Here is a 41883-nt window from a genome sequence, read left to right as displayed (position 1 = left end):
TCCTGGCTCCACCGGGCGAAACGTCGGTAGACCGTCGGCCAGGCCGGGCCGGACACCGGGGGCAACTGACCCGCCGGAACAACGTCCATAACTCATCCGGCACCAACCGTTCCATCAGATCCGTCATGCACGGCTCAACGAACGATCACCCCAAAGGAACGACGTCTGAACCGCTCCGGAATCGGTGGAGGTTCCGGCCACAACACGCGCACCGGGACCCCGTTCCGCTGGACGTAGGACACCACGTCGGCGGTATCGCCGTACCCCACGCCGGTTTTCCGTCCCACACAGCGAACAGTTCGTCGGCCAGGCCGACGAGGATCTCACTGCCCGCCGTTCTGCGCCTGAAATCCCACCTCGCCATGAAGAAGATCAAGGCGGACGGCTGAACTTGCGGGAATCCGCTCACAGGCTGACGATTCGGCAGCCTGCTCGCGGGGCGGGCGGGTACCCGCCCATCATGGGCGACATCCTCGTGGGCACGTGCTCGTGGACCGACCGGATGCTGGTCGGCAGCGGCTGGTACCCGGCGGGACGACGGGACGCCGAGGGGCGGTTGCGGCACTACGCCGAGCGGTTTCCGGTCGTGGAGGTCGACGCCGCTTACTACGCCCTGCCCGGTGAGCGGAACAGTCGGCTGTGGGTGGAGCGGACACCTGACGGGTTCGTGTTCGACGTGAAGGCGTTCTCCCTGCTCACGGGGCACCCCACGCGGAGTGCGGTGATGCCGTACGGGTTGTCGGCAGATGCCCGGGATCCAGGAGTGCTCGACGAGGTCTGGGCGCGGTTCGCCGCGGGGATCACGCCGTTGCGGCGGGCCGGGCGGCTGGGGAGTGTGCTGTTCCAGTTCCCGCCGTGGTTCCGGCCCGGGGTGCGGGCCGAGGCATTTCTGGCGGAGTCCGCCCGGAGGACAAAGGGGTGGCCTGTCGCCGTGGAGTTCCGGCATCCCGGGTGGTGGCGGGAGGGGCAGGCCGAGGCCACGTGCGCGCTGCTCGCGCGGTACGGCATGGCCGCCGTCGCCGTCGACATGACCCAGACGCTTCCGTCCTCCGTACCGCCCGTCACACCCGTCACCTCTCCCCGGCTGTCCGTCGTACGGTTCCACGGGCGCAACGCCGCCTGGGGGACCGGGAGCAAGGAGGAGCGGTTCCGGTACGCGTACGGCGACGACGAACTCGCCGAGTGGCTGCCGCGGTTGCGCGCCCTTGCCGAGCGGGTCGAGCAGCTCCATGTGCTGTTCAACAACTGCTGCGGTGACGCCGCCGTACGGGCCGCCGAGTCCATGACGCGGCTGCTCGGACACCCGGTCAAGGGACGACCCCTACCAGCCTCGACGCCCTCACCCGGCCCAGCCCCGCAACATTGACCGTCGCTTGGCCCACCGCCCTGGTGCTGCACCGCGTAACGTCGGCATGGCCCGAGTGGAGTAGGGCGTTGCCCAAGCAGTCGCCTTCGGCATGGGGTTCACACAGGCTCGAGCACATGAGATGGCAGAGGAGACAACGGCTCAGGAACCAGGGTGAGCGGGAGCAGCAAGAGGGAACCCGCACCTGGTTGCAGCGCGCCGCCGACGACGGCGACCCCGAGGCCATGTCCGACCTTGCCCTCCTGCTGAAGCAGCAGGGGGAGGTGGAGAAGGCCCGCACATGGTTGCGGCGGGCCGCCGACACCGGCCTTCCCGGTGCCATGTCCAACCTCGGCACCCTGCTGGCCGAGCAGGGGGAGGTGGAGCAGGCCCGCACCTGGTTGCAGCGTGCCGCTGACACCGGCGAGCCTCAGGCCATGTCCAACCTCGGAGCCCTGCTGGCCGAGCAGGGGGAGACGGAGCAGGCTCGCACCTGGTTGCAGCGCGCCGTCGACACCGACCACCCCGACGCCATGTTCAGCCTCGGCCTCCTGCTGACCGAGCAGGGGGACACCGAGGGCGCCCGCACCTGGTACCAGCGCGCTGCCGACACCGGCCACCCCGGCGCCATGTACAACATCGGCACCCTGCTGCACGGAGAGGGGCAGACGGAGCAGGCCCGTCTCTGGTTGCGGCGTGCTGCCGACGACGGCCACCCCGACGCCATGTCCAACCTCGGAGCCCTGCTGTACGAGCAGGGAGAGGTCGAGGACGCCCGCGCCTGGTGGCAGCGCGCCGCCGACACCGGCCACACCGGGGCCAGGCACAACCTCGGCGTCCTGCTGAAGCAGCAGGGGGAGGCCGAGGGCGCCCGCACATGGTGGCAGCGCCGCCGACATCGGCGGCCCCGGGGCCATGCATAACCTCGCCGAGCTGCTCGACAGGCAGGGGGATCAAGTCGCCACCGAGCCTCCAGAGTCTGAGATCAACGAGTCGGATAACGAGTCGGATGATGAGATACACCGGCTGGAGGCCATGTATTGAGGCCATCCTGAGGCCGGAGGTATCGGGGGAGGCCCGGGAGGCGTTCTCCGACGGGTCGTCTGCGTGTGGCTACGCCGCCGCGCGGGACTGGGCCGGTCCATCACCACGGGGATCGAGAGCCTGTCGCCCCCTGCCTCGTCTGTCCGGCGACGAGACAGGAGGCGAGGCGAAGGGGACGCTCACCGAGCACTCCCGGGAGCGGTCTCGTTGAGGAGTCGGCAGAACTCCTCCTCCAGGCTCGCGACCGGTTCGGCCAGTTCGTACACCTCGACACCGATGGCCGCGGCTGTGGCCAGGATCGTCTCGGCGCCCGCCCCCTGGACGAGCACGCCATGTGCCGCCTCCGAGCGGATGTCGCCCGCAGAGGAGGCGAGTCCGGCAGCCATGCGGGCGTCGTCGGAAGTGCGCACTCGCAGCGCACCCCCGACGGGGCAGGAACGGCGGCGCAGAGCCTCGACGGAGCCGGTGAAGAGGACCCGCTTGTGCAGCACGATCACGCGGTCCGCGATCTGCTCCACCTCGGCCAGGGCACGGCTTGACAGCAGCACAGCGCGTCCCTGATCGGCCAGGCGGCTCAGGAGAGTCCGCAATTGACGGACGCCAATCGGGTCCAGGCCGCCTGCGGGCTCATCGAGGATGAAGACGCGCGGGTCACCGAGCAGTGCGGTGGCGAGTCCCAGGCGGTGGCGTGTGCCCTGGGAGTAGGTTTCGATCTTCCTTTCCGAGACATCCTCGATGTCGGTCATTGCCAGGACTTCGTCCACCCGGCGAGCCGGGACACCCGCTTCGGTGGCGGCCACCAGCAGATGCTGGCGGCCCGTGTGTCCGGGGTGTGCGCCGGCGTCGTCGAAAGCCACCCCCACCTGCCGGGCCGGGCCGGGAAGTCCCGCGAAGCGTTTCCCCAGGACGGTAGCGGTTCCGCAGTCAGGTGCCACCAGACCGGCCAGTATCCGCAGGCAGGTCGTCTTCCCAGCGCCATTCGGCCCGAAGAATCCGGTGACCTCACCGAATTGGACAGAGAAGGTCACATCCTCAATCGCGGTACAGGCGCCGTAGCGTTTGGTCAGCCCGGAAAAGGAAATGGCGATCGTCAACTCTGTCACCTCTTTCTGGTTACCTTGTGTACAGCCATGCATATACATTGGCCGGCCTGTCTCCGTCGCTTGTAGGTTCGACATATCGAGTCGGAACATCTGATCTCATCTTTGCAATCGGCAGGCGGCAGGTGCAGTACCGAGGCTTCGGGGCTTGACGTCGGGCGGGAAACGTGCGCCCCGGCCTGCGTGCCGCGATGTACGCTCCGCGACCTCGTGCCGTCGCGAATGCGCCTCCGTCCGGGGCCGGAGGCGCATCCACTGAGGTCGTCGAGGGTGGTCACTCCTTGGGTAGTGGGTCTATGAGCTCAGGGGGTAGTACCCCATGGCCTTCTCGAGCTTCTTCAGTGTCATGTGATCCGCGCAATGCGTGCTCTTGTACCAGCGCAGGTCCACCCCCTTTCGCCATGCGTTGACGAGGTAGTCTTTTTTCTTGGTGTTGAACAGCATCGCGTTCCGGACCGGCGATAGACCGGCAGTCGCTCCGGCCTTGCCGCCGCGTACCTTCCACTGGCAGTCCGATTGCTTCAGTACCTTCGACCAGCCCAGGCTGTTCCCCCACGGCCACCCTCGGTAGATCATGTACCGATTGGTCGATTTGTTGTAGAGAGCGAGCGACTGGTCGTAGCGGACCGGACTGAAGTTCCCTCCATAGCACCTCACGAACTTCCACTCGTTCTTGGCGAAAGGCCTGAACTTGAGGTCGGTCCCATACGGGCGAGCCTTGTGGTGGAGGTAATCCCCCTCGCGCTCGTTGTAGAGCGCGAACGGTACATTTGCCCTGGTGAGACCGGAGAATTGCATTCTCCATTGCCCGGGCGACGAGGGCTGTGACTTCGCCTGTGCCGCGGGAGCCTGGATCTGCGATACCGCCGTTGCAACCATGAGCGTCCCGAGGGCACTCGCGATGGCGCGACGTGACATAACTCTGGACATGTTGAACTCCTCACGAAATCGAGAGGGTTTCCGAATCGGCGAGGTTGCCGAATTCATTGACACGACTTTTCACGGGGAGAGCCGGCGAGGGGTAGCCCCGTAATGTCGGGGCTTGACACCCTCCCCCTTGTTCCTCTCGGAAATCCTCGGAATCCGCCGCCCGCCATGCCCGTTCAGGCAGGCGCGCCGGAGCCTGTGCCCTGCCGAACTCCCTGGTCGACGTGCTGCGCTGGTGCTTGGTGGGCCGCAGGTTGATGCTTGTCAGGAGGGCGGTGGTTGTGCAGGTTCCCGTGGGGAGCGGGACAGGGAATCAGCAGGTGTGAGGTGAGCGGTGATGGAGCGACTTCCCACCCCTCCTGGTGAGGGGCAAGGTGAGGCGCGGGACGCCGGGGAGCCGCCATACACGGCCACGGCCACCATCGACGATCAGGGCTTTGTGACCGGGTGGAGTGAGGAGGCCCGGCGGCTGCTGGGGTACGCGCCCGCGCAGGTGGTGGGGTTCCCGGCTGCCCAGCTGCTCGCCGATGACGTCGGCGAGCAGGTGCGGCGGGCGGCGGCCGGGCAGGAACGCCTCAACGGCACAGTGACGCTGAGGCGCGGCGACGGCCACCGGCTGCGGCTGGGGCTGTTGGCGCACCACCGACGCGGGAGCGGCGGGGCAGGCGAGTGGCTCGTGGTGTGCGCGGTGGCGGACCCGGCGTACACGTTCCGGGGCGAGGCGCCGGCGGAGCGGACGTTCCTTCAAGCCCCTTGCGCCATGGCGGTCTTCGACACCGACTTGCGGCTGATGCGCGCCAACGCGGGCATGGAGGACGCGCTGTCCTTGGAGGAAAGGCAGATGCTCGGGCTGCGTCTGCCGGAGATCGCGCCGTGTCCGGCGAACGATGAGGCCGAAGGCAAGATGCGACTGGTGGTGAAAACTGGTCAGTCGCAGCAGGTGAAGCCCTGTCTTCATCCCGCGGGTATCAGCGCGGGGCACAGCTGTTCGGCCACGCTTGCCCCGTTGAGGGACCCGGACGGCCAGGTACGTGCCGTGTGCCTGGCGGCGCACCACGAGTCGCAGGGGTACCTCGCCCAGGAGCGGACGCCTCTGCTGAACGATGCCGACGTCGGCACCGCCGTGGACATCGCCACCCGCGCGCGCACCACCACCATGACGCTGCAGAACAGCCTGCTGCCGCAGACGCTGCCCGATCAGGCGGCCCTGGAGGTCGCCTCCCGCTACCTGCCCGCCGCGACCCGCGCCGGTCTGGGGGGCGACTGGTTCGATGTGATCCCGCTGTCCGGCGCCCGGGTGGCCCTCGTCGTCGGCGACGTCGTCGGCCACGGCATCCGTGCCTCGGCCACCATGGGCCGACTGCGCACCGCGGTGCGTACCCTGGCCGAAGTCGACCTGCCGCCCGACGAGTTGCTCACACACCTCGACGACCTCGTCCTGCACCTGTCCGCCGAGGAGGGCGGCACGGGAAGCACCCCCGAGACTGCTGGGGGCATCGGCACCACATGCCTGTACGCGGTCTACGACCCGGTCTCACGCCGCTGCACCCTCGCCCGGGCCGGCCACCCCCCGCCCGCCGTGGCCGCCCCCAACGGCACGGTGTACCTTCTCGACGTCCCGGCCGGTCCACCGCTGGGCCTGGGCGGTCTGCCCTTTGAGACCCTGGAGACCGAACTGCCGGAAGGCAGCCTCCTCGTCCTGTACACCGACGGTCTGCTCCAACCCCGCGAGCACGACATCGACGAAGCTCTGGACAACATGTTCACTGCCCTGGCCCGCCCCGCCACGCAAGTGGAGACGGTCTGCGACAGCGTCCTCGCGGCTGTGCTGACGCACCGCCCCGATGACGACGTCGCCCTGCTCATCGCCCGTACCCGGGCTCTGCACGCCGACAAGGTCGCCGTCTGGAACCTCGCCAGCGACCCCGCGATCGTCGCTCAGGCCCGGCGCCACACCACTGACCAGCTGGCTGCCTGGAGACTGGACGACGCCACCCTGATCGCCGAACTGATCGTCAGTGAACTGGTCACCAACGCCATTCGCTACGGCCGACCGCCCATCCAGCTGCGGCTGATCCACGAGGACAACACCTTGATCAGCGAGGTCTTCGACTCCAGCAGCACCGCCCCGCACCTGCGGCGCGCCCGGCTGTTCGACGAAGGGGGGCGGGGCCTGCTGATGGTCGCTCAGCTCGCCCACCGCTGGGGCACCCGTCATGGCCCCCTCGGCAAGACCATCTGGGCCGAACAGTTCCTGGCCGCCGGCACCTGAGTCTGCCGCGCAGACAAACCGCAGACAAACCGCCGACAACCGCAGACAAACACGGCCTCGGGCTCCGGGCGATGCTCCGGCTGTCCGTTGCCATGGGCGGGCACGGGTACCGAGTGGGTCGGCCCGGGAGATCACAGCCCCAGCGTCAATGCCAGTCGGATCAGTTCTGCCTGGGTGTGCACGCCGGTCTTGGCCCGGATCCGGCGGAGATAGCCGTCGACGGTGTGCACGGAGATACCGAGCCGTCGTGCCGTTCCGGCATAGGTGCATCCCTCTGCCATGTGCCGCAGGATCTGCTGCTCGCGGGGAGACAGGGCGGGACGTGACGGCTGGAGAGCAACGCGAGACGACTCGTGCAACTTGACTCCTTCAGCAGGCGGGGCCCGGTGCCCCGCGCTTGCATACAAGAGCCACGACGGCAGGACAAACCAACAACTTTCCGAAACTTCATTTCTTTTCTCCCGTCACGGGCACTCGACTCGCCCGGCGAGACCGGGCCGGCGCGGCCGCGGTTCCGGCGGTGTGGGGCTGGCGGTGTGGGGCTGGAGCAGCCACCCGACGGGGGTTCAAGACATGTCCGTTTTGCTATAAAATTGCCCGTGTGAATGATCATGAAATGGTGGCCGCCATTCGGGCTGCGAACCCCCAGGGGCTGGCAGCGGCGTACGACGCCTACGCAGGTCAGATCTATGGCTACTGCCGTTCAGTCCTTCACAACAGCGACGCTGCCGCCGATGCCTTGCAGGACACCTTCGTCCTCGCCAATGAGTGCATCGACCAGCTGCGAGACCCTCAGCGGCTGCGTCCGTGGCTCTATGCGATCGCCCGCAATGAATGCCGACGCCAGTTGCGTACCAAAGGCCGCACCACTGGGCTCGAAGAAGCCGGCGAGGTGGTCGACGAGGCGGTCGACCTCGGTGCGCGGCTGCGCGACGAGGAGATACGGACTCTGGTGTGGGAGGCCTTCGAAGGGCTCAACTCGCGTGATCGCGAGGTGCTGGAGCTGTCGGTACGCCAGGATCTGGACGGCGCCGACATGGCCGCAGCACTGGGGGTGCAGCGTAACCACGCACATGCGCTGCTGTCCCGGGCACGGCAACAGCTGGAGAATGCCGTGGCGGCGGTGGTCCTGGCCCACCATGGACGGAAGGACTGCGCCGAACTGAGCCAGATGCTCGACGGCTGGGACGGCACAATCACTGTGCTGATGCGCAAGCGCATAACCCGCCACATCGGGCAGTGCGAGATCTGCGACAACCCCAAGCAACGCGATGTCCGCCCCTCGGACGTGACCCACGCTGTTCCCGGTGCCTCTTCTCCCCTCGCCCCAAGGCCGCGGGCCTGGTGATGTCGTCGACCCCGAGGGTGACGACTCTCCTGGTCTCCTGGCGACACTGGTGGGGCGGTCACCGATGAGCCGGACACCGGCAGACGTAACGGGGGCAGCTTGTTCAGGTACGTCGGCAGGGCCTGGACGTGTGTCCTGTCACTGGCTGGTCTGTGGGCTGTAGGGCGTGAGGAGCTGGTCGACGGGTGCGTAGTCGTCGGTGAGCAGTTGGGCGTCGCCGATCCAGGAGGTGAGGTCGTCGCCGGTGGCGATCTTCCAGCCGGTTTGCCGGGAGTCCAGCGCTTCCTGGGTCGCGCGCAGGTCGACCGGCCGGTCGGAGGCGAGCACCACCAGGTTGCCGCCCAGGGGGGTGGCGGTCGGGTCGAGGCCGATGTCGGCGGGTTCGCCGACGAGGGCGACATGCTCGAAGATCTCGCTGAGGGTGGCCACTTCGGCACGTGCGAAGGCCATGCTCCCGTGGTCGATGAGGTTGGCGACGTACAGGCCGTCCTCGCCCAGCACCCGCCGTACGTCCCTCATCGCTTCCTCCGTGGTGAGGTGCCACGGCACGCTGACGCCCCCGAAGGCGTCGCCGACGACGAGGTCACGACTGCCGGCGTCCAGTCGCCGCAGGCCGAGCCTGCCGTCCTCGACACGTACGTCGATACCGCGACCTGATCTCAGACCGAGTTGCTGGCGGTTGATGCGTACGACCCCGCCGTCGATCTCGGACACAAGGCTGCGCGTCCCGGGCCGCGTGGCCGCGAGGTAACGGGGAAAGGTGAGCCCGCCGCCGCCCACGTGGTGGGCGGCAAGTGGCTCACGTTCGGGAAAGGCGGAATCGACCACCGACGCGATGGCGCGCACGTACTCGAACTCCAGGAAGGTCGGGTCGTCGACGTCGACGTAGGAGTGCCGCAAGCCGTCCAGGACGAGGGTGCGGCCGCCGTCCCGGTCGGGGTCTGCGACGACCCGTGCGCAGTGGTACTTGGTCTCCGTGTCGCAGGCGCCGGGAGCGACCGTCGTGGCAAGGCCGCCCGCGATGACCACGAGTGTGAGGGCAGGGGTGCCGGTCCACCCGCGTGTACGCCACTCGGCCAGCGCCCCGCCGAGCACCAGCAGCGTTCCGAGGCCGATCAGTATGCCGCTGACCGGCAGCCGCGACACGAGGACGAAGCCGGTGAGGACAGTGCCGACGATGGCGCCGACGGTGCCGACGCCGGACAGCCGGCCGACCACCGTTCCGGTCTCGGCGAGGCTGGTCAGACGCAGCTTGGTCACGATCGGCGTCACCGCGGAGAGCAGCGCGCCCGGCACGAGGATGGTCCCCGCCGCGATCAACAAGAGCAGCGGCGCCGCCCACTCCGCGGTGGTGCGCAGCACGGCGGGGGTGAGCGCCACGACCGCTCCCGACACCCCGAGCGAGGGGCCTATGAGCCGACGTGGATCGACCTGGTCGGCCATACGCCCACCCAGCCAGGAGCCGAGAGCGATCGCGGTGAGGGCGATGCCGATCACCATGGTGCTGGTCTCGAGGGTGAGGCCGAGATAGGGAGCCAGTAGCCGCAGAGCGACGATCTCGACCACCAGGACCGCGGCCGAGGACCCGAACACGAGCACGGCAGCGGCACGGGGACTCAGGCCGTGGTTGCCAGGCGTGCCCTCACCCTCGGCGACAGGTGTGGAAGACGGTGATCCGGTCACGGGCGCCATCCTCGCATGCGGCCTCATCGACCGAACAGCATGGCGAAAATCCTCATTCCTCCAGCTACCTGGGTGAGTTACCGCGTAGCACGTCCGCCCATGAGGGTGGGTACGGCCCGGCATCGAGCGGCGCGTCGTCCTGCTGTGGCGGCAGGTGTCACTGTCGGCGGACGGGAATGTTGACGTCGTCGATGTTGATGTGGCCCCAGCCGCCCGTCGCCCGGTCGACAACCTCGACGTAGATCCGCTCGCCGATGTGGGCGGACAGATCGAAGACCACCCGGCGGTACTGCTCGACAGCGCGGCCGGTGGCCTTGGCCAGCACCTTGCCGTCGCGGGCGCGGACGACGGCCGCGTAGAGCCGGTCGGGGTCGTTGCCGCCGGACACGAGCAGATCGACCACGCCGTCTCCGCCGAGGGTGACGGTGGCTGAGCGGAGCACCCCGGTGGCGTCGTCGCCGCCCGCGTCCGGGTTGAAGCCCCACAGGTGGTGGCCGGTCGCGTCGTCCTCCGTCTCGGCCTGGTAGAAGGGGCCGCCCCAGCCCCAGTCGGGGCGGGTGGTCACGTTGGCGTCGCTGAAGGTCGTGCCCGAGACGACGGTCCAGCCGGTGAGGTCCCCGGTGGCGAAGTCGTGGTTGGGGAGGGCGTCGACGTCCGTCGGGCGGGGCGGATCGTATGCGGCCGGGGCGACGGGGGCGTCGTAGGCGCCGTTCATCCGCCAGACGTCCAGCTCGAGGACGCGGGCGGCGCCTCCGTCGGCGGTCAGCCGCAGGCCGGTGGCGTCCTCCCTGGTCGGATAGACGCGGCTGGTGAGGCTGTTGGTCCCGTTGACGTACGCCTCCAGCATCGAGCGGTCGAGCAGGACCCGCAGGCGCAGTCGCCCGCCGTCCAGTTCGACGGTGCCTCCGTGCACACCCTTGCGTACGTCCGGATCGAGACTGGAACGGCTGCGGTCGATGAAGAAACGCCGCTCGGCCGTGTCGTAGGAGAGCAATGTCTGCTCGCTGCTGTCGGCGCTCGTCCGGACGGCCAAGGTGATGGTCGTGGCGCCGCGCGGCTCGATGACGGCCTCGATGTCCAGCATGTCGCCGGAGACGTCGGCGAGCCTGCGGTTCGCTTCCTTCACCGAGGTCTGGCGGATCCTGGCAAGTCGCCTGCCCCGCAGGCCGGTTGCCTCGGCGATCGGTTCGACGCCGAGGGTGCCGTCCTGATGCAGTGAGACGCTGACGGGCATCCCGGCGTTGTGCGCCCAGCCGGACTGGGCGTGCTGCTGTTCGCTGCGGCGGTCCTGGGTGATGCTGAAGAGCACGGACCGGCCATCGGGGGTGACGAAGCCGGACGGGCCGGTGAAGTGCTCGCCGAAGTCGAACTCGTGGGGCTCCTCGTGGTCGGGCACGAAGCGGTACTCGCGCTTGTCGAAGGTGCCGGTCCAGTAGTACGTGTGCTTGACCGCGTTCGGGTTGAACGCCTCCCACCACGGGCTGACCAGCAGGATGTGCTTGCCGGTGCGCGCACCGCGAGGGCCGGGAAGCGGAAGGAGAACCGGCAGCTCCCACACCTCTCCGGGCTCGGGCTGTGTGGCGAGGTCGTTCCAGTGCAGCGGGCCCCGGTACTTCCACGGTCCTTCGGGCCTGCGGGCGGTGTAGACGAGCGCGGTTCCACCGTGCTTCCTGGTGACCTGCGTGCCGTCGTAGTCGACGATGCCGCTGCCGACCAGCTGGTACCAGACGCCGTCCTCCTCCCATACGAACGGGTCGCGGAAGTTCTCCGCCCACGCGGTGCCCGGGCCGGCCGGGAGACCGGCGGGGGCTTCGGTGACCGGCTCGGACTTCATCGTCCAGGCGGGCAGGTCCGTGTCACCCTCGGTCGGGTACGTGGACACGGCGAGCCCGGTGCGCTGGCGGTAGGGCAGCCGGTCGTCGCCGCCGGTGAAGAAGAGCACCGGGCCCCGGTCGCCGTCGACGTATGCCGAGCCCGACCAGATCCCGTCCGGCCCGACCGAGTCCCTGGCGGGCGCGAGGGCGATGGGGAGGTCCCGCCAGTGCACCATGTCGGTGCTGACCGCGTGGCCCCAGTGGATCTGGCCCCAGTACGGGCCGAAGGGGTCGTGCTGGTAGAAGATGTGGTACTTGCCCTTGAAGTACACGGGCGCGTGCGGCTCGTTCATCCAGTGCCAGGGCGGCAGCATGTGGAACTGAGGGCGGTGCCGGTCGCCGTCGAAGCGGCTCCGGTGCGGGGTCAGGTCGGGCCGGGGTACGCGACGGCCGGGAAGCGCCGCGAGGCGATCGCCGTGCTCCTGCTGCGCCGTCGGATCGGCCAGGGTGCCCGGGCGGATCACGAGACTGTCCATCAGGCCCATGTACATGTTGGCGTGGAACTCGCCGTTCAGCAGCGTGGGCTGGTTGTGACGCCCGATCAGCAGGGGCTCGTCCGGGGCCAGTTGGGGGGCCTTGTCTGGGGTGGCGGCGGTGCCGATCAGCCGGCCGTCGCGGTACAGGCGCAGTTGCCGGGCGGCCGGGTCGTAGGTGGCCGCGACATGGGTCCATCTGCCCTTGGCGGCCGGCTGGTCCGGGGCTCCCTTGACCTCCAACAGGTCGGTGCCGAAGCCGAGTTGGAAGACGAGCTGCCCGAAGCGGCGCAGGCCGAGCAGGAATCCGGTCTTCGCGTCCGGGTCGTGCTGGTTGACCAGGGCCTGGGGCTTGCCGTCGATGCCGTGTTCGTACGCGTAGGGGGCGATCCACACGTCGACGGTGAGGCCTTGAGCGGGGTCGAGCTTGCCGGGGCCGGAGGCGGTGACGACGGTCGAGTATCCGTCGAAGTACAGGGCCCGGCCGCGCACCCCGCGGCGCCGTACAGGATCGCTGTCGGGCTTGAAGCGGGCGTCGTCGAAGACGTAGCCGACGGGGTCGGCGGTGCCGGACACCGCCTCGCGGGTGACCGTACCGGCGCGCTCGTCGAAGTCCCAGCGGGCGGTGGGATTTTGAGGGCCGCGCCGTTCCCGGGCGGCGGCCGGAGCGGAAGCGAACGAGAAGGGGACGATCGCACCGCCGACGGCGGCGGACACCACACTGAGGGCTGTTCTTCTCCTCATGGCTGGCTCCATGGCTGGTTCCATAGCGGGCTCCATGGCTGACTCCTGGGGTGGCGCGGCAGGCTGACGCCATGCCAAATCGGTTTAAGCGATGGCTCGGCATCGTTCGCGTGCCGCGACAGCTAAAGCAAGAGCTAACGCGCACCGATTTACCCAGGCGTTACCTAAGGAGCGTACAAAATGGCCCATAATGCCCCTGCTTTCCATTCGAGATGTCCGAGGTGTTGACACCGGTCGAGGAGCGCAGCACTCTCATCGCAACTTGCTAATCCGATTTAACAACGGAGCTGACCGCTGATGCCCGAGCGCCGCGTAACCATGGCCGACGTCGCCCGCAAAGCGGGCGTCTCGCCGACGACCGCGTCGTTCGCTCTCTCCGGCCGTACCGACATGCGCATCTCCGACGCCTCCCGTGAACGCGTGCTGGAGGCCGCCCGCGAGCTGGGCTACCGCCCCAACGTCACAGCACGCAGCCTGCGGACGAAGTCGACGCAGACCATCGGGCTCGTGTCGGACCGGATCACCACGACACCGTTCGCGGGCGATGTGATCCGCGGTGCGCTGGAGGCCGCCCGGGAGCGGGACCACCTGCTGTTCATCACGGAGGCGGGCGGCGACCGCGCCGCCGAGTCGTCGCTGGTCCACGCGCTGCTGGACCGCCAGGTCGACGCGGTGATCTACGCGTCGATGTTCACCCGGTACATCACTCCGCCCAAGGAGCTGTACGGGCGCCGGGTGGTCCTGCTGAACTGCCTGGCCCCCGGTTTCGACGCGCCGTCCGCCGTTCCGGACGAGATCGAGGCCGGCCGGGACGCCGCCCGCGCGCTGCTCGCGGCCGGTCACACCGAGGGCATCTGGTCGATCGGCGGTCACCAGGCCGTTCCGGCCACGCCCGAGGGGATCATCGCCGGCAACGAGCGCATGCGCGGCCTTGAGGAGGTCCTGCGGGCGGGCGGGGCCCGCCTGGACGGTGTCGTCGAGTGCGACTGGGACACGCGGGACGGCCATCGGGAGGTCACCGCGCTGCTCGCGGCGGGTCATCGCCCACGGGCGCTGGTGTGCATGACCGACCGGGTCTCCCTCGGCGCCTACCAGGCGCTCGGCGAGGCGGGCCTGTCGGTGCCCGGCGATGTGTCGGTGGTCTCCTTCGACGACCAGGACATCGCGTCCGTACTGCGTCCGGCGCTCACCACCCTGAAACTGCCGCACTACCAACTCGGCCGCCTCGCCGTGGAGTTGATCCTCGACGAGGGGCCGCTCGAAGCAGTCGTACACCGTGTGCCCATGCCGCTGCAGGATCGTGCCTCCATCGGCACGCCCGCAGCGGGCTGACGCCAGGCACCCGAAAAACGGCTCGTCCCGCCGCCCGGACCGAAGCCCCGGGCGGCGGGACGACCACCAAGAACAGCGACCGTCGCAACCGGTCGCACAGGCGGGTCCGGCAAGACCCGTCTCAGTGAGATGGAGGAACCCAGTGGTGTGGAGAACAAGGCCCCTCGCAGTCGCGAGTGTAGCCGTCGCGGCGGCGACCGCGCTGGTCGCCGGATGCGCGACCGGGAGCGGCGGCAGTTCGTCCGGGGCCAGCGGCAACACGCTGACCCTGTGGACGCACAATGCCGGCAACTCGGCCGAGCTCGACGTCGTCAAAAGGATCATCAAGGACTTCAACGGGTCGCAGAGCAAGTACGAGGTCAAGCTCCAGGCGTTCCCGCAGAGCGACTACAACAACTCCGTCGTGGCCGCAGCCTCGGCCCGCAAGCTGCCCTGTCTGCTCGACGTGGACGGCCCCAACGTGCCGAACTGGGCCTGGGGCGGCTATCTGGACCCGATCGACGTCTCCGGCAGCGAGGTACCGCTGTCCGACCAACTGCCCAGCACCGTCAGCCGCTACAAGGACAAGGTCTACGCGTTCGGCTTCTACGACGTCGCGCTCAGCTTCTTCGCCCGTAAGTCGGTGCTGAACGAGTACGGCATCCGCATCCCGACCATCGACAAGCCCTGGACGAAGGCCGAGTTCGACTCCGCGCTGGCCAAGCTGAAGAAGAGCGGGAAGTTCCAGTACCCGCTGGAGATGGGCACCGGCGGCAGCGGCGAGTGGTGGCCGTACGGCTACTCCCCGCAGTTGCAGAGCTTCGGCGGCGACCTGATCGACCGCGACGGCTACAAGACCGCCTCGGGCACCCTCGACGGCAAGAGCTCCGTGGAGTGGGCCACCTGGTTCCGCTCGCTGGTGACCAAGGGCTACATGTCGAAGAAGTCCGGAGCCGACCCCAACAAGGACTTCCTGGCTGGCAAGAGCGCCATCCAGTGGGACGGCAGCTGGAACGCGGCCAAGAACACCGAGAAGTTCGGCGACGACCTGGCGGTCATCCCGCCGGTCGACTTCGGCAACGGGCCCAAGATCGGCGGCGCCTCCTGGCAGTGGGGCATGAGCTCGACCTGCTCCAACAAGGCCGGTGCGCAGGAGTGGCTGAAGTTCTCCCGCCAGACCAAGTACTTCGTCGACTACGCCAAGGCCACCAGCACCATCCCGGCCACCGACGCCGCCGCGAAGCAGGTCGACGGCTACCAGCCGGGCGGGGAGCTCAACTTGTTCGTCCAGTTCGCGCGCAAGTTCGCGGAGGTACGCCCGGTCACCCCGGCCTACCCGTACATCTCCACCGAGTTCCAGAAGGCGGCCCAGGACATCCTGGCCGGGGCCGACCCCAAGAACGCGCTCGGCCAGGCCGCGAAGGACATCGACAACAACCTCAAGACGAACAACAACTACGCCGGCTGACCCGCCCCGGTCCGGTTCGGGCCCCGACCACGCCTCCCCGCGTCGCCCGAACCGGACCGGCTCCCCCTGGAGCTACCGTGACCACCATGATCGCAGCCCTCGCCCGGCTGCGTCCGGTCCGGCGAACCCGAACGACCAACGCCCGTCGCCGTGAGAGCCTCACCGCCCTCGGCATGGCCACCCCGGCCGTCGTGCTGCTGATCGTCTTCCTCGTCGTACCGGTCGCCCTCGCCTTCGCCCTGGCCTTCACCGACGCACGGCTCATCTCACCCACTCCGGCCCGCTTCGTGGGCCTGCGCAACTTCGCCCAGCTCTTCCAGGACCCGGTCTTCTTCAAGTCCCTGCGCAACACGGTGTACTTCGCCGCCGTCGTCGTCCCGCTCCAGGCCGGGCTCGCCCTGGTCCTCGCGCTGCTGGTCAACGCGAAGGTGCGCGGCGTCAACTTCTTCCGCACCGTCTACTTCCTGCCGGTCGTCACCTCGATGGTCGTCGTGTCCCTCCTGTGGACCTTCCTGTACCGGCAGGACGGCCTGGTCAACCGCGTGATCTCAGGGCTCACCCTCGGAGCCGTCGACGGCCCGGACTGGCTGGGCGACCCGGCCACCGCCATGCCCGCCATCATCCTGATGTCGGTGTGGCAGGGCGTCGGCTTCCACATGATCATCTGGCTGGCCGGCCTGCAGACCATCCCCGCCGAGCTGTACGAGGCCGCCGACCTGGACGGGGCCGGCCGCTGGGACCGCTTCCGCCATGTCACCTGGCCCGGACTGCGCGCCACGCGCACGTTCGTACTGGTCACCATCACCATCGCGGCGTTCAGCCTCTTCACCCAGATCCGGGTGATGACGCAAGGCGGCCCGCTCGACTCCACCACCACCGTCGTCCACCAGGCCGTGCACACCGGCTACGACCAGCAGCAGACCGCGTACGCGGCGGCCATCTCGCTCGTCTTCTTCGTACTCGTGCTCACCGTGTCCGGCGTCCAGCGTTTCCTGACCCGGGAGAAGGACTGACATGACCTCCCTCCTGAAGCACCTCGGCGGCCACGCCGGCCGCGTCGCCCTCGCCCTGGTCTTCGCGCTCCCGCTCCTCTTCATGCTGGTGTCGTCCTTCAAACCGGACGACCAGATCTTCGGCGACCTGGGCTCCCTGCGCGCCTTCCTGCCCGTCGGCGCCCTGTCGCTGGACAACTACACGGGCGTTTTCGAGCGGGTCCCGGCGGCACGTTTCCTGGTGAACTCCGTGCTGATCTCGTCGATCACCGTGGTGCTCGGCATCATCGTCAACAGCCTCGCCGCCTTCGCGCTCTCACGGATGCGCTGGCCCGGCAGGAAGGCCGTCCTGACCGCCGTCATCGCCACCCTCATCGTGCCGTTCGAGACCTTCGCCCTGCCGCTGGTGTGGTGGGTCAACCAGCTGCCGCTGCTCCGCGTCAACGGCTTCCACCTGGAGTGGACAACCGGCTGGATGGACACCTACCAGGTCCAGATCGTGCCGTTCCTCGCCAACGCCTTCTCGATCTTCTTCTTCCACCAGTACTTCCAGAGCATCCCCAAGGAACTGGACGAGGCGGCGATCGTGGACGGCGCCGGCTGGTTCACCATCTACCGCCGCATCGTCATGCCGCTGTCAGGACCGGCCATCGCCACCGTCGCCATCCTCACCTTCCTGCCCGCCTGGAACTCCTACCTCTGGCCGCTGATGGTCGTGCAGAGCGAGGAGCTGCGACCGGTGATGGTGGGCATCTCCTACTTCTTCCAACTGAACGTCGGCTGGGGCCAGATCATGGCGTACTCCTCCATGATCACCGTGCCGATCCTGGCCCTGTTCATGGCCTTCCAGCGCTCGTTCGTCAACAGCATCGCCTCCACCGGCGTCAAGGGCTGACCGCGCTCCTCGACCCCCCACCCCGAAAGGACCCCCGCGTGTCCGTCCTGCCCGCAGACCCCCACCGGCCCGTCGCGCACCTGCGCCCGCCCCGCAACTGGATCAACGACCCCAACGGGTTGACCTACCACGACGGCCACTACCACGTGTGCTTCCAGCACAACCCGTACGGACCCGAGCACGCCAACATGCACTGGGGCCACTTCCGCAGCCCCGACCTGCTGACCTGGGAGGAGTTGCCTCTTGCGCTGACTCCTACGCCGGGTGGCGAGGACATGGACGGCTGCTTCTCCGGCAACGCCGTCTCCGACGGCGACCGCATGGTCGCCTTCTACTCCGCCTACCGCACCGACCGCTGGGCCCAGCCGGTCACCACCGCCGAGTCCCGGGACAACGGTGTCACCTGGACACCGCGCGGCAGCCTGCTGATACCCGAACTGCCCGAGGGCGCCACCATGTACCGCGACCCGTACGTATGGCGCGAGGCCGGTCGCTGGCGCATGCTGGTCGGCTCCGCCCAGGCGGACGGCCGGGCGGCGGCGCTGCTGTACGAGTCCGGGGATCTGGAGCACTGGGAGTACCGGGGCCCGTTCCTGGACCGCGCCCCGCAGCCCGTGGCACCCGGCGCCGACACAGGGCCGGGCTGGGAGTGCCCCCAGTACCTGCACGCGGACGGACGCGGCGCACTGCTCCTCGGCGCCTGGGACCCGGAACTCGGACCGCGCCGGACCGTGGCCTACCCCGGACGCGAGCAGAACGGCCGCTTCCTCGCCGACGCCCCCGAACTGCTCGACCACGGGCCGGACTTCTACGCCCCGGCCCTGCTGCACGCCCCCGACGGCCGGTGGCTGCTGTGGGGCTGGTCGTGGGAGGCCCGCGACCCGGAGTGGGTACGCGAGTCCGGCTGGGCCGGGCTGCTGACACTGCCGCGCGAGGTGACACTCGCCGAGGACGGCTCCGTACGACAGCGACCGGCCGCGGAACTCCTCTCGCTGCGCCACGAGCCGGCGGTGACCGCTGCCGGCGAGACCATGGGAACGGCCGTACTGGGGACGGTGAGCCCGAGCTTCGACCTGGCGGCCCGTCTGGAACCTCGTTCCGCCGGTGCGGCAGGAGGCCTACGGCTGGTGACCTCCGCCGACGGCGCCGAATACCTCGACATCAGGATCGACGCGACCACCGGCGAACTCGTCGTGGACCGCGACCACGCCTCCCTCGACCCGCGCGCACACGGCGGCACGTACCGCGTCCCCTGCCCCGAGGCGGCAGTGGCGGGTACCCCGGTGGAACTGCGCCTGGTCGTGGACCGGTCGGTCGCCGAGCTCTATCTGCCGTCGGGCCGGACGCTGACCCTGCGGTTCTACTCCACCGGCGACGCCCCCTGGCGGATCGAGGCCCGCGCCGGAGACGAGGGTGGCCTCGGCTACTCGGTCGGAGCCTGGAACCTGCGGCCGTACACCATGCGGTACGCGGCCGACGCGAGTGCCGTTCCCGCGCTCACGTGATGATGGCTGTGTTCCAGAAGCAGATGTCGAACCTGGTGCGGCTCAGCGGCTTACGTCCATGCGCTGTGTGCCGATGACCGACAGCAGTCGCAGGGCCTCCTCGGAGGGCGAGCCGGGTGCGGCGGTGTAGATGACGACCTGCTGGTCCCGGTCGGTGATGTCGAGGACGTCGCAGTTGACGGTGACCGGGCCGACCAGCGGGTGCGGGAAGGTCTTGCACAGGGTGGGCCCGGCGGACACGTCGTGGGAGGCCCACAGCCGGGCGAACTCCTCGCTTCCGGCGAGGAGTTCAGCCACCAGGTCGGTGACTTCGGGATCGTCGGGGTAGCGGGCGGCGGTGGCGCGCAGGCGCTGCGCCGAGGTGCGGGCGAATGCGTCGGCGTCCGACACTCCGTACAACCGCCGCCCCTGCGGGTGTGGCCCGAGGAAGACACGGCGCACCAGGTTGCGGTCGCGCCGCGGCAGGGCGGAGAAGTCCTCCATGAGGGCGGCCGCCAGACCATTCCAGGCGATCACCTCGAACGCCGCGGACGTCACGATCGCGGCGGCCCGCGGCAGCCGGTGCAGCAGGTCGAGAATGCTCTGCCGTACCTCGCGCGAGGGCCCGGGCGGCGGGCCCGGCGGTGCGCCGGCGAGGTGGTGGAGGTGGTCGCGCTCGGCGTCCGACAGGCGCAGGGCCCGGGCCAGCTGAGCCAGTACCTCGCGCGACGGGCGCGGGCCGCGGGCCTGCTCGAGGCGCGTGTAGTACTCGGTCGAGATGAACGCCAGCTGCGCCGCCTCCTCGCGGCGCAGCCCCGGGGTGCGGCGGCGCGGCCCGGCGGGCAGCCCCACGTCGGCGGGGGTGATCCGCTCGCGCCTGCTGCGCAGGAAGGCCGCCAGTTCTCGTCTGTCCACGTCTCCCAGTGTGCGCGGGGGCTACGGCGCCTATCCAGGTACCGCCGGTGCCTGGATAGGCGCCGTCAACCGGCGCAGGCTCGCCGCCATGGACAACACACCGAACTCCGACACATCCGCCGCCCCTGCCGCACTGGGCCTGCTGGCCGGCAAGGTCGCCTTCATCACCGGTGCCGGTCGCGGTATCGGCGCCGCCGCGGCGCGGCTGTTCGCCCGGGAGGGCGCCCGGGTGCTGCTCGCGGCACGGACGGAGGCCCAGCTGAAGACGGTGACCGAGGAGGTCCGGGCGGCGGGCGGCACCGCGGACTACGTGGTGTGCGATCTGGCCGACGCGGCCGGCGTGCGTGCCGCCGTCGACCGCGCCGTGGACCTGTACGGGCGGCTCGACGTCGCCTTCAACAACGGCGCGACGATCCAGCAGCCCGGCCCGATGGACGACATGGCGGAGGCCGACTTCGACCACGTCTACGCCGTGAACCTCAAGGGCGTCTGGCTGGCCATGGTCGCCGAGGTCGCCGCCATCCGGGCCACCGCCGGGACAGGGGCCATCGTCAACAACTCCTCCGTCGGCAGCCTGAGGGGCAACCCCGAGCTGCCCGCCTACGGCGCGATGAAGCGAGCGGTCAACAGCCTGACCGAGTCGGCCGCCGTCACCTACGGCCCGGAAGACATCCGCGTCAACGCCATCGCCCCCGGCAACACGCTGACCGAGATGATCCGCACCTGGGAGGCGGATTCCCCCGGCCTCCAAGAACGACTCACGGCGCAAACCCCACTGCGCCGCGCGGCCGACCCTGACGAAATCGCCCAGGCCGCCGCCTGGCTCCTCAGCGACCGCTCCTCCTTCGTGACCGGCACGGTCCTGCGGGTCGACGGCGGCGCGCGGGCCTGAGCCGAGGATGCGGCCGCCTCCTCGTCAGCCCGGACTCTGCTGCGGTCGGGTCCCGTCCGCCCAGTGTGCGGTGGGCTGTCGAGCCGGTGCCCCGTCGTCGGCCGGTTCACTGCACGGGCGTGCCCGTTGCTTCCGTGGGGAACTCCTCGATGCCGAGCACCCGTAGCAGTTCCAGCCGCTCGCGGGCCTCGGCGTCCGCCGGGGTGAGCACCAGCAGCTGCTGACGCTGGTCGGGAGTGACCAGGGTCTCGCAGTCCATCAGCAGGCGGCCCACCCGCGGGTGCTGGAAGGTCTTGCGGTCGGCGCGCCGTACCGCCACCTGGTGCTCGGCCCACAGCCGGCGGAAGTCGGCGCTCGCGGCTTGCAACCGGTCGACGAGTCCGGCGACCGTGGGGTCGCCGGACCGGCGGCCGGCGGCCGCGCGCAGGTCGGCCACGAGCTGGCGGGCGTGGTACTCCTGCTCCTCGGGCGGGCAGATGGCGCGGGTGGCGGGGTCGGTGAACCAGCGGTATGCGATGTAGCGCCGGTCGCCGGAGAAGCCGGTGAGGTCGCCCGACAGCAGGACGGCTGCCCGGTTCTGGGCAAGGATCTCGCCCAGGTCGGACAGCACCAGGGCCGGGGTGTCGCCGAGCAGGTCGAGCATGCGCACCAGGCCGGCACGGGCCAGGCGGGCCACCCCGTCGGCGGGCGGGGGCCGGTGGCCGGACAGGTGGAACAGGTGGTCGCGCTCGTCGTCGGAGAGGCGCAACGCGCGGGCCAGCGCGCCGAGCAGCTGGGTCGAGGGCTGACTGCTGCGGCCCTGCTCGAGGCGTACGACGTAGTCCACCGACATGCCGGCGAGCATCGCCACCTCTTCCCGGCGCAGGCCGGCGGTGCGGCGGCGAGGGCCGTCGGCGAGGCCGACCTCGGCCGGGCGGATCGCCTCGCGGCGGCGGCGCAGGAAGTCGGCGAGCTGCTCACGTTGCATCGCCCCATGGTCCCTCGCGGCGGCGAGCCGAGCCAGGGAGCGGCGCTCCCATGATGAACGCTCCGCTCCCGTACGTCGCGGCCCGGTCGCAAAGTGGGTGCCAGACCGACGACGAAGGAGAACGCGATGCAGACACGAACCCTGGGCAGCACCGGCCCGGCCGTTTCCGCGCTGGGCCTGGGTGCGATGGGCATGTCGGGCGCTTACGGCGCGGCCGACCGCGCGGAGAGTATCGCCACCGTGCACGCCGCGCTGGAGGCAGGCGTCACGCTGATCGACACCGGCGACTTCTACGCCATGGGCCACAACGAGTTGCTGCTCGCCGAAGCGCTGCGCGGCCGGAACCGGGACAGCTACCGGCTGAGCGTCAAGTTCGGCATGCTGCGGGGGCCGGGCCCTCAGTTCGGCGGGACGGACGGTCGCCCCGAGGCGGTGAAGAACTTCCTGGCCTACTCGCTGACCCGGCTCGGCACCGACCACATCGACATCTACCGTCCCGCCCGCCTTGACCCGGCGGTGCCGATCGAGGAGACGGTCGGCGCGGTCAAGGAGATGATCGACGCCGGGTACGTACGGCACCTCGGCCTCTCGGAGGTCGACGCCGCGACGATCCGCCGGGCGCACGCCGTGCACCCGGTCGCCGACCTGCAGATCGAGTACTCGCTGATCTCCCGCGCCGTGGAGGCGGACGTCCTGCCCACGCTGCGCGAGCTCGGCATCGGCCTGACCGCGTACGGCGTTCTCAGCCGCGGCCTCATCTCCGGGCACTGGTCCGCCGACCGCACCGTCGGCTCCGGTGACGGCCGCGGCTTCAGCCCGCGGTTCTCGAGCGGGAACGTGGAACACAACCTCGCCCTCGTGGAGGCGCTGCGCCGGGTCGCCGAGGCCAAGGGGTGCACCGTCGCCCAGCTGGCCATCGCCTGGGTGGCCGCACAGGGCGAGGACATCGTGCCGCTGGTCGGCGCCCGCACCCGCGAGCGGCTGGCCGAGGCGCTGCCCGCGATGGAGCTGAACCTCACCGCGGACGACCTCACCGAGATCGAGAAGGCGGTGCCGCCGGGCGCGGCGCGAGGCGACCGATACCCGTCCGCGTTCATGGCCGGCCTCGGCGTGGGGAACTGAGCCCGGCACTCCGGCGGGGCCTGCTCCGGCGCGGGTTCCGCCGGGAAGCCGGCCTCAGGACCACCCACGGCACCTACCGTGCGGCGGCAGCCTCGTGCCGGCCTACGGCTTGATGTCGTAGAGGACGTTGAACGGGTCCTCCGCCGTGGAGCGGGCCACGCTGCTGAAGCCCGCTTCGGCGCACAGGGTGCGTACGACTGTCTCGGGCATGCCGCATGTTCCGAGGGCGGCTCCGCCGTTCGCGAGAGATGTGGTCATGCAGTAAAAGACGCTGAATCCGTAGAACATCGAGGCCACGGGGCCCAGGTTGTCCTCGGGGCGGTCCTGGCAGTTGATCTCGAGCATCAGGTAGTCGCCGTCGTCCTTGACCGCGGCCCTGATCGCGGCAAGGAGCCGCTTCGGTTCCGCCGCGTCGTGGATGACGTCGAAGGTGGTGACCAGGTCGTAGCGCCCGGGAAGCCCTTCGGCGGCGTCGACCGTCTCGAAGGTCACGCGGTCGGCGACACCGGCCTTCTCCGCGTTCGTCCGGGCGCGTTCCACCTGGCCCGGGAAGTTGTCGAATCCTGTGAAACGCGAGCGCGGAAACGCCTTGGCGAGCACGATCAGGGCACGGCCCGCGCCGCAGCCCACGTCCGCGACGTCGATGCCCCGCTCCAGCCTCTCCACGACGTGAGGAAAGGTGCTCAGCCAGTCGTCGACCATGACGCTCTCGAACCAGCTGCCGGTGAAGCGGCTCATGCCGTCCCACAGGCTCTCCGGGTAGTCGCTCTGCCGGACGCCGCCCCCACTCCGGAACGCCTCGCTCAGTCGCTCGTACGGTGCCAGGGCGGCGGGCATCATCTGGTAGACGCCGCCGAGGAACATGGGCCCGTTCTCCTCGGCCAGGGCGGGGGCGTGCTCGGCGGGAAGGGCGAAGCGGCCGGGCTCCGGTTCCTCCAGGTATCCGGCGGCGGTGAGGCCGCGCAACCACTCGCGTACGTAACGCTCGTTCAGGTCCAGCCGGTCCGCGAGCTCCTGGCTGCCGGCGGGGCCGTTGGCGGCGAGGTCCTTGAACAGGCCCAGCCGGTCGCCCAGATGGCACAGACCGGCCGCGAACGTCCCGCTGATGTCCCCGAGCGCCTTCTCCATGAAGGCTTCGACCTTTGCTTCGTCCAATTCGCGCTGCGCCGCCACGTCTGTCTTCCTGGCTGTCGAGCACGATCGCGGAGTGCGACCGGCCCGGAAAGCGAAACACCGGCCTGTTCCCTTGCGTCGCCGCCACGACGAGCAGGGACAACTCGGGCCGGAGCGCCTCACCCGATCAACCGATGACCTCCCGTACGCAGATCAGGACCCGTACGCGGACCAGGATCCCCGGTTCCCCGAACCGCCCCCGGGTACCCGCAGCGTGCGGCGCGACGCCCACGCACACCCCCGGGAGGCCGCCATGGAACTCAACCTCGTCGAGGAACGTCCGTACCGCTTCCGGATCGCACCGCACGGTGACATGCGCGTGCCGGGGATCGTGTTCGCGTCCCATGAGCTGCTCGAGGATGCCGAGAAATCGCTGGAGCAGGTCGTCAACGTGGCCACGCTGCCGGGCATCGTCGGCGCCTCGTACGCCATGCCGGACATCCACTGGGGCTACGGCTTCCCCATCGGCGGCGTGGCGGCGACCGACGTGGACGGCGGCGGCGTCGTCTCGCCCGGCGGCGTCGGCTTCGACATCTCGTGCGGTGTGCGGCTGCTGGCCGCCGACGGCGACCGCAAGTCGCTGGCACCCGCGTTGCCCGACATCATGGACGGCCTGGACCGGGCGATCCCGCGCGGCGCGGGCCCCGGAGGCGTGTGGCACCTGAGCGGCCCCGGGGAGCTGGAGCGGATCCTGGACGGCGGTTCCCGGTACGCCGTGGAACGCGGCCACGGCGAGGAACGCGACCTGACCCGCTGCGAGGACGGCGGCGCGGTCGCCGACGCCGACGGGGCGCAGGTCAGCGGGCGGGCCCGGGAACGCGGTCTCGGCCAGGTCGGCAGCCTCGGGTCCGCCAACCACTTCCTGGAGGTCCAGCAGGTCGCCGAGGTGTACGACGAGCCGGTCGCCGCCGCCTTCGGGCTCGCCCGCGACCAGGTGTGCGTGATGATCCACTGTGGTTCACGGGGGCTCGGGCACCAGATCTGCACCGATCACGTACGCGCGATGGACCGGGCCATGAACCGGTACGGCATCACCGTGCCCGACCGGCAGCTGGCCTGTACGCCGGTCGACTCGCCCGAGGGACGGGCGTACCTCGGTGCGATGGCCGCCGCCGCGAACTACGGCCGCGCGAACCGCCAGTTGCTGTCCGACGCCACCCGCCGGATCTTCCACCGCGCCGCCCGCGCCCGACTGTCCCTCGTGTACGACGTGTCCCACAACCTCGCCAAGCTCGAGACCCACACGGTGGACGGAGCACGGCGCCGGCTGTGCGTTCACCGCAAGGGCGCCACCCGCGCCTTCCCGCCGGGGCACCGCGAACTGCCTGAGGACATAAGGGAGTTCGGCCAGCCGGTGCTGATCCCAGGCACCATGGGCACCGCCTCGTACGTACTCACCGGAGTGCCCGGAGGCGACGCCTTCCACTCCACCTGCCACGGCGCGGGGAGGGTGATGAGCCGTCACCAGGCCGCGCGGACGGTAGCCGGGAAGGAGCTGCGGGCCCGGCTGGAGCGGGGCGGCATCGCGGTACGGCCGCGGTCACTGCGCGGGCTGGCGGAGGAGACTCCGGAGGCGTACAAGGACGTCAGCGCGGTGGTGGAGGCGAGCGAGGGGGCGGGGCTGTGCCGTACGGTCGCGCGGCTGGTTCCGCTGGGGGTCGTGAAGGGCTGAGCCCCCCGTCCCTCCCTCTCACACATCGACCGTCACCGCGCACGTCCAGCCGTACGGGCCCGGCCCGATGTGCAGTTCGTGCCAGGAGACGGCCTTCGGTACGGCGCCCGTGATCTCCACGGCCGACAGGTCGGCGACCGCCAGTCGCACGTCGATGGCACCGTCGGGCGTCTCCGTCTCCAGCTCTACGTCCACGGGGACCTGGCCCGGTACTTCGAGGCGGTAGACGACCTCGTCGAGGAGGGCGGCCAGGAGATCGTCGTCGCTGGTCTCGGACAGCTGGGCGCGCTGGACGGCCGTGGGCCGGACGGCGGAGATGTCGGCGAAGCAGTCGACCATCCCGTGTACGGCCTCGACCAGGCAGTTCTCCCGGGTCGTGCCCCACGCCTCGATCCGCACGTCCGCGGTGTGCGGCACCAGCCGGTGGCCGCTCTCGCCCTGCGCACGGGCCTGCCTGTCGTCGTACGTCTCGCCGACCATGTACACCGGGTGCCCCGTTTGTCCCGTACGCATGTGTCGACGGCACGCGGAAGAACACACGGAAGCAGACGACTGCGGTGACTTCCACGTGCCGTCGACGTAGGGACCGCCTTTGGGCCGTCCTACTTGTTCGGCTCCGCCCTGCTGATGTCGGCGAGCGCGGAGCGCCGGTCGCGTTCGATGGCCAGGTCGCCGATGCTGAGGGCACCGACGAGGTGGTCGTCCTCCACGACGGGCAGCCGTCGCAGGGCGTGCTCCCGCATCAGCCGCACCGCCTGGTCGATGTCGTCCTGCGGGGAGACGGTGACCAGATCAGTGCTGCACACCTCGCGGACCGGGGTGGCGGAGGGGTCCCGGTCCTCGGCCAGGGCCCGGATCACCAGATCGCGATCGGTCACCAGGCCGCGTACGTGGTCCTCCTCGGTGATGAAGACGTCGCCGATGTTCTTCTCCCGCATGAGCTTGGCGACCTCGGGGAGTGGGGTCTGCTCGCTCACCGTCACCGGTTCCGCCGTCATGACTTCCCGGACATGCTTCGCCATGGCTACCTCCGTGTGCCTTCCGGGATGAGCACCGGCAATGTGCCTGGTCGGCCGGTGCCCGGTTGATCGCCGAGTACCCGGCGGATGTTCGCCCATGCACGCGTGAGGACCCGGCCGCTCGGGTACTCGCATGCACGATTCGCACAGGCCCGCACAGGCGGGCGAACGGGGCGGGCGTCGCGGAAAGAAGGCGGGCATCATGCGTTTCCAGAACCGTCGGCAGGCGGGGCAGGATCTCGCCGTCGCGCTGCTGCGACGGGCGGAGGGCGGCGGTTTCGTCGACCCCCTCGTACTGGCCCTGCCCCGCGGCGGTGTCCCTGTCGCGGCGGAGATCGCGCACGCCCTGCGTGCGCCGCTGGACGTGCTGGTGGTGCGCAAGATCGGTGCACCGGGGCAGCCGGAGGCCGGGGTCGGCGCGGTAGTGGGCGAGGATCCGCCGGTGTTCGACCAGGAGGCGCTGGCGCTGCTGGACATGACCGAGTACCAGTTCACGCAGGCCGTCGCCCGGCAGCGGGCGGAGGTCCACCGCCTCGAGGAGCTCTACCGCGAGGGGCGCCCCGCTCCCCGCGTACGGGACCGGACGGTGATCCTGGTCGACGACGGTCTCGCCACCGGCGTCACCGCCCGCGCCGCCCTCCTCCATCTGCGCCGCCGGTCGCCTGCACGGCTGGTGCTCGCCATTCCGGTCTGCTCCGGGCTCGGCGTCGTACGGCAGCACGAGGCCGACGACGTGATCTGCCTCCACCGGCCCGAGCATTTCTACGCCGTAGGGGAGTGGTACGTGGACTTCGGCCAGCTGTCCGACCGCCAGGTGATCGACACGCTTCGTAGCGTCCACACCCCTGCCTCCGGCGGTTGAGCGGGGACGCCTACCGGGTGGGTGGGTTCGGTTCACTGGCGACTGCGGGTGCGTGGTGGCTGGTCGCGCCGTTCCCCGCGGGGTGCCTCCGGCGGTGGGGCGGGTGCGGGTTGAGTGTGGCTGGTCGCGCCGTTCCCCGCGCCCCTTGGGTGGGTGGTGGGTGCGGGGTCGTGGGCCGGTGCGTCAGCCCGTCGCAGGCCGGGCATACGGCCCTGGCCTGGTACACGGTGCGGGTTCTCCGAGACAGAAGCTACGCGACGGGCATACGACGCACCGGCCCACGCCCCCTCCCGCCGGAGGGAGAGTGCGGGCACGTCGGGGTGCGGGCTTCCCCCGAGGCCCGGGCTTTTCCGGGGCCCGGGCTTGTTCGGGGCCCGGGCTCCCCGGGGCTCGGGCAGTCGCAGGCTTTTCAGGGGCGCGGGGCTGTATCGATTTGCGGTTCCGCCGCGTGGGCGCGACCAGCCACAACGAACCCGCACCCAACAACGAATCCCCCTGCTCAACCCCCGGAGGGATCCGTCCCCCACGAGCGGAGGCGGCTCGTGCGCAGCCCCCGGCTCAGTTCCCGCGCGAACTCCTCGATCAACGCCTGTGGTTCGCCCAACGGGGAGAGAGGAGAGCCCGCAGGGAGCTGGGGCGCCGGCACGTCCCCTGCCGGCGCATCCCCCGGAATCGGCTGTCGTTCACCCATGACTCACGCTCGCTTACTGGTCGTACCTGGTCGAGTTCGCGGCTGATCCGGCCGCCAGAAGTGGATCAGCGTACGGAATCCGGGCAATTGGCGCGTCTCGACCCGCCGTCGACGAGACGTGCCTGTGCGAGTGCCCCGTCACGCTCCTGGGAGCACACTGGTAGGACACCCGATGAGGTGCTGCCGGCGGTGCGCACAAGGGGGTGCTGGCCGTGGCGAAGACACGTCGTACGACGGTGAGGCTGTGGCGGTGGCGGAGCAACCCGCTCCGGCGGCGCGTGGACGTCGTCGAGGCCTGGGTGGTGCTCGGCGCATGGCTGTTCGCCCTGGTGGGCGGGCTGATCGCGGGGGTGGCGGCGGCCGAGGTGGTGAGCCGGAGCGTGGACCGGCAGCGGGAGGAGCGCCGTGAGGTGACGGCGGTGCTCACCGAGAACGCCCCGGAGAGGTCGGCGACCCGGACCGTGGGCGGCGACCGGGTGTGGGCCACGGTCCGCTGGAAGACACCGGACGGCACCGCCCGCACCGGCGAGGCCCAGGTCAGGCCCGAAGCCGAGAAAGGCACCCGGACCACGATCTGGACCGACCGGCACGGCACCCTGATGACGAAGCCCCTCAACGAGGCGGAAGCGGTCCTGCAAGCGGTGTCGGCGGGCCTGCTGGCCGCGACGGGCGCGGGCTGCGTCGTCTGGCTGGCCGCCTGGACCGTGCGCGTACGCCTTGACGGGCGCCGTATGCGGGACTGGGACGCGGAGTGGGAGCGGGCCGACATGCGCTGGGGCGGGAGGACGGGCTGACCGCAGTACGGACTGGCCGCAGTACGGGCTGATCTCAGCTCGACACCGATTCCATGCACATCGGCTCGATCCTGCCCTCCAGCATCGCGCCCAGGCCGAGGGCCGCGCACACGTCGGGCCGTTCGGCGATGTGCACCGGCATGCCCGTCGCGGCCCGCAGCATGTGGTCGAACCCGGGCAGCAGGGCGCTGCCGCCGACCATCATGATCCCGCGGTCCGCGAGGTCGGCCACCAGGTCCGGCGGGCAGTCGCGCAGCACCTGGCCGATCCCGTCGAGCACCGCCGTGAGCGGGGCCTGGACGGCATTGCGTACGGTGGCCGTGTCGACGTGTACGGAGCGGGCGAGCCCCGTGGCCACGTCCCGGCCGTGGATCTCGGTACGGGCGGGTCCCTCCGGGGTGAGACCGTTGCCGGACAGGGCGAGCTGCAAGGGACGTACGGACTGACTCGGCAGCACCAACTCATGCGCATGGCGCAGGTATTGGACGATCGCGTGGTCGACGGCCTCGCCGCCGACGGGGATGCGCTCGGCGTTCACGACCGAGCCGAGGGAGAGAACGGCGACCTGAGTGGTGGCCGCCCCGCACACCATGATCATGGTCGCTTCGGGCTGCTGTACGGGCAGCCCGCAGCCCACCGCCGCCGCGATCAGCGTGTCCACCAGCTCGACCCGCCATGCCCCGAGCCCGACCAGCGTCTCGACCGCCGCGCGCCGGGCGAGCGGGTCGGCGTCGTGCGGCGTACAGGCGGCGGCGCGCAGCCGGGGCTTACGACGCAGTGTGCGGCGGAGGCGTTCGCCGAGCAGCTGTCGCAGCATCCGCTGTGCCATGTCGATGTCGACGACCGTGCCGCCGGACACGGGCCTGACGACGCGGATGTAGCCGGGCGTACGGCCCGTCATCTGCTCGGCCAGCTCCCCGACCGCGATCAGCCCGCCGGTCTTCATATTGACGGCGGCCACACTCGGCTGGTCCACGACCAGCCCGGCACCCTTCACATACACGCGGGTCCTCGCCGCCCCCAGATCGACGGCGAAATGACAGCGGCGCAACTGCTCCAGACTGTCGGTCATGGCAGATCCTCCCGAGAGCGCAGACCGTGGGGGCCGCCGGGTGACGGTCCTCTTTGGCATCGTGCGGGCACTGACGGGGCGTCGCCTTTTGGGGTGGGCCGGGTGGGGTGCCGCTGAACGGGGGGATTTGCACGCCCTGGGCGGGAGGCTTCATCTGTACGAGACGTTGTTGAGGATGTCCTCCAGGGACTCCACCGTCACCGCGCACTCCGTCTCCCGGCGCAGCTGCCCCGCGTGCTGCGGGCTCCGGGCGTAGCCGATGGCGGGCAGGCCGATGGCGTGGGCGGCGGTCAGTTCGGCGACGGAGGAGGCGATCAGTACGGCATCCGAGGGGAAGGTGTGCAGGGCGGTCAGGGCCCGGTTCAGGCAGTCGGGGTTCGGCATCAGGAGGGACAGATCCTCGGTACGTCCATGGATGCCGCCCTCCAGGGTCAGCGCTCGTCGTGCGAGCGCCGTCCGGACGGCGCCCGGCGCGTTGTCCGCGACGACGGCGACCTCACGGTCGTAGGCGTGGAGCATCACGATCAGGGCGTCGGAGTGCGGGGTGGGCCGGGCCCCGACGGCCGCCTCCTCCTCGATCCGGTCGAGCGCTCGGCGCAACTCGGGGCTCAGGCGGTGCCCCGCGAGCGCACGCAGCAGATCGAGCGGATTCGGACGTCCTTCCACGGGTGGCGTCGGCCCGTCGGAGGCCAAGAGCCGCGCACCACTCAGCGCTTCGTCGGGGTCCCGCAGTTCGACCAGGAGCGCGGCGAGCTCGCGCATGGCCTGGGACTCCGACTTGCCAATGCCGTACAGGCGGACCAGCGGGCCGTCGAAGCCCAGGAGGACGGCCTTAGCGTCACCCAGGAGGGTGCGCAGTGTGGGGCGGCGGACGGAGGTGCGGGCAGACGGCCGGCCGGACAGCCGCACTCGGTAGGTCACCGAGAGGCCCGGAGCCGGCCAGGGGGGCAGGTCGCCTTTGAGATACGACTCCACCTGCGCCTCCCAGGAGGGCGGCAAGCTGCGAGTGATGCGCCCGCCGTCCACACGGAGGTGCTCGAGCAGGAGTCCGGGCACGTCAGAGATGCCGGCCCGGACGAAGGCCACGGGATCGTCGACATGCCAGTGCAGCTCGATCAACAGCTCGAAAGGATCGTCGCCGGAGCTTGGCAGGGTCATCGTGGTCGTCATCTCATGGGTGGTGAGGTCGACCTCGTAGTACGTGACGAGAGTGCCCGAAGTGCGCTCGCCGGGCGGCCGGGCAGCGTCGAGCAGCGTCAGTGAGCCGTCGGGCAGGGTGTGGACGACGGCGGTGCGGCTTCCTGCGGGCGGGCGGACGGCGGTGATGTCGCGGGTGGTGAACGGGCCGCGCACCAGGTCGCGCGGCTGCTCGGACTCCAGCTCGGGCTCCGCCTCGGATTCGGGCAGGGGATCCGGCTCCGCGGCCGGACGCGGGAGTTCCAGCGGGCAGTACCAGGCGATGAGCCGGCCTTCGTCCGGCTCCTGGTACAAGGGCCGGAACCGCGCGGGGTCGACGGCGGCGGGGCCGCTCGCGAGCTCCTGATGGAGCACCGGGGAGAGTACGACCGTGACATCCGCGTCCGCCGTGTCGGCGCCGGAGCGCTCCAGTGCGGCCCCGAGGGCGGGCTGGGCGGCGTGCCAGAACGTCACCCGGACCTTCGGTGGAAGCGGCTCCGACTCCGCCAGGACGGCGGGCAGTTCGTGCAGCACGGCGTCCAGCAGCGGCAGCACGGAGGTGCCGGGCTCGGCGGTCACCAGGAAGCCGTCGTCGAGACTCGACAACTCGTACTGGCCCTCGTACTGGCCCGCCGACGACAGCATCCCGGGCAGGGCGTGCCCCAGGGCGTCGTTGGCCCAGGCGCGCTCGCGCCGCTCCGTGAACTCGACGAGGACGGTGGCCCCCGTGCGGTCGGCGGTGAGCAGTTCCTGGTAGAGCTCCCGCAACACCGCATCGACCGGCTCCCCGTGCTGCCGCTGCCGACGCTCGGCGTAGGACTCGTACGAATCGATGGCCTCCGCGATCCGGCCCTGGCCCCGGAGCGCCAGGATGTGCAGCCGCCGGAAGTCCTCGTGCTCGGGATGCTCATCGAGGAGGGCGTCGAGATCGGCTTCGGCTCGGGCGAAGTCGCCCAGTTCCAGGTCGAGTTCGGCCCGCTGGGCGCAGAGCGTCAGACGCAGCGCGCGCAGGCGGGCGCGGGTCGCCTTGGCGGCGGGCCCGGGGACGCCGTCCAGCGGATCGCCGTACCAGAGGTCCAGGGCTTCCTGGGTCAGAGCGCGCTGGGTGCGCGGGTCCTGCTCCTGTGTACGGCGGTTCAGCAAGTCCTCGCAGTGGAGTACGTCGATGTGGTCACCGGCCGTGTGCAGCGCGTAGCCGTCACTGAGGTCGGCGAGGGTGCCGGGACCCAGAGCCTCCCGCAGGGCGATCGCCAGTGGACGGATGCGGGCGGCGTCGCCCTCTGAGGGCGGCTCTTCCCAAAGGCCTTGGGCCAGTTCGGCGAGGGTCACCCGGCGGCCGTGCTTGAGCAACAGCATGCACAGCAGGGCCTGCGCCTTGGGGAACGGGATATCGAGGAGCCGTTCGCCGCGGTGGACGCGCGGCGGGCCGAGCATGGTGAAGTTCAGGAAGTCGGCCTCGGTGGCCGTCGGCTCGAAGGCGGGTGACGAGGCGAGCTCCCTGGGCGGGTGGCGGCTGATGAAGCGGTAGGCCGGAAACTGGCGCAGGAACTGCTCGAACCTTCCGTCGGCCGGCGCAACCGAGGCCAAGTCCTGGAGCAGCTTGCCGAATGCGCGGACGTCTGTCGACGCGTCTTGGAACTTGACTTGCTCACCCAGCGCGAAACGGCTGATCATAACCGCCCCGTCCGGCCGCACCAGCAGGCCTTCCCGGCCCTCCTGGCCACGCACCAGACGCCGTGTGTGCAGGGCCTCCAGCCCTGCGGTCACGTCCCGGACCAGCCGGGCGAACACCCTGAAGGACACTCCGGGGCCGCTGCCCACCTCCAGTTCGGTCACGGTCACGCCGTCCACGAACTCCGCAATCAGATAGGGCGTGTTCCCTTCCACCCCGAAGTCCAGAATGGGCACCACATGGGGATGCCGCAGGGCGGCGAGCTGGCGGGCCTGATCCAGGAACCGTCCCTGCGGCGCGGCCTGCGGCGGGTACCGGTGCACCACCACGGGACGGTTCAGCCGTACGTCCATGGCATGCCACATCCACCGCGACGGTCCGCGCTGCCCGATCAGCCGATACCGCCCCGCGAACAGCGACGACGACACCCCGTCCGCGCTCCCGCCCATCCGCAGCACGCTCTTCTCCCGCACCGCCGCGAACGGCTCACCCCCGGCCGCCTCGCCACCACCCCCCGGAGCCAGCACCCGGAAGTCCCCGGCCGCCACGCCCGCCCGCGCGTCGATCAACGCGCCCACCCGCCCGAGGAGTTCGGAGGTCCGGCCGCGCGCGGTCCGGGGCAGCGTACGCAGCAACAACTCCCGTACGCCGGGGCGGAAGGCGTACGAACCCGGCGGACCCGGGATCGCGGTGAGCACCCCGCTGAGGATGACCTCCGCGAGATGCTGCGGCTGCGGGTTCTGCTCGATCGCTGCCTGGACCAGCCGCATGACGGGCAACTCGGGTCGCCCGACAGTGAGATGACCGGCGAGACGGAAGGCCTCCGGGGAGGCGAGGGAACGGAAACGGAGGAGCAGCTCCTCGGGGGAGAGCCGCTCGATTTCGCTCCGGCCCTGATCGTCGACCGGTGCGGGCGGCGGGGTGTGGCCCAGCAGGGCGACGGAGCCGGGAAGCTTGCCCGCGTCGGCCAGCAGCGCCGACCAGTTCGCCAGCCAGGGGGCCGAGGGTTCCAGGACGGGGAGAGGGAGCGTCCCGGGCAGTGGGTGGTCCGCGGCATAGGCGTCCACGTCGTACGCCGAGTTGGGCGCCGCGGGCGAGGGCGAGACGATCTGTGCGGTCGAGGCCGGCAGCGCGGTGGTGCGCCACAGGCGCTCGGGGAGCGGCTGGATCACTGCGACCGGCATCCTCGCCGCCCAGCGCCGCAGCGTGCCGTACCAGCGGGTGCCCGCGGGGCCGTCCCGCCACTGTGGCCCCATGCAGTCGCTGACCAGGAGCGTGACGGTGCGGCCGTCCGCGTACGACTCCTGCGAGCCGGGGCGGCGTACCGTGCCGTCGGCTTCCAGCCGGTGCAGTTCCACCGTGCGGAGGATGCCCGACTGGGCGAGCGCCGTGTGCAGTTCACGGACGAGCGGCCGCCAGACCGGCATGGTCGGGCCCGCGTCGTAGACGAGATGCAGGGTCAGCCAGCGCTCGGTCGCCGGACGCAGTACGGGAAGCCACCACCGCGGCGCCGCGCCGAGCCGGGCGATCCGATGCGCGGTCGCCTCCTCGTCGAGCTCCTTCCCGACGGGTGCGGGCACTCGGCGCTTGAGGGGGCGCAGGGCGCGTTGCAGCGCGAGGGGGTGGGTCAGCATCGGGGGTGCGGGGGCGAGCAGCGAGGTGTACGAACCGTTCGGATCCCTCGGCTCGTCCGGCGCGCTGGGGCCGGGCAGCCGCAGGGGGACGCGGCCGTCCGGGCGGCGTTCCGGCTCGGGAGGCGGGGCCGCGTCCGGGATGTGCTGCTGAGACGGGCCGCCGGCCTCCAGGGGCGGGATCTCACGCTCCGGCTCGGCTCGCTCGGGCCGTACCGGCGGTGGATCCACAGAGGGCGCGGCAGGCTCTGGCTCCTTCATGTGCCGGGCGAGCCACAGCAGTTCGGCCAGTTCGACGGACGTGGGCAGGTCCCCGCCGCTCACTTCGGCCAGCAGATCGGCGAGACGAGCGGCACCCGTGCCCCCACTGCCGTCGACCGCAGCCGGGTCGCTCATCCCGTCGCCTCCCTGGTCCTCCTGTCTTGGACTACCTCAGAAACCGTCCGGCTCCTCCCCGTTCCGGCTCAGATACGGCATCAGCTGCTCGGCGAGCTCGTCGCGGGACGAGGCATCGAGGCCTGCCGCCCTTGTGAGGTAGATGGCGTTCAGGAGCTGGTCCGTGGCGAGTTCGCCGTCCGTTCCCCGGGAGAGGAAGCGGGCGATCAGGTCGCGGGCGTAGGCGTCGGGCTCGCCGAGATGGGCGTGGACGATCCGCTCCAGGTGGGCGTCGCGCGGCTGGTGGAGTTCGAGGCGGACGCAGCGGCGGAGGAAGGCGGGCGGGAACTCGCGTTCGCCGTTGCTGGTGAGCACCACGAACGGGAAGGCACGGCAGCGGACCCGGCCGCGCGTGACGGTGACCCGGTTGTCCGTGCCGTCGATCATCACCTTGGCCAAGGGCGTGCGGCGGGCGGCGCGGACCAGCTCCGGGATCTCGTACTGGCCCTCCTCCAGGATGTTGAGGAGATCGTTGGGCAGGTCCAGGTCGCTCTTGTCGATCTCGTCGATCAGCAGGGCACGCGGCCTGCCGTACGGAAGCAGCGCGGTGCCGAGCGGGCCGAGGCGCAGATGGTCCTGCAGCTCGCTGTCCGCGGGGAGCTGTTCGCGGGCGACGGCCTGCCCGGCGGCGTACAGACGCGAGAGCGGATCGTACTGGTAGAGGCCGTCATGGAGCGTTGTACGGCTGGTGATGTTCCAGCGCAGGACCGGGCCCAGCTTCAACTCCCGTGCCACCGCGTACGCCAGGCTCGACTTACCACTGCCGGGCGGTCCGGTCACGAGCAGCGGGCGGCGCAAGTACAGGGCGGCGTTGACCAGTTGGACGGCCTGGTCCGTGGCGCGATAGGTGCGGGCGCGGTGCACACGGTCCGGGGACGTGGCCGAGGTGTCGCCGTCCTCGGCGGGAGTCGCGAGCTCCGGTCCGCCGTCGAAGGCACGCCAGGGCGGCGGCGGGGGCAGCGCGGTGATGCCGTCGTGAGGCTCGCTCGTACCCGTGTAGACGGGCCACAGGGACATGTGTCTCTCCTCGATGCGTGCCGGTCGCTCAGCCGACGGGGTTGTGCAGATGGCCGACGGGTTCGGGCAGACAGTCGGGGTCCTCCCACAGCAGTGCCAGGTCGTACGCCCAGTGCGGCTCGGCGGAGTCGGAGGCGTACGCGGCCTCGCGCAACTCATGGACGTAGGAAGGGAGTTCGCGCGGAGGCAGGTTCGCGAGATGCTCGGCAAGGCGGTCCAGGAACTCGGCACCCCGGCATCGCTCCCCAGCTTGCCGGTTCGCCTCCGGGGGGCTCGAAGCCGATGGCTGCCCACGCCCGTGCTCCTCCCGGCAGCCGGTGCGCGGCCAGAGCATCACCGGCACGGCCGCGTTGAGGCCGGCCTGGAACAGCCGCCGGACGCCGTTCGCGCGGGGCGCGGTGGCGAAGCCCACCATGTCCGCGGCGCGGCGCAGCCCGATCGTCAGCTTCACCTGGTCCTGTCCGACGGCCCAGCAGTCGATACGGTGCAGCCGTGCCGCCGGCCGGGCGTCGAGGTGCCGCCACTTCTGCCGGAGCTTGTGCTGGAGGCCGCCGCTGCGGCGCCGCTCCAGGTCCATCACGACGAGCGGAGCGAAGGCGCCGAGCGGGCTGTCGTCGTCGGCGCTGCGCTTCCAGTGCGCCACGTCCGCGTTGAGCCAGCGGCGCGGCAGCACGAAGGCGATCAACTCACGTGCTCCTGGCTCGAGTTCGTGGTACGCCTCGTCGATGCGTTGGAGCGCGTACGGGCGTACGCGGTCTGTCGGGAGGCGGCGCGAGCCGACCACTCGGCGGTGTCGACCGTTGTACGCGGACACCTCGACCAGGAAATGGCCGTCGCCGGAGCCGCTGGGCGCGATCTCCACGAGGATCGGGGACCAGGCGTGTACGGCGCCGGGTGCGGGCCGCGGCACCGGAACGGGTGCCGGCGTCGGCTCGCGACGGGCGTACGTCAGCGGCCAGTTCCACAGCGCGCTCCGGGTCCGGGCGTCGTCGGCAAAGTCGGCGAGCCGTGCCGTGAAGCGGGTGACGGCGTCGGGGTCCGGCACCTCCGACAGGAGGTACCAGACCGCGTCCCACAACGAGCCGAATCCTTGAGGCGGCAGTGGGGGGCCGAGTGGGCCGACCGCGTCGAGGTACAGGCGTTCGGGGCTGCACTCCGGACTTCCCGGGCTCCGGTTGTGCCTCGTCCGCGGGTCCGTGGGGGCTGCTCGCTCCCCCAAGTTCTCGGCTTCTCCCCCACTCTCGGCTTCGCTCGAGCGGGGGGACCCCCATGAACCCGGGGGGACCCCCATCGCGGCGGAGCCGCATATGTCAGAGCCTCGCGCCCCTGGAGGGGCGCTTCGGGGCCCCTCCATCGACGCCACCAGCTGTCGCAGTCGTTCCTTCTCCGGCCGGCCGTACTCCGGTGTCGGAATCAGCTCGCCGAGCCGCGGCCAGTAGCGGGCCATGACCTGGGCGGGCAGCATCCGGCCGTTGCGGATCTCCGGGCTGCGGGCAGCCGTGGAGACCATGCCGACCACGCGGCCGGTGTCCGCGAGTGTCACCGCGGCGCCGCTGAAGCCGGGAACCAGAGGCTGGCCATGGGCGGCCCAGGCCTCCAGCTGGACCCACTCGCCGGCGATCAACTGGTCGGCGGTGGCCCGGTATTCGGCGAGCGTCCCCTCGTCGTACCGCTTCGGGAATCCGTACGCCAGGAGCCTGCGCGGAGGATCGCCGTACGCGTCGGAGGGCGCCGCGAACTCCGCCGGCTTCATGGGGACGGGGTGGTCCAGTTCGAGTACGGCCAGATCACCGGGGTCGGTGTCGCGGCCGTCCCAGCCGCCCTGTGCGATCACCCGGGCGGGGATCTGGCCCTCGGTGCCGTGCGCGAAGGAGACGGTGACCGGGGCCGCGCGGCTGCACGCGACCACATGGGCGCAGGTCAGGACGTGCCGCTCGGTGACCAGGAAACCGGCGCCGGTGTCGCGCCCGCAGTTGATTCTGGCGTGCCAGGAGGCGCTCGTCATGACGGCCGGGCGGTCTCCGAGGAGTCGTCGGCCTGCCCGGGGGACCAGGAGAGCCGGAGCAGCAGATGCCCTTCGGCCCCGCTCTTGGCGATCAACGCACCCGCCTCCGCGGTGAGTTTCACCCCGAACTCGAGTTCCACGGAATCGGGCCGCAGCGAGCCGCCCCGGAAGACCCGGAGCGCGGACTCGGCCGCCGCGCGCACTCCGTCCAGGGCGCCCTCGAAGGTGCGGGTCGCCTGGACCGTACCGTCGTCGCGGCGCGAGACCATCTGGTGACCGGAGAGGTCCTCGGTGCCCGCGCCCTCGACGGTGATCACGACTCCGTCGTTGGTCTTGAACTCCACCAAGCCTTCCATGACGCCCCCGGTCCTTCGTCAGTGACTCTCGATCAACCTCATTGTCACGGACGGTACTTGTGGTTGTCGCGGCTTGTCACGGATTCCGTAGTCCCGGGCGGTCATTCGTTCTTGTCGGGGCTCACGACACCCTTTACGACCCCCAGCTCCACCAAGTCCTGAGGACGGATCCGGAGTTCGTCCGCCGTCGCGGTCACCTGGTCCGCGGGGCGTTTGAGGATCGCCGCGGCCAGCTCCGGGGCGATGACGGAGAAGTAACTGTCCGGTGTGGCCCAGGTGTTGTCGGGTGCGGCGAGGGCGAGGGCGCCGCCCGAGCCGCCCTCGCCGATCAGCAGGGTGGTGAGGGGTGTGCGCGCGGTGGCCACGGCGGCGAACAGCTCCGCTATCGCCGCGCCCGCGCCCTGGCGTTCCGCCGCCGCGTCGTTGGCTGCGCCCGGGGTGTCCACCAAGGTCAGTACGGGGATGCCGAGTTGGTCCGCCAGACGGATCAGGCGGGCGGCGGTGCGGTAGCCGGTGGGGCGGGTGGCGGTGCCGGTCTGGGCGGCGTAGGCGATCGTACGGCCGTCCTCCGCCCGTATGCCGAAGCCGCAGAGCATTCCGGGGTCGGGACCGGTGTCGGGCTCGGTGCCGCCGCCGGTGCGGTCGCCGCTGATCGGCACGCGGTGGGTGAAGTACGCGTCCAAGTAGGCCTGGGCGCGAGGGCGTTGAGGGGAGCGGGCGTTGTCGACCGCCTCACGGCCGGTGGCGGGGAGGTCGGCTCGGCCCATCGCTGCTGGGGGAGGAGCGGGTGGCGTCGACGGGCGGGTCAGCAGGCGCAGCCACAGGTGCAGCGTCCGCGGCAGATCCTCCGGGGGTACCACCGCGTCGATCGAACCCGCCGCCACCTGCGCCTCCGCCGTGTACGCATCTGGGTCCGCATCCGGCGGGCGGACCCGGGAACCCGCGAAACCCACCTGGGCGCCCGGCAGCGCGAGGATCACGTCGGCGCCCGCTCCCAGCGTGGCCCAGCCGCCGCCCGTCGTCGGGTCCCGCAGTACCGCGAGCTGCGGCAGACCCGCCTCGCGGGTGAGCGCCGACTGCCGTGCCACGCGCTGGAGTTGGACCAGCGCGCGCATGCCCTCCTGCATCCGGCTGCCGCCCGTCGCGACGAGAGACACGACGGGCAGGCGGTGCTCACGCGCGTACGTGTACGCCGCCTCCAGCCGGTCCCCGGTGCGCTCCCCGAGCGACCCGCCCAGAAAACCGAACTCGAACGAGATCAGCACAGCAGAAGTCGTACCGACCATGGCCGTGCCGCAGACGACGGACTCCTCCTCGCCGGTGCGGGACGCGGCACGAGCGCGCGAGGCGTCGTAGCCCTGCCAGGACAACGGGCCGTCGGGTGCGTACTCACCTGCCTTGACCGGGAGTTCGCTGAAACCGTCGGCCACGAGACCGATCGCCTCGCGCGCAGTGGACCTCCGGCCGTCAGTCATGAGGCAGCGCGCGCTTCATGATCTTGCCCATGTCGTTGCGGGGCAGGGCGTCGAGGTAACGGACGACGCGCGGACGCTTGTGGGGTGCCAGGCGGCGGGCCACATGGTCCGCCAACTCCTCGGTGGACGGCGGCGATTGAGTCGATCCCGTGTCCGAGTCTGTGTCTGTGTTCGGCACGATCCACGCCACGATCCGCTCGCCGAGATCCGCGTCGGGCTCACCCGTGACCGCGGCCTCGCGCACGCCCGGGTGCTCCAGAAGCGCGTTCTCGATCTCACCCGCCCCGATCTTGTAACCACCGCTCTTGATCAGGTCGGTGGCCTTGCGGCCGACGATGCGTACGTAGCCGTCGGGGTCGCGTACCGCCATGTCACCCGTGCGGAACCAGCCGTCCTCGGTGAAGGCTTCGGCCGTCGCGTCCGGCCGGTTCAGGTACTCGGTGAAGAGGTTCGGCCCGCGGACCTGGATCTCGCCCACCGTCTCCCCGTCGTACGCCTCGACGGCCGTCACCCCGTCGTCCTCCGTCAGCCGCAGCTCCACGCCCGGCAGCGGAACGCCGACCGTGCCCGCGCGCGGCTCCCCGTCCGCGCGGACGCTGGTGTTCATCAGGGTCTCCGTCATCCCGTACCGCTCGATGACCCGCCGCCCCGTCGCCGCCGCGATCCGCTCGTGGTCGTGCACGGGCAGAGCAGCGGAGCCCGACACCAGCAGCCGCGCCTTCCCCAGGGCCTTCGCGAGAGCCGGGTCGTCGGGCAGCGCCTCCGCGATCCGGTGGTACATCGTCGGCACCCCGAACAACATCGTGGCGCCCTCGCTCAACTCCCTTGCCACACCCGCCGTTTCGAACCTGCCCAGGTGCCGGACCGATCCGCCGCGGCGCAGCGGGCCGAGGATGCCGAGGATCAGGCCGTGCACGTGGAAGAGGGGAAGGCCGTGCACGAGTACGTCGTCGCCGGTCCACTGCCAGGCGTCCGCGAGGGCGTCCAGGGTGGCGGCAATGGCCCGGCGGGGGATGACGGCGCCCTTGGGCGGGCCGGTCGTGCCGGAGGTGTAGACGATCAGGGCGGGGGATTCGGGGGTGAGGTCTCCGGGTGCGTGGGGCGTCCCCGTGGCGCGTACGTCGACGTCGACGCGCCCCAACTTGTCCAGCGCAGCGGGGAGTTGGTCGTCCGGCCTCGCAAGCACCAGTGTCGGCGCGCTGTCCGACACGATGTGCCCCAGCTCGCTCTCGCCCGACTTCGGGTTGAGCGGTACAGCCGGGACGCCGGCCAGCAGCGCGGCGACCACGGCGACCGCGGTCTCCAGAGTGGGCGTGGCCCAGACGGCGATCCGGCCCGCTCCCGCGAGGCGCTCGGCCAGGGGCGCGGCCACGGCGGCCAGCTCGCCGTACGTCAGGGAACGGTCGCCGAAGCGCAGGGCGGGCCGGTGCGCACCGGGTCCGTCCGGGTCCGCGGAGGCCTCGGTCAGGGCCGGGAAGAGAGGGGACACGCGTTGTACTCCTTGGTCGTTCGTCGGTACGTAGCTCATGGGCGGGTACGTCACTCCGGGTACGTCACTCATGGCGCCGTCGGCATCCTCAGGTCCTCCCCGAGGAGCCCTCAGGCCACCCGGGTCATCCCCAGTTGGGCACCACCATCACCAGCCATGCCACCGCGGGCACCACCGCCACCACGATCCCTCCGTACACCATCAGCTGCCTGAAGAAACGCTCGCGGTCGACGTCCGGCGCCGCGGCCAGCACCAGCGCGCCGTTCGTCGAGAAGGGGCTCACGTCCACGACCGTCGCCGACACGGCCAGCGCGCACACCATGCCGATGGCCCCGATCTCGCCCTGCGCGAGGAAGGGCACGGCGAGGGGGATCAGGGCGCCCATGATCCCGACGGACGAGGCGAACGCCGAGACGATCGCGCCGATGTAGCAGAGCAGGACCGCGGCCAGCAGCGGGACGCCGATGCCGCCGACGCCCTCGCCGGCC

At 70.6% G+C, this 41883-nt stretch carries 32 protein-coding genes and 1 pseudogene (1 of these 33 only partly in view); 14 read left to right on the top strand and 19 right to left on the bottom strand.

Translation table 11 applies throughout. The annotated features are described in order from the left end of the window. Nucleotides 1–134: 134 nt before the first annotated feature. A pseudogene (locus OP79_RS56990) lies at nt 135–334 on the bottom strand (hypothetical protein); the annotation flags it as partial. A gap of 126 nt (nt 335–460) precedes the next feature. Between OP79_RS56990 and OP79_RS15530 the strand changes: the two are divergent. Together OP79_RS15530 and OP79_RS49725 are read left to right on the top strand one after the other, a co-directional pair. Then, entirely contained in the window at nt 461–1366 is a 906-nt protein-coding gene (locus OP79_RS15530; RefSeq protein ID WP_033320763.1) for a DUF72 domain-containing protein, read from the top strand. Nucleotides 1367–1482: 116 nt separating this feature from the next. Beyond that, nucleotides 1483–2268 carry a tetratricopeptide repeat protein gene (locus tag OP79_RS49725; protein ID WP_078491805.1) on the top strand — a complete coding sequence of 262 codons (786 nt, stop codon included), beginning with the start codon at nt 1483–1485 and terminating at the stop codon, nt 2266–2268. Nucleotides 2269–2568: 300 nt separating this feature from the next. Here the strand turns inward: OP79_RS49725 and OP79_RS15520 are convergent, their stop codons facing one another. Further along, entirely contained in the window at nt 2569–3582 is a 1014-nt protein-coding gene (locus OP79_RS15520; RefSeq protein ID WP_106972391.1) for an ABC transporter ATP-binding protein, read from the bottom strand. Between the two features lie 201 nt (nt 3583–3783). Further along, complete coding sequence (locus tag OP79_RS15515) at nt 3784–4476, bottom strand: hypothetical protein (RefSeq protein WP_157857320.1); 693 nt, start codon at nt 4474–4476, stop codon at nt 3784–3786. A gap of 277 nt (nt 4477–4753) precedes the next feature. Here OP79_RS15515 and OP79_RS15510 point away from each other — a divergent pair, with 277 nt between their 5' ends. Beyond that, nucleotides 4754–6688 (top strand): SpoIIE family protein phosphatase, encoded by a 1935-nt coding sequence (locus OP79_RS15510; RefSeq protein ID WP_033320761.1) that lies wholly within the window; start codon nt 4754–4756, stop codon nt 6686–6688. A 131-nt stretch (nt 6689–6819) separates the two neighbouring features. Here OP79_RS15510 and OP79_RS15505 read toward each other — a convergent pair whose 3' ends face one another. Further along, complete coding sequence (locus OP79_RS15505) at nt 6820–7047, bottom strand: response regulator transcription factor (protein ID WP_033320760.1); 228 nt, start codon at nt 7045–7047, stop codon at nt 6820–6822. A gap of 242 nt (nt 7048–7289) precedes the next feature. Between OP79_RS15505 and OP79_RS15500 the strand changes: the two genes are divergently transcribed. After that, a complete protein-coding gene (locus OP79_RS15500) occupies nt 7290–8036 on the top strand; it encodes an RNA polymerase sigma factor (RefSeq protein ID WP_157857319.1) in 747 nt (248 codons plus the stop codon). 138 nt (nt 8037–8174) lie between these two features. Here OP79_RS15500 and OP79_RS15495 read toward each other — a convergent pair whose 3' ends face one another. Further along, nucleotides 8175–9719 (bottom strand): fused MFS/spermidine synthase, encoded by a 1545-nt coding sequence (locus OP79_RS15495; RefSeq protein WP_033320799.1) that lies wholly within the window; start codon nt 9717–9719, stop codon nt 8175–8177. Between the two features lie 157 nt (nt 9720–9876). After that, nucleotides 9877–12810 carry a GH32 C-terminal domain-containing protein gene (locus OP79_RS15490; RefSeq protein WP_169786197.1) on the bottom strand — a complete coding sequence of 978 codons (2934 nt, stop codon included), beginning with the start codon at nt 12808–12810 and terminating at the stop codon, nt 9877–9879. A gap of 297 nt (nt 12811–13107) precedes the next feature. Here OP79_RS15490 and OP79_RS15485 point away from each other — a divergent pair, with 297 nt between their 5' ends. The 5 genes from OP79_RS15485 to OP79_RS15465 all read left to right on the top strand — a co-directional run bounded on the left by OP79_RS15485 (nt 13108) and on the right by OP79_RS15465 (nt 18981). Then, nucleotides 13108–14142, top strand: coding sequence for a LacI family DNA-binding transcriptional regulator (locus tag OP79_RS15485; RefSeq protein ID WP_033320758.1), 1035 nt, complete (start codon nt 13108–13110; stop codon nt 14140–14142). A gap of 142 nt (nt 14143–14284) precedes the next feature. After that, nucleotides 14285–15589: an ABC transporter substrate-binding protein gene (locus tag OP79_RS15480; RefSeq protein ID WP_051744678.1), complete on the top strand. Its 1305-nt coding sequence runs from the start codon at nt 14285–14287 to the stop codon at nt 15587–15589. Between the two features lie 86 nt (nt 15590–15675). Continuing rightward, the gene (locus tag OP79_RS15475) at nt 15676–16602 is read left to right on the top strand and encodes a carbohydrate ABC transporter permease (protein ID WP_245685333.1); all 927 of its coding nucleotides are present in this window, start codon (nt 15676–15678) and stop codon (nt 16600–16602) included. Between the two features lies 1 nt (nt 16603). After that, nucleotides 16604–17476 (top strand): carbohydrate ABC transporter permease, encoded by an 873-nt coding sequence (locus OP79_RS15470; protein WP_033320755.1) that lies wholly within the window; start codon nt 16604–16606, stop codon nt 17474–17476. Nucleotides 17477–17514: 38 nt separating this feature from the next. After that, nucleotides 17515–18981 (top strand): glycoside hydrolase family 32 protein, encoded by a 1467-nt coding sequence (locus tag OP79_RS15465; RefSeq protein WP_051744677.1) that lies wholly within the window; start codon nt 17515–17517, stop codon nt 18979–18981. 42 nt (nt 18982–19023) lie between these two features. Here the strand turns inward: OP79_RS15465 and OP79_RS15460 are convergent, their stop codons facing one another. Next, entirely contained in the window at nt 19024–19875 is an 852-nt protein-coding gene (locus tag OP79_RS15460) for a helix-turn-helix transcriptional regulator (protein WP_033320754.1), read from the bottom strand. Between the two features lie 88 nt (nt 19876–19963). Here OP79_RS15460 and OP79_RS15455 point away from each other — a divergent pair, with 88 nt between their 5' ends. Next, the gene (locus tag OP79_RS15455; RefSeq protein WP_033320796.1) at nt 19964–20767 is read left to right on the top strand and encodes an SDR family NAD(P)-dependent oxidoreductase; all 804 of its coding nucleotides are present in this window, start codon (nt 19964–19966) and stop codon (nt 20765–20767) included. Nucleotides 20768–20873: 106 nt separating this feature from the next. Here the strand turns inward: OP79_RS15455 and OP79_RS15450 are convergent, their stop codons facing one another. Continuing rightward, nucleotides 20874–21734 carry a helix-turn-helix transcriptional regulator gene (locus tag OP79_RS15450; RefSeq protein WP_033320753.1) on the bottom strand — a complete coding sequence of 287 codons (861 nt, stop codon included), beginning with the start codon at nt 21732–21734 and terminating at the stop codon, nt 20874–20876. Between the two features lie 126 nt (nt 21735–21860). Here OP79_RS15450 and OP79_RS15445 point away from each other — a divergent pair, with 126 nt between their 5' ends. Continuing rightward, on the top strand, nt 21861–22856 hold the full coding sequence (locus tag OP79_RS15445; RefSeq protein ID WP_033320752.1) for an aldo/keto reductase: 996 nt from the start codon (nt 21861–21863) through the stop codon (nt 22854–22856). A 102-nt stretch (nt 22857–22958) separates the two neighbouring features. Here the strand turns inward: OP79_RS15445 and OP79_RS15440 are convergent, their stop codons facing one another. Beyond that, nucleotides 22959–24029: a methyltransferase domain-containing protein gene (locus tag OP79_RS15440; RefSeq protein ID WP_033320751.1), complete on the bottom strand. Its 1071-nt coding sequence runs from the start codon at nt 24027–24029 to the stop codon at nt 22959–22961. 253 nt (nt 24030–24282) lie between these two features. Between OP79_RS15440 and OP79_RS15435 the strand changes: the two genes are divergently transcribed. Beyond that, nucleotides 24283–25701, top strand: coding sequence for an RtcB family protein (locus OP79_RS15435; RefSeq protein ID WP_033320750.1), 1419 nt, complete (start codon nt 24283–24285; stop codon nt 25699–25701). A gap of 18 nt (nt 25702–25719) precedes the next feature. Here OP79_RS15435 and OP79_RS15430 read toward each other — a convergent pair whose 3' ends face one another. Both OP79_RS15430 and OP79_RS15425 read right to left on the bottom strand, forming a co-directional pair. Then, nucleotides 25720–26181, bottom strand: a complete 462-nt coding sequence (locus tag OP79_RS15430; protein WP_033320795.1) for an archease — start codon at nt 26179–26181, stop codon at nt 25720–25722. A 122-nt stretch (nt 26182–26303) separates the two neighbouring features. After that, nucleotides 26304–26723 (bottom strand): CBS domain-containing protein, encoded by a 420-nt coding sequence (locus OP79_RS15425; protein WP_033320749.1) that lies wholly within the window; start codon nt 26721–26723, stop codon nt 26304–26306. Nucleotides 26724–26922: 199 nt separating this feature from the next. Between OP79_RS15425 and OP79_RS15420 the strand changes: the two genes are divergently transcribed. Then, the gene (locus OP79_RS15420; protein WP_033320748.1) at nt 26923–27582 is read left to right on the top strand and encodes a phosphoribosyltransferase; all 660 of its coding nucleotides are present in this window, start codon (nt 26923–26925) and stop codon (nt 27580–27582) included. 903 nt (nt 27583–28485) lie between these two features. Then, nucleotides 28486–29067 (top strand): Rv1733c family protein, encoded by a 582-nt coding sequence (locus tag OP79_RS15415; RefSeq protein WP_245685332.1) that lies wholly within the window; start codon nt 28486–28488, stop codon nt 29065–29067. A 34-nt stretch (nt 29068–29101) separates the two neighbouring features. Here OP79_RS15415 and OP79_RS15410 read toward each other — a convergent pair whose 3' ends face one another. The 8 genes from OP79_RS15410 to OP79_RS15370 all read right to left on the bottom strand — a co-directional run. Next, complete coding sequence (locus OP79_RS15410; RefSeq protein WP_033320747.1) at nt 29102–30139, bottom strand: rod shape-determining protein; 1038 nt, start codon at nt 30137–30139, stop codon at nt 29102–29104. A gap of 150 nt (nt 30140–30289) precedes the next feature. Continuing rightward, nucleotides 30290–35014, bottom strand: a complete 4725-nt coding sequence (locus OP79_RS50420; RefSeq protein WP_051744676.1) for an SAV_2336 N-terminal domain-related protein — start codon at nt 35012–35014, stop codon at nt 30290–30292. A gap of 36 nt (nt 35015–35050) precedes the next feature. Continuing rightward, nucleotides 35051–36070 carry an AAA family ATPase gene (locus OP79_RS15395; protein WP_033320746.1) on the bottom strand — a complete coding sequence of 340 codons (1020 nt, stop codon included), beginning with the start codon at nt 36068–36070 and terminating at the stop codon, nt 35051–35053. Between the two features lie 28 nt (nt 36071–36098). Then, nucleotides 36099–38075 (bottom strand): VMAP-C domain-containing protein, encoded by a 1977-nt coding sequence (locus OP79_RS56985; protein ID WP_033320745.1) that lies wholly within the window; start codon nt 38073–38075, stop codon nt 36099–36101. Continuing rightward, nucleotides 38072–38431 (bottom strand): CU044_2847 family protein, encoded by a 360-nt coding sequence (locus OP79_RS15385; RefSeq protein WP_033320744.1) that lies wholly within the window; start codon nt 38429–38431, stop codon nt 38072–38074. Before OP79_RS15385 ends, OP79_RS56985 begins: the two co-directional genes overlap by 4 nt. A 101-nt stretch (nt 38432–38532) precedes the next feature. Next, the gene (locus tag OP79_RS15380; RefSeq protein ID WP_033320743.1) at nt 38533–39906 is read right to left on the bottom strand and encodes a carboxyl transferase domain-containing protein; all 1374 of its coding nucleotides are present in this window, start codon (nt 39904–39906) and stop codon (nt 38533–38535) included. Next, nucleotides 39899–41395 carry an acyl-CoA synthetase gene (locus OP79_RS15375; protein WP_033320742.1) on the bottom strand — a complete coding sequence of 499 codons (1497 nt, stop codon included), beginning with the start codon at nt 41393–41395 and terminating at the stop codon, nt 39899–39901. Before OP79_RS15375 ends, OP79_RS15380 begins: the two co-directional genes overlap by 8 nt. A 124-nt stretch (nt 41396–41519) precedes the next feature. Beyond that, nucleotides 41520–41883, bottom strand: the final stretch of a protein-coding gene (locus tag OP79_RS15370) for an SLC13 family permease (RefSeq protein WP_033320741.1). It continues 1022 nt past the right edge of the window; only the last 364 of its 1386 coding nucleotides appear in the window; its start codon lies off the right edge, out of view; it ends in the stop codon at nt 41520–41522.

The sequence above is a fragment of the Streptomyces yerevanensis genome (genome assembly GCF_000716805.1).
Taxonomy (GTDB): domain Bacteria; phylum Actinomycetota; class Actinomycetes; order Streptomycetales; family Streptomycetaceae; genus Streptomyces; species Streptomyces flaveus.
The sequence above is the reverse complement of the archived record's forward strand: the minus strand, read 5'-3'. Positions and strand labels throughout refer to the sequence as shown.

Excerpts from the sequence above, each read along its gene's own strand:
- OP79_RS15530 (WP_033320763.1), top strand. The coding sequence starts at position 461 with ATGGGCGACATCCTCGTGGGCACGTGCTCGTGGACCGACCGGATGCTG.
- OP79_RS49725 (WP_078491805.1), top strand. The coding sequence starts at position 1,483 with ATGAGATGGCAGAGGAGACAACGGCTCAGGAACCAGGGTGAGCGGGAG.
- OP79_RS15520 (WP_106972391.1), bottom strand. The coding sequence starts at position 3,582 with ATGTTCCGACTCGATATGTCGAACCTACAAGCGACGGAGACAGGCCGG.
- OP79_RS15515 (WP_157857320.1), bottom strand. The coding sequence starts at position 4,476 with ATGAATTCGGCAACCTCGCCGATTCGGAAACCCTCTCGATTTCGTGAG.
- OP79_RS15510 (WP_033320761.1), top strand. The coding sequence starts at position 4,754 with ATGGAGCGACTTCCCACCCCTCCTGGTGAGGGGCAAGGTGAGGCGCGG.
- OP79_RS15490 (WP_169786197.1), bottom strand. The coding sequence starts at position 12,810 with ATGAGGAGAAGAACAGCCCTCAGTGTGGTGTCCGCCGCCGTCGGCGGT.
- OP79_RS15485 (WP_033320758.1), top strand. The coding sequence starts at position 13,108 with ATGCCCGAGCGCCGCGTAACCATGGCCGACGTCGCCCGCAAAGCGGGC.
- OP79_RS15475 (WP_245685333.1), top strand. The coding sequence starts at position 15,676 with ATGATCGCAGCCCTCGCCCGGCTGCGTCCGGTCCGGCGAACCCGAACG.
- OP79_RS15470 (WP_033320755.1), top strand. The coding sequence starts at position 16,604 with ATGACCTCCCTCCTGAAGCACCTCGGCGGCCACGCCGGCCGCGTCGCC.
- OP79_RS15455 (WP_033320796.1), top strand. The coding sequence starts at position 19,964 with ATGGACAACACACCGAACTCCGACACATCCGCCGCCCCTGCCGCACTG.
- OP79_RS15450 (WP_033320753.1), bottom strand. The coding sequence starts at position 21,734 with ATGCAACGTGAGCAGCTCGCCGACTTCCTGCGCCGCCGCCGCGAGGCG.
- OP79_RS15445 (WP_033320752.1), top strand. The coding sequence starts at position 21,861 with ATGCAGACACGAACCCTGGGCAGCACCGGCCCGGCCGTTTCCGCGCTG.
- OP79_RS15435 (WP_033320750.1), top strand. The coding sequence starts at position 24,283 with ATGGAACTCAACCTCGTCGAGGAACGTCCGTACCGCTTCCGGATCGCA.
- OP79_RS15430 (WP_033320795.1), bottom strand. The coding sequence starts at position 26,181 with ATGGTCGGCGAGACGTACGACGACAGGCAGGCCCGTGCGCAGGGCGAG.
- OP79_RS15425 (WP_033320749.1), bottom strand. The coding sequence starts at position 26,723 with ATGGCGAAGCATGTCCGGGAAGTCATGACGGCGGAACCGGTGACGGTG.
- OP79_RS15420 (WP_033320748.1), top strand. The coding sequence starts at position 26,923 with ATGCGTTTCCAGAACCGTCGGCAGGCGGGGCAGGATCTCGCCGTCGCG.
- OP79_RS15410 (WP_033320747.1), bottom strand. The coding sequence starts at position 30,139 with ATGACCGACAGTCTGGAGCAGTTGCGCCGCTGTCATTTCGCCGTCGAT.
- OP79_RS50420 (WP_051744676.1), bottom strand. The coding sequence starts at position 35,014 with ATGAGCGACCCGGCTGCGGTCGACGGCAGTGGGGGCACGGGTGCCGCT.
- OP79_RS15395 (WP_033320746.1), bottom strand. The coding sequence starts at position 36,070 with ATGTCCCTGTGGCCCGTCTACACGGGTACGAGCGAGCCTCACGACGGC.
- OP79_RS56985 (WP_033320745.1), bottom strand. The coding sequence starts at position 38,075 with ATGACGAGCGCCTCCTGGCACGCCAGAATCAACTGCGGGCGCGACACC.
- OP79_RS15385 (WP_033320744.1), bottom strand. The coding sequence starts at position 38,431 with ATGGAAGGCTTGGTGGAGTTCAAGACCAACGACGGAGTCGTGATCACC.
- OP79_RS15380 (WP_033320743.1), bottom strand. The coding sequence starts at position 39,906 with ATGACTGACGGCCGGAGGTCCACTGCGCGCGAGGCGATCGGTCTCGTG.